The sequence below is a fragment of the Proteus sp. Marseille-Q3619 genome, assembly GCF_965283115.1.
This window is the reverse complement of sequence record NZ_CBDIMP010000001.1, coordinates 1,614,803-1,672,473: the sequence shown is the minus strand read 5'-3', so window position 1 is coordinate 1,672,473 and position 57,671 is coordinate 1,614,803. Positions and strand designations below refer to the sequence as shown.

General features: G+C 39.5%; 41 protein-coding genes (2 of these 41 running past the window's edge). 32 read left to right on the top strand and 9 right to left on the bottom strand.

Annotated features, from left to right (window positions below):
* The 10 genes from ACWPWK_RS07560 to caiF form a co-directional block, all read left to right on the top strand.
* Nucleotides 1-4,536: the 3' portion of a Tc toxin subunit A-related protein gene (locus tag ACWPWK_RS07560; RefSeq protein WP_109373277.1), read on the top strand. The gene continues 2,322 nt to the left of window position 1, outside the view; 4,536 of the gene's 6,858 nt are visible here — the last part of the coding sequence; its start codon lies off the left edge, out of view; its stop codon occupies nt 4,534-4,536.
* A gap of 55 nt (nt 4,537-4,591) precedes the next feature.
* Nucleotides 4,592-8,923 (top strand): SpvB/TcaC N-terminal domain-containing protein, encoded by a 4,332-nt coding sequence (locus tag ACWPWK_RS07555; RefSeq protein WP_109373278.1) that lies wholly within the window; start codon nt 4,592-4,594, stop codon nt 8,921-8,923.
* A gap of 62 nt (nt 8,924-8,985) precedes the next feature.
* Nucleotides 8,986-9,303, top strand: coding sequence for a phage holin family protein (locus ACWPWK_RS07550; protein WP_109373279.1), 318 nt, complete (start codon nt 8,986-8,988; stop codon nt 9,301-9,303).
* Nucleotides 9,300-9,689, top strand: a complete 390-nt coding sequence (locus ACWPWK_RS07545; protein ID WP_109373280.1) for a M15 family metallopeptidase — start codon at nt 9,300-9,302, stop codon at nt 9,687-9,689. The genes ACWPWK_RS07550 and ACWPWK_RS07545 overlap by 4 nt, the downstream gene beginning before the upstream one ends.
* A complete protein-coding gene (locus ACWPWK_RS07540) occupies nt 9,686-10,054 on the top strand; it encodes a hypothetical protein (RefSeq protein ID WP_162558380.1) in 369 nt (122 codons plus the stop codon). Before ACWPWK_RS07545 ends, ACWPWK_RS07540 begins: the two co-directional genes overlap by 4 nt.
* A complete protein-coding gene (gene lysC / locus ACWPWK_RS07535) occupies nt 9,984-10,274 on the top strand; it encodes an Rz1-like lysis system protein LysC (RefSeq protein ID WP_454208636.1) in 291 nt (96 codons plus the stop codon). Before ACWPWK_RS07540 ends, lysC begins: the two co-directional genes overlap by 71 nt.
* On the top strand, nt 10,268-13,123 hold the full coding sequence (locus tag ACWPWK_RS07530; protein WP_109373283.1) for a cytotoxic necrotizing factor Rho-activating domain-containing protein: 2,856 nt from the start codon (nt 10,268-10,270) through the stop codon (nt 13,121-13,123). The genes lysC and ACWPWK_RS07530 overlap by 7 nt, the downstream gene beginning before the upstream one ends.
* A gap of 387 nt (nt 13,124-13,510) precedes the next feature.
* Nucleotides 13,511-14,122: a lytic polysaccharide monooxygenase gene (locus ACWPWK_RS07525; protein ID WP_109373284.1), complete on the top strand. Its 612-nt coding sequence runs from the start codon at nt 13,511-13,513 to the stop codon at nt 14,120-14,122.
* A gap of 288 nt (nt 14,123-14,410) precedes the next feature.
* Nucleotides 14,411-15,073 (top strand): fructose-6-phosphate aldolase, encoded by a 663-nt coding sequence (gene fsa, locus ACWPWK_RS07520; RefSeq protein ID WP_109373285.1) that lies wholly within the window; start codon nt 14,411-14,413, stop codon nt 15,071-15,073.
* Between the two features lie 572 nt (nt 15,074-15,645).
* A complete protein-coding gene (caiF, locus tag ACWPWK_RS07515) occupies nt 15,646-16,038 on the top strand; it encodes a carnitine metabolism transcriptional regulator CaiF (protein WP_100158920.1) in 393 nt (130 codons plus the stop codon).
* Between the two features lie 71 nt (nt 16,039-16,109).
* Here caiF and caiE read toward each other — a convergent pair whose 3' ends face one another.
* From caiE to caiT, 6 genes are all read right to left on the bottom strand, one after another.
* The gene (gene caiE, locus ACWPWK_RS07510; RefSeq protein WP_109373286.1) at nt 16,110-16,703 is read right to left on the bottom strand and encodes a carnitine operon protein CaiE; all 594 of its coding nucleotides are present in this window, start codon (nt 16,701-16,703) and stop codon (nt 16,110-16,112) included.
* Between the two features lie 39 nt (nt 16,704-16,742).
* Nucleotides 16,743-17,528, bottom strand: coding sequence for a crotonobetainyl-CoA hydratase (gene caiD / locus ACWPWK_RS07505; RefSeq protein ID WP_109373287.1), 786 nt, complete (start codon nt 17,526-17,528; stop codon nt 16,743-16,745).
* Nucleotides 17,529-17,605: 77 nt separating this feature from the next.
* On the bottom strand, nt 17,606-19,162 hold the full coding sequence (gene caiC, locus ACWPWK_RS07500) for a crotonobetaine/carnitine-CoA ligase (RefSeq protein ID WP_109373288.1): 1,557 nt from the start codon (nt 19,160-19,162) through the stop codon (nt 17,606-17,608).
* Between the two features lie 75 nt (nt 19,163-19,237).
* Nucleotides 19,238-20,458 (bottom strand): L-carnitine CoA-transferase, encoded by a 1,221-nt coding sequence (gene caiB, locus ACWPWK_RS07495; RefSeq protein ID WP_109373289.1) that lies wholly within the window; start codon nt 20,456-20,458, stop codon nt 19,238-19,240.
* Between the two features lie 69 nt (nt 20,459-20,527).
* Nucleotides 20,528-21,670, bottom strand: coding sequence for a crotonobetainyl-CoA dehydrogenase (caiA, locus tag ACWPWK_RS07490; protein WP_099074590.1), 1,143 nt, complete (start codon nt 21,668-21,670; stop codon nt 20,528-20,530).
* 41 nt (nt 21,671-21,711) lie between these two features.
* On the bottom strand, nt 21,712-23,226 hold the full coding sequence (gene caiT / locus ACWPWK_RS07485; protein WP_088494513.1) for an L-carnitine/gamma-butyrobetaine antiporter: 1,515 nt from the start codon (nt 23,224-23,226) through the stop codon (nt 21,712-21,714).
* A gap of 600 nt (nt 23,227-23,826) precedes the next feature.
* On the opposite strand from caiT, the gene fixA (ACWPWK_RS07480) reads away from it, so the two are divergent.
* The 16 genes from fixA (ACWPWK_RS07480) (at nt 23,827) to ACWPWK_RS07405 (ending at nt 41,280) form a co-directional block, all read left to right on the top strand.
* Entirely contained in the window at nt 23,827-24,600 is a 774-nt protein-coding gene (gene fixA / locus ACWPWK_RS07480) for a putative electron transfer flavoprotein FixA (protein ID WP_109373290.1), read from the top strand.
* Between the two features lie 11 nt (nt 24,601-24,611).
* Nucleotides 24,612-25,550 (top strand): FAD-binding protein, encoded by a 939-nt coding sequence (locus ACWPWK_RS07475; RefSeq protein WP_109373291.1) that lies wholly within the window; start codon nt 24,612-24,614, stop codon nt 25,548-25,550.
* A gap of 57 nt (nt 25,551-25,607) precedes the next feature.
* The gene (gene fixC / locus ACWPWK_RS07470; protein ID WP_109373292.1) at nt 25,608-26,900 is read left to right on the top strand and encodes an FAD-dependent oxidoreductase FixC; all 1,293 of its coding nucleotides are present in this window, start codon (nt 25,608-25,610) and stop codon (nt 26,898-26,900) included.
* Nucleotides 26,897-27,184 carry a ferredoxin-like protein FixX gene (gene fixX, locus ACWPWK_RS07465; protein ID WP_023582978.1) on the top strand — a complete coding sequence of 96 codons (288 nt, stop codon included), beginning with the start codon at nt 26,897-26,899 and terminating at the stop codon, nt 27,182-27,184. Before fixC ends, fixX begins: the two co-directional genes overlap by 4 nt.
* Before the next feature lie 88 nt (nt 27,185-27,272).
* Entirely contained in the window at nt 27,273-28,595 is a 1,323-nt protein-coding gene (locus tag ACWPWK_RS07460; RefSeq protein WP_109373293.1) for an MFS transporter, read from the top strand.
* A gap of 461 nt (nt 28,596-29,056) precedes the next feature.
* Nucleotides 29,057-30,694 carry an AMP-binding protein gene (locus ACWPWK_RS07455; RefSeq protein WP_109373294.1) on the top strand — a complete coding sequence of 546 codons (1,638 nt, stop codon included), beginning with the start codon at nt 29,057-29,059 and terminating at the stop codon, nt 30,692-30,694.
* Nucleotides 30,695-30,760: 66 nt separating this feature from the next.
* Entirely contained in the window at nt 30,761-31,996 is a 1,236-nt protein-coding gene (locus tag ACWPWK_RS07450) for a CaiB/BaiF CoA transferase family protein (RefSeq protein ID WP_098941845.1), read from the top strand.
* A 36-nt stretch (nt 31,997-32,032) separates the two neighbouring features.
* Nucleotides 32,033-32,860, top strand: coding sequence for an acyl-CoA dehydratase activase (locus ACWPWK_RS07445; RefSeq protein WP_109373295.1), 828 nt, complete (start codon nt 32,033-32,035; stop codon nt 32,858-32,860).
* Nucleotides 32,857-34,098: a 2-hydroxyacyl-CoA dehydratase subunit D gene (locus ACWPWK_RS07440; RefSeq protein ID WP_069369783.1), complete on the top strand. Its 1,242-nt coding sequence runs from the start codon at nt 32,857-32,859 to the stop codon at nt 34,096-34,098. The genes ACWPWK_RS07445 and ACWPWK_RS07440 overlap by 4 nt, the downstream gene beginning before the upstream one ends.
* Nucleotides 34,098-35,231: a 2-hydroxyacyl-CoA dehydratase subunit D gene (locus tag ACWPWK_RS07435; RefSeq protein WP_109373296.1), complete on the top strand. Its 1,134-nt coding sequence runs from the start codon at nt 34,098-34,100 to the stop codon at nt 35,229-35,231. The genes ACWPWK_RS07440 and ACWPWK_RS07435 overlap by 1 nt, the downstream gene beginning before the upstream one ends.
* A gap of 80 nt (nt 35,232-35,311) precedes the next feature.
* Nucleotides 35,312-36,631 carry a GntP family permease gene (locus ACWPWK_RS07430; protein ID WP_109373297.1) on the top strand — a complete coding sequence of 440 codons (1,320 nt, stop codon included), beginning with the start codon at nt 35,312-35,314 and terminating at the stop codon, nt 36,629-36,631.
* A 95-nt stretch (nt 36,632-36,726) separates the two neighbouring features.
* Nucleotides 36,727-37,866, top strand: coding sequence for an acyl-CoA dehydrogenase family protein (locus tag ACWPWK_RS07425; RefSeq protein ID WP_088494521.1), 1,140 nt, complete (start codon nt 36,727-36,729; stop codon nt 37,864-37,866).
* A gap of 53 nt (nt 37,867-37,919) precedes the next feature.
* Nucleotides 37,920-38,696 carry a putative electron transfer flavoprotein FixA gene (gene fixA, locus ACWPWK_RS07420; protein WP_109373298.1) on the top strand — a complete coding sequence of 259 codons (777 nt, stop codon included), beginning with the start codon at nt 37,920-37,922 and terminating at the stop codon, nt 38,694-38,696.
* Between the two features lie 11 nt (nt 38,697-38,707).
* The gene (locus ACWPWK_RS07415; RefSeq protein ID WP_109373299.1) at nt 38,708-39,649 is read left to right on the top strand and encodes an FAD-binding protein; all 942 of its coding nucleotides are present in this window, start codon (nt 38,708-38,710) and stop codon (nt 39,647-39,649) included.
* Between the two features lie 63 nt (nt 39,650-39,712).
* Nucleotides 39,713-40,999 carry an FAD-dependent oxidoreductase gene (locus tag ACWPWK_RS07410; RefSeq protein ID WP_109373300.1) on the top strand — a complete coding sequence of 429 codons (1,287 nt, stop codon included), beginning with the start codon at nt 39,713-39,715 and terminating at the stop codon, nt 40,997-40,999.
* A complete protein-coding gene (locus ACWPWK_RS07405) occupies nt 40,996-41,280 on the top strand; it encodes a ferredoxin family protein (RefSeq protein ID WP_109373301.1) in 285 nt (94 codons plus the stop codon). The genes ACWPWK_RS07410 and ACWPWK_RS07405 overlap by 4 nt, the downstream gene beginning before the upstream one ends.
* A gap of 70 nt (nt 41,281-41,350) precedes the next feature.
* On the opposite strand, the gene ACWPWK_RS07400 is transcribed toward ACWPWK_RS07405, so the two are convergent.
* Together ACWPWK_RS07400 and ACWPWK_RS07395 are read right to left on the bottom strand one after the other, a co-directional pair.
* The gene (locus ACWPWK_RS07400) at nt 41,351-42,316 is read right to left on the bottom strand and encodes a helix-turn-helix domain-containing protein (protein WP_109373302.1); all 966 of its coding nucleotides are present in this window, start codon (nt 42,314-42,316) and stop codon (nt 41,351-41,353) included.
* A gap of 601 nt (nt 42,317-42,917) precedes the next feature.
* On the bottom strand, nt 42,918-43,565 hold the full coding sequence (locus tag ACWPWK_RS07395) for a CPBP family intramembrane glutamic endopeptidase (protein ID WP_109373303.1): 648 nt from the start codon (nt 43,563-43,565) through the stop codon (nt 42,918-42,920).
* A 123-nt stretch (nt 43,566-43,688) separates the two neighbouring features.
* Here ACWPWK_RS07395 and ACWPWK_RS07390 point away from each other — a divergent pair, with 123 nt between their 5' ends.
* Nucleotides 43,689-44,543 carry a helix-turn-helix domain-containing protein gene (locus ACWPWK_RS07390; protein WP_109373304.1) on the top strand — a complete coding sequence of 285 codons (855 nt, stop codon included), beginning with the start codon at nt 43,689-43,691 and terminating at the stop codon, nt 44,541-44,543.
* On the opposite strand, the gene ACWPWK_RS07385 is transcribed toward ACWPWK_RS07390, so the two are convergent.
* On the bottom strand, nt 44,522-45,076 hold the full coding sequence (locus tag ACWPWK_RS07385) for a helix-turn-helix transcriptional regulator (RefSeq protein ID WP_454208624.1): 555 nt from the start codon (nt 45,074-45,076) through the stop codon (nt 44,522-44,524). The genes ACWPWK_RS07390 and ACWPWK_RS07385 overlap by 22 nt on opposite strands.
* A gap of 676 nt (nt 45,077-45,752) precedes the next feature.
* Here ACWPWK_RS07385 and ACWPWK_RS07380 point away from each other — a divergent pair.
* The 5 genes from ACWPWK_RS07380 to ACWPWK_RS07360 form a co-directional block, all read left to right on the top strand.
* On the top strand, nt 45,753-46,034 hold the full coding sequence (locus tag ACWPWK_RS07380) for a helix-turn-helix domain-containing protein (protein ID WP_109373306.1): 282 nt from the start codon (nt 45,753-45,755) through the stop codon (nt 46,032-46,034).
* Between the two features lie 121 nt (nt 46,035-46,155).
* Nucleotides 46,156-53,799 (top strand): Ig-like domain-containing protein, encoded by a 7,644-nt coding sequence (locus tag ACWPWK_RS07375; RefSeq protein WP_454208621.1) that lies wholly within the window; start codon nt 46,156-46,158, stop codon nt 53,797-53,799.
* A gap of 102 nt (nt 53,800-53,901) precedes the next feature.
* A complete protein-coding gene (locus ACWPWK_RS07370; RefSeq protein ID WP_109374257.1) occupies nt 53,902-55,155 on the top strand; it encodes a TolC family protein in 1,254 nt (417 codons plus the stop codon).
* Between the two features lie 24 nt (nt 55,156-55,179).
* Nucleotides 55,180-57,345, top strand: a complete 2,166-nt coding sequence (locus ACWPWK_RS07365) for a type I secretion system permease/ATPase (RefSeq protein WP_109374258.1) — start codon at nt 55,180-55,182, stop codon at nt 57,343-57,345.
* A gap of 16 nt (nt 57,346-57,361) precedes the next feature.
* Nucleotides 57,362-57,671, top strand: the start of a protein-coding gene (locus ACWPWK_RS07360) for an HlyD family type I secretion periplasmic adaptor subunit (protein ID WP_109374259.1). 950 nt of this gene lie beyond the right edge of the window; the window shows 310 of its 1,260 coding nt (coding positions 1-310); it begins with the start codon at nt 57,362-57,364; its stop codon lies beyond the right edge, outside the window.

Genomic DNA, 57,671 nt, shown 5'->3' with positions numbered 1-57,671 from the left:
GGGTTAAATACCCAACAAGTTATTTTGCTAAAAGATAAAATGGATGAAAAGGATAGTGTTGTACTTAGTGCGTTTTATATTCATCAATTTAGTGAATTAAACTTATTAAATAGCGATGATATTTATAATTATTTACTAATTGACAATAAAGTTTCATCTGAAATAAAAACCACAAAGATAGAGCAAGCTATTGCAAGTATACAATTATATATTAATGAATTTTTAGCTTTGAATGAAAAAAACATTAATACACCTGTTGCTTCTCGTCAATTTTTTAGAGATTGGGATAAATACAATAAGCGGTATAGCACTTGGAGTGGTATCTCTTTATTAGCATATTATCCTGAAAACTATGTTGATCCTACTGTACGTATTGGCCAAACTAAAATGATGGATACGCTGTTACAGACGATCAGCCAAAATAGTATTAATAGTGATACAATTGATGATGCATTTAAAACATATTTAACGTCTTTTGAGCAAATTGCTAATTTAGAAGTGATTAGTGGTTATCATGATGGTGTGACATTAAAAGAAGGATACACTTATTTTATTGGTTGTAATGCGTCAGAAAAAGCCAGTTATTATTGGCGTAGTGCGGATCATAGTAAAATCAAAAAAGGAGTCATGGCAGCAAATGCTTGGACAGAGTGGACTAAAATTGAGAATGGTGCTAACCCTTACAATAATTTAATTCGTCCTGTTATTTTTAATAATCGATTATATGTTGCTTGGATTGAACAGAAAGAAATTAAAAATAAAGAGTCTGAAAATAAAGAAAAAAGTACATCTACACCACTTTCTAAGCAGACAAGCTATAGTTTAAATTTATCACATATCCGTTATGATGGTACTTGGAGCACATCTGTTAATTTCCAATTACCTGATAATATTATGGATAATAAAAAAGGTAATTTTCATTTAAGCTACGACCAAGAACTTGATAAGTTATATTTTTTAACTTATATCATAAGTGATAGCTATAAAGATGAAAATAAGGAGTGTCAAGTTTATTCTATTAATAATGAAATGGTGCTTTCTAATATATCTGATTTAAATAGTAAAGATGCGAAAAATATTTATATTAACGTGAAGTCTGAATTTGATATAGCTGGCGAAGAACTCACTAAGAACATTAATAATAGTTTTGTTTTGAGAGGTGAATTAGCTTACTCAATATCTAATGATCCTATTGATGATATAAAAACTACTGACTCTAAAAATGTTTCTCTCTCAGGAAGTTTAATTAATGCTGTAAATATAGAGTCGAACAATAAAACATTATCTTGTTATCTTTCTGCTTTTATTAATTGTAATATTGATTATGGATATTTTGCTCCTGAACCTATTAAAGACATCTTTAAAGGCTTATTAAAAGATGGCGCTGAATTAGAAGATATTGTTTATACTTCAGGTAGTGTTGGTAAGTTGATAACTCTTTTTTTCAATGGAAAAACGGATTATAGCTATTATTTAGGTTTTGATATTAAAACAAATACAATTTACTTTTTTATTTATGACAATACTAACAGTACGGTAATTAAAGGTTCAGATATTAATCATGGAGGAGATTATGATGTAGAACTGTCTTTTTTCACTAAACAGTCAAATGATTTATTAAGTTATACATCGAAAAATAATGTTGCCTTTACGCTTTCTAATGAATTAGGTGATTTTTCGTTACAAAGTTTCCTAAATAAAGAAACACCAAGGTTTCTTTTTTATGTTTCAAGAAAAGAAACGAGTCAATTGTTTATGGGAATATATGGAAAAGAAGTGTCTATCCCATTAACTATTAGTAAGTTAAATAAAGCTACCTATAGTAATGACGAAGTAGTTAATGATATTAAGATAACATTATCTTCTAGCCCAGATCAAAAAGTGACCTACTCTCTTGAACAATGGTCTAACGCGAATACTTCTTTAATTGAAGGTAGTAACAGCTTTAATAGTAAAAATAAAGCGCTTAAGCTTGATGTACCTATGAGTGAATTTAATGACAAGGGTGAGTTTATATTAACTGCAAATGTAACTGCGGTTAATAAGAGCAAAAAAATTATTTCTGAAAGCCAATGTTACTTTAAAGTCCGTGAATTAGAACATATAAACGAGAGTATTATTAGCCTAAAAATAAATAAAAAGCATGCTCAATATATTTCAATGACAGTAGAAAATGAACCTGTGTTAGTGCGTTTAAATACATTATTTGCACGTCAACTAGTCAAACGTGCGAATAACGGAATTGATGCTATTTTAACGTTAAGTTCTCAGAGACTGCCAGAACCTGCTTTGGAAAAAGGCGCTGATGTACCGATGGATTTTAATGGTGCTAATGCCCTCTACTTTTGGGAACTGTTCTATTACACCCCGATGATGTTAGCCAACGTGATGTTAGAAGGACAAAATTACGATGAAGCTAGCCGTTGGCTGCGTTATGTATTTAATCCAAACGGTTATATTGATAGTGATACTCATTCTTATCGTGTTTGGAATTCACAGCCATTATTAGCCAATACAGCTTGGGAGAAGGATCAACTGGATTCAACTGATCCTGATGCAGTCGCGCAAACTGATCCTATGCATTATAAATTGGCTACCTTTATGAAGTGCCTTGATATTTTTGTGGCGCGGGGCGACAGCGCTTATCGCCTATTGGAGCGTGATACTTTAAATGAAGCTAAAATGTGGTATATGCAGGCGCTGAAATTATTGGGCGATGAAACTGAGTTATTAGGCAATAATGTTTGGTCAGCACCTAAATTAACCGAGGCGGCATCAAAAACAGAACAGCCAACACGCGCTATCAATGAAGAAAGCGAAGAAGCGACATCACCGCGGACAGCAAATTCATTAATATCGCTCTTTTTGCCACAAATTAATGAGAAGTTAGCGCAGTATCACAACACGTTAAAAGCGCGTTTATTTAATTTACGTCACAATTTATCGATTGATGGGCAACCACTATCGTTGCCAATGTATGCAACGCCAGTAGATCCTAAAATGTTGCAAAATATAGCAGTGAATCAATCACAAGAGAACGGTGTATTGCCAAAAGTGATGGTTCCCGTTCAGCGTTTCCCTGCTATTTTGACCAGTGCAAAATCGGCAGTAAATCAATTAATGCAGTTTGGTAACTCATTATTTAGCATAACTGAACGTCAAGATGCTCAGGCATTAGCTGAATTATTTGCCACACAAGGTAGCGAAATTATTCTGCAAAATATTAAATATCAGCAGAAAACTCTGGAAGAATTTGAATATAGCAAGAAAGCATTACAGGATCTGCGTTTAGGTTCTAAAAAACGCTTTGATTATTATAGCAAATTGTATAATCAGAATATTAGTACGGCAGAGCAACAAGCGATGGATCTCTATTTAAGTTCTTCTGTACTCAATACCGCCAGCCAAGGGCTAAATATGGCAGCCGCTGCTGCAGATCTTATACCCAATATTTATGGTATGGCTGTTGGTGGCTCGCGTCTAGGCGCTATCTTTAATGCTACATCCATTGGTTTGCAATTATCTGGCTCTGCAACCCGTATTTCGGCAGACCGATTAAGTCAATCAGAGGCTTATCGTCGCCGTCGTCAAGAGTGGGGCTCATTACGTGATTCTGCACAATCTGAATTAAATCAGTTTGATGCTCAACTTGCTGCATTAGCCGTTCGTCAGCAAGCCATGAGCCTGCAATTAGATAGTGTGAAATTACAGCAACAACAAACGCAAGAGCATTTAACATTCTTACAAAATAAATTTACCAATAAAGCGCTGTATAACTGGTTACGCGGTAAATTAATGGCGATTTATAAGCCTTTCTACGATTTAACGGTATCTCGTTGTCGTATGGCAGAGTGGGCTTATCAGTATGATTTAGGTGAAACACAAACCTTTATTCGACCTGGTGCATGGCAAGGTAATTATTCTGGTTTGATGGCGGGTGAAAGCTTAATGCATAACCTGACTCAAATGGAAAACAGCTACCTTGAGAAAGATAAACGTGCGCTGGAAATCACCAAGATTGTATCGTTGGCCGATGTGTATCAAGGTTTAGGCAGTAATAAGTTTGGCTTTGAGCAAGTGGCAGAGGTGATTAATAAATCGAAAACTCAGCTAGGTACGGCAGAAAATGGTATCACGCTGAAAAATGGTCAATTACAGGCTTCGATTAAACTCTCTGATTTAGCTATCGACAAAGATTACCCTGCTGATTTAGGTCAATTACGCCGTGTTAAACAAATTAGTGTGACATTACCGGCATTAACCGGTGCTTATCAAAATATCCGAGCAGTACTGAGTTACGGCGGTAGTGCAGTGAAACCTCGAGGCTGTAGTGCAATTGCGATTTCTCATGGCATGAATGACAGTGGTCAATTCCAACTGAATTTCAATGATGATCGTTATCTGCCATTTGAAGGTTTACCAGTGAATGACACCAGTACACTGACTTTAAGCTTCCCTGATGCGACAGATAAGCAAAAAGAGATGTTACTGACACTGAGCGATATCATTCTCCACATTAATTACACCATTCGTTAATTATCCAAATCTTAATTAATTACAGGCTCCTTAGGGAGCCTGTCAGGAGCTTTACATGCAAAATTCAGAGAAATTGACCTTTGATGCGCCAAATTTACCCAAAGGGGGCGGTGCAGTCACAGGATTAACCGGCAATATGGGCGCTGTTGGTCCTGATGGCGCAGCTACTTTTAGCTTACCGTTACCAATCAGCCAAGGCCGGGGTTATGCCCCTTCTTTAGGCCTAAGTTATCAAAATCAAGCCGGTAACGGCGCGTTTGGTTTTGGTTGGTCTGTTGGTGTGATGTCGATTCGTCGTCGTACTTCAAAAGGCGTGCCTACTTATACTCAACAAGATGAATTTGTCGGGCCTGAAGGTGAAGTGATTGTGCCAATTATCAATAAGAAAGGCGAAATTGAAACAGCACAACGTAATGAGTTACTTGGCGTAAAACTTGCTCATCAATATCAAGTGGCAACTTATCGTTCACGTATTGAAAAAAGCTTTAGTCGTTTTGAGTGTTGGTCATTAAATGATGCTAATGCACCAACTAGTACACCTAAACAGTTTTGGGTGATGTTAAGTGCCAATGGCGATGTGCATTTATTTGGTTATGAAACCACAGCACAGATTGTAGATAGCCAAAATAGCGCGCATATTGCGCAATGGAACTTGAATGCGTCAGTTTCAGCAACCGGTGAACAGATCGAATATCACTATCGCCATGAAGATGAACAAGGTTGTGGTAAACATGAAATTCAATCACATACCAATGCCAATACACAACGCTATTTAGACAAAGTGTATTACGGTAATTCTGTGGGAGAGCGTGCTTTTTCTTGTGTCAAAACCGATAATACATTACCTAACAATGCGTTATTTACACTGGTATTTGATTACGGTGAGCGTAGCAGTGCATTAGCAACTTATCCTCAGTGGCAGAGCAATTCAACATGGGCATTGCGTAAAGACTGCTTTTCACTTTTCCAGTACGGTTTTGAAGTTCGTACTCGTCGTTTATGTCGTCAAGTGCTGATGTATCACCGTATTGAAAGTTTAGAAAAACAAACACCACTAGCAGAAACTCCAGAATTAGTTGCCAGATTAACGCTAACTTACGATGAGTCAGCATCAGGTACTGTTTTAGTTTCAGCACAACAATCAGCGTTTAATGATAATAAAGACACTCAATCGTTAGTGACATTACCGCCAGTAAAATTTGATTGGCAAAGGGTAGGTGCGACTCAACAAGCACAGTGGCAATCACTTGATGAACTTGCGTCATTTACGCCACAACAACCTTATCAATATGTCGATCTATTCGGCGAAGGGCTTGCGGGGGTACTTTATCAAGATAGCGACGCTTGGTGGTATCGCGCGCCAGTTAGAAAAATTGATAAGCAAAATCCTAATGCGATGTCATGGGATAAAGCTAAAAAACTTCCTGTTATCCCGTCGTTACGAAATTCAGCAATGCTGACCGATGTCACGGGTGATGGAAAACTGGAATGGTTAGTCACACAAGGTGAAGTAAATGGCTATTACACCCAAGATGAAACAAAGGCAGAAAATTGGCTCAATTTTGTGCCACTTGATGCAATCCCTGTGGAGTATTTTCATTCTAACGCTGAAATTACTTCATTAACAAGCAGTGGTTTTGCCGACTTAGCCTTAATTGGCCCTCGTAGTATTCGCCTTTATGCTGGTTCTGCCCAAGGGTGGAAAAAAAGTAAAGAGGTAATGCAAACAGATGGTGTGATTTTGCCGATTAAGAATATTAATCGTCGTACTTTAGTGGCATTTAGTGATGTATTAGGTTCGGGTCAGCAACACCTGATTAAAATTGATTACCAAGGCGTAAGTTGTTGGGTTCATCTTGGTGATGGCAAATTTAGCGCCCCTATTACTATTCCAGGTTTCTCTGCTGATCGTCTTAAATTTAATCCTAATCAGCTCTATTTAGCGGATTTAGATGGTAGTGGGACAACGGATATTATTTACGCCCAATCGACCCATTTAGAGGTTTATTTTAACCACAGTGGCAATCAATTTGTGCGTGGCGATGATATCGCATTACCGAAAAATATGCATTTTGATAGCCATTGCCAGCTACAAGTGGCGGATGTGCAAGGTCTTGGTGTTGCCAGTATTTTACTGACTAAATTATATCCTGTGCCGCAACATTGGGTACTTTCGTTGCAAAATAAAAAACCGTGGTTATTAACATCGATTAATAACAATATGGGGTTAATTCAAAATCTGCATTACCGCAGTTCAGCGCAATATTGGTTGGATGAGAAATTCGCTCGTCAACAACAGAGCAAAGGCAAAGCGGTTAGTCATTTACCTTTTGCATTACATACGCTGTGGAAAATCGACACAGTGGATGAGGTAACCCAAAGCCAGTTAACACAAACGTTTAATTATCGTCATGGCGTTTGGGATGGTAAAGAGAAAGAGTTTCGTGGTTTTGGTTGTGTAGAAGCCACCAATGCCGAATCCTTTAAAAGCGAAGAAAATACCACGGATAAAACACCGAGTGCGTTAACGCGTCAGTGGTTTTTAACGGGTAAATCTGTGGTTGATGCCGAGTTTTATAATGAGTTTTGGCAAGGTGACAGTGCGGCATTTCCTCACTTCTCACCACGTTTTACCCAAGGCGCAGGTATCCAAGAAAAGATCTGCGACGACTCACTACGTCAACAATATACGTATTGGCTTGAGCGTGGGCTACAAGGTCAGTTACTCAGAAAAGAAGTCTATGGTTTAGATAACGCTGTTGTCGCTGATGTACCTTATGCCGTCACAGAACAACGCCCACAAGTGCGTTTAATTGAAATACAAGGACATTCACCTGTGGTGATGCCTTCAGTGGTGGAAAGTCGTACATACCATTATGAACGAATTGCAGCTGATCCGTCTTGTCATCAACAAATCACATTAGAGCAAGACGCCTATGGTGTTGTGACCAAAGCGGTTGCAATTGATTATCCAAGACGCGCTAAAGGTGCAAAAAATCCTTATCAGCATTATGAGAGCTTGCCTGAAACGTTATGGGCATCAAGTTATGACGAACAGCAACAAAACTTACGCTTAAGCTTATCGTGTCAAACATGTCATCATATTAATCACCCTGAAAAACAGGTTTATCAACTGGGCATTACTAACGCAAGTCGTCAGGATATTTGGACATATGGAGCAGAAAAGCAGCCTAAGAATGGCTTGAATGTAGAAGCCTTACTAGCAACTGACAGTTTGTTGGCACAAAAAGCAGCATCGGTATTTGTAGGACAACAACAACTGGCTTATTTGGATGCTGAAGGCAAAGTGACATTAACTGAGCCTGATTTTCCAATCCGTTTAGCGTATAGCGAAACCGCAGAATTAGACGAAGAAACTGCCAAAATCATTTCACAGCCTTATCCTAATTTAAAACTGGATGAAGTGATGAAAAACGCGGGTTATCAGCAAAAAGATTACTTATTTGCAGACACATCAGAAAAAGGCAAAAAACTGTGGGTGAAACCGTTATTAGGCGTTAAAGCCTATGGTTCATTAGCTCAGTTTTATAAGCCACTAGTGTACAAAAAAACGACACTTTCTTGTGACTATAAGTTGTTATGGGATAAGCAATTTTGTGTATTAATGGGGAAAAAGTCCCCTTTGAGCGTACAAGATTTTTATCTTACTTATGATTGGCGTTTTTTATCTCCGAATTCGATTATTGATGAAAACCATAATGTTCACCAAGTCACTTTTGATGGTTTTGGTCGTGTAACAACAACCCGTTTTTCAGGGACCGAAAATGGTCAACAAAGTGGTTATAGCGATAAAAGCTTCACTATGCCAACAGCCGTAGAAGATGCTTTAGCGTTGGCTTCAGCACTGCCTATCGCCATGGGTTTTGTTTATGTTACCGATAGTTGGATGTCAGCATCCTCAAAAATGCCACCTCATGCGCTGCAAATCATGACCGACCGTTATGACAGCGACTCACAACAGCAAATTCGCCAACAAATCACCTTTAGCGATGGTTTTGGTCGCTTATTGCAAACGTCCGTCAGAGTTGAAGCGGGTGAGTCCTTTTTGCGTAGTGAAAAAGGTGAATTAGTGGTTGATCGTGCACAACAGGCACAACAAAAAAGTACCACAATACGTTGGGCAATTTCAGGTGAAACAGAATATGACAACAAAGGAAATGTAAAGCGGGTTTATCAGCCTTATTTTCTTAATGACTGGCGTTATATTTCCGAGAGTTCATCTCAACCAAATCGTTTTGCGGATACCCATTATTACGATGCATTAGGTCGCTTATATCGAGTGAATACCGCAAAGAACTATCAGCGTAATACGATAGTGACACCGTGGTTTGTGGCTCAGGAAGATGAAAATGACACCCTAGTGTAGGTGATTTATTACGCGGATAAACGGGAGTTACTGTTTTATCCGCTTTATTTAGGAATTTTATTATGCTGGTAGCAATCCCATCTGAAAGCGATGCGCTGGCTTGGATGATTATCGGTGGATTTTCAGCCTGGGGAGGTATCGTGAGGTATTTAATGGAAATTAGACAAAAACAAATTAAGTGGTCTTGGTGTGGCATTGGTAGCCAGATCGTGATTTCAGTGTTTACAGGATTATTAGGCGGATTATTAAGTTTTGAAAGTGGTGCAAGTCGCTATATGTCTTACATGATTGCAGGGCTTTTTGGATCAATGGGGAGCACGACATTGATTTGGTTATGGAATCGTATTTTTGGCATGAACAATCTTAAGGAGCCTAAATGAATACCTATACATTAAGTCAACGTAGCCAAAACAACCTAAACGACGTACATCAAGATTTAGTACGTATTGTTTATCTGGCACTGACATTCAGTGAATATGATTTTGTTGTTATTGAAGGTGTGCGTTCATTGATTCGACAAAAAGAGTTGATGAAAGAAGGTAAAAGCAAAACCCTCAATAGCCGACATTTAACGGGTCATGCCGTGGATATTGTCCCGTTAGTGAATGGTGTTATTCCTTGGCAAGATTGGTCAGCGTTTGAATCAGTATCAAAAGCGATGAAGAAAGCCGCTTATCAATTAGGTATTTCAATTAATTGGGGCGGGGATTGGGTGTCGTTTCGTGATGGACCTCATTACGAATTATGTCGCGGAGCATATCCATGAATATGAGTGCTTTTTTACGTTTAGGTATTAAAGGGGGGATAGCGATCATGATTGTTGTTGCTTTATTAGTACTTCGCTATCAATACAACCAAATTAATCGACTTTCAGAGCAAAACAGTCAGCTTGAATATCAACAACGCACATTACAATCACAATTAATTCAATGGCACGAGCAAGCAGAAAAAGTCTCTGAAACACTCACGTACCAACAAGAGGAACAACGTTATTTAGAGGAAGAAAATCATGCTATACGTCAAGAGTTACGGCAACTTTTGGCTCAAGCGCCTTGTGCTAATGAGCCTGTGCCTAATGCTGTTATCCAGCTGCAACAAAGCACCCTCAACCGTCGTGGAAGCACCCAATAAGTTTGTACCCACACACTTGCTACAACCGTGTTCTGCACCATTTTTTAATGTGCAAGTGTGGGGGGATTATCCCGATTATGTGGCGCGGTTATTGTTGATATTAGAGAAATGTAATACCGATAAAAAAGCGGTCGCAGAAATATTAGCAGCCAAAAGTCAGCTCAGTGCTCACGAGCTAATTTATAAAAGAAAGCAAATTAAGGAATTAAAAAGATGTTAAATCAACAATTACACATAAGAACCCCAACCGTGGTGGTGCTTGATAATCGCGGATCAACAATCCGTGAAATTAATTATTGCCGTCATCCTGACACAATTAATAAAACCGATGAGCGTATTACGCGTCACCATTATCATGCGCGCGGCTATTTAGAACGCAGTATTGATGCAAGATTGTATAAAACACAACAATCAGACTCAACTATTCAAGCGAATATTCAGCAAGTGGTGAGTTTAGGCGGATTATTGTCTGCAACTAAAAGTGTAGATAGTGGTAATAGTGTCAATATCAGTGATATTGAAAACAAAAAAGTGATGGATATTAATGGGTTGGGGCTAGTGACGGAATATCACTATACAAAGCCAGAGTTTGTTTCACAACTTATGGTGATTATGGAGTCTTCCCCGACGTCCAAACAGATATTAAAAGAGCGCTTTACTTGGGGTGGGGCTGATAATAAAAATATTGCCAATAACTCCGTCGGTAAATGTACTCATCATGATTTTCTTGCTGGAAGAACGGAATATGGTGCTTATACCTTAACAGGGCAAAGTTTAATTGAATTACGGTTTATCACTGCGAATACCATTAAAACACCCGCACATTCTCAATATCAAACACGCAATATTTATGATGCTACAGGTCAGTTATTAAAACAAATTGATGCTACAGGGCACGAGCGTGAATGGAAATACGATAGAGCAGGTTTTCTAAAACAAAGTAGTGTGCAATTACAAAGCGATAAAAAACAACTCGTGATTAAAGCGATCGATTACTCGGCAGCAGGGCAAAAATTACGTGTAGAGCACGGTAATGGGATAGTGACAACGTATGAGTATGAGGCTGAAACTCAGCGCTTGCTGCATGTCAAAACCCAGCGTCCCCAAGGTCATGCATTAGGTGCGAAGCTTATGCAAGATCTGCGTTATGAGTACGATCCTGTCGGTAATATTATTTGTCTTAAAAATGATGCGGAAGCCACTCGCTACTGGCGTAATCAGAAAGTGGTGCCTGAAAATCGTTATGTGTATGACTCTCTGTATCAATTAGTGAGTGCCACAGGGCGTGAATCTGCCAATCAAAAAACACCCGCTTCAATGCAATCTCAATCAGTCACTACATTAGTGAAAGATGCACAAAGTTATACCAATTACACGCGTTTATATACCTATGACAGCGGTGGTAACTTAGTCCAACTTCGCCATCTATCGGGAATAGCACAACAGAGTTTCACCCAAAATATCAGTGTCTCCAAGAAAACCAATCGGGCATTACTTGAAACACAACAGGTGGCTATCGAACAAATTGATCAGCAATTTGATGCTTTAGGTAATCAGAAACATTTATCAACGGGCGATGCATTGCAGTGGGATCTTCGCGGTACATTGGCACACGTGAATAAGAGAGGGAATTCAGAACACTATGTTTATGCAAGCGCATCTCAACGATTAATGAAACAACAGGTACAGAGATTATCAGGACGGCAGATTATCAGGGAAACTCACTATTTACCGAATTTAGAAATATGGCAATCAACGGAGGGGGCGCATCTTACCGAATATCGAGAGGTGGTTAATATAACAGGAAATGTGAGAGCCTTATGTTGGAAAGTGGGTTTCTCAAAAGGGATTAAGAATAACCAACTGCGTTATAGTTATGATGATGGTGTGGGTAACCGTGGATTAGAAACCGATGGTCAAGGGCAATTAGTCAGTTATGAAGAGTATTACCCTTATGGGGGTACCGCGATTTGGTTTAGCCAAAATGCGGTAGAAGCCAATTACAAAACTATCCGTTATTCAGGCAAAGAGAAAGATTCTACGGGGCTTTATTACTACGGTTATCGTTATTATCAACCGTGGATTGGTCGTTGGTTAAGTGCCGATCCGGCAGGTACGGTGGATGGGCTTAATTTATACCGAATGGTGCGTAATAACCCAGTGACATTGCGTGATCCTGATGGGCGAATGCCTAGTAGCAGTTTTTCTCTCTTCTTTTCATCAGATGATACAAAGCTACAAAAGGGATCTATTACTCCTTTACGAAATCGTGGATTATTTGTGGGGAGTAACAACGAGAGTGCTGAGGCGACATTGCCATTCGTCATTAATCGATTTGATTCGGTTGAGCATAATCCCGTAGTAAGAGAGTACAGTCCGCAATTATTACAAGAAGGAGGTAATTTTTACAATGCTGTTCATATTTTCTATGGCTCTAAGGTTACGTCCAACGAATACGGTTCTGGAACAATAGGAACTTATTGGGGGCATAAAACACTTTCTGATAATCTTACCGCCATTAAAGTTATGAGTGGTTCATCAGGCAGTGTGGGTATAAGTATTCGATTGGATGATATTAAGGAGGAGAAACCATTAGTGATCACTTCAGGAGCTCTGAGTGGCTGTACAATGCTATACGCTGTAGATAAAGAACAATTCTATGCGTTGCATACCGGACAAAGATCCGGTGACAATAACTGGAAAACGGGGATTCAGGGAGTGAAAACAGCACAAACTAGCCTTAATGCCTTATCAGGTAAGAATTTATCGGTATCAGGGGATCATAATAATGACTTGATTGGTACATTAAGTGAGTTTGAAAATTCGGCAATAACTTATTTGGGGAAACAAGGCACGAAGATCGATCATGTCCAAGAAAATGTCGCTGCATTTGATTATAATCTTGAAGCTAAATTGCCTAGTTTCTCTGGCAGGGCTGGTTATAGTTATGCTCTATTGGCCAAGGATTCAGGAAAAGTTAATGTGAAAGTATTGTCGGAAGATGTGACTATCGATATGAAGACGAACAAAATTAGTGTTCTTAACTCAATGAAAACTCGTTTACATTAATACATCGCAATTACAGAAGGACATCAATTACGATTGTATATTGCTATATTGTAATCACGTTAAAACATATCCCAAAATATACAACCCAGAGAGACAGCATTTCTGTCTCATTTGGGTTGTTTTTATCTTATGTTGATGATTTTAGTTTTATTAATAAAATATAAAATAAAGTATTAAAAATAATTTAATTTATTATTTTTATGATTGATAGTTATTTAATAAATATTAAATAACAGTGTTAGTTCCATTTTAATGTTAAATTAAATCGCGATATTGCTCACAGTTCTTAATAAATGGATATTCAATTGTCTATTTTCGACTAATATCTAATGTGATTGATGCAATCATTATATTGAAAAAAATTATTAATAATTATGAGGTTTCATTATGAAAAAAAATAAACTTATTTTATTTACTGCAACGTTATTATTATCATCAGTGGGTTTTATCTCAACGGCATTAGCCGATGTGACGCTAAAACATGGCTATATTGATAAACCACCGAGCAGAGCCTTTTTGTGTTCATCAAAAGGACAAAATTTAAATAAAAATTGTGGTCCAGTGCAGTATGAACCTCAATCAGTTGAAGGACTTAAAGGCTTTCCTAAAGATGGACCTAAAGATGGTGAAATTGCCAGTGGTGGAAATGCGGCATTTTCTGCGTTAAATGAACAGAGTGCTGATCGCTGGCATAAAGTAGCAATGAAAAGTGGAGAAAATACCTTTAAATGGACATTAACCGCTAAACATAGTACCGCATCATGGAAATTCTTTATTACTAAACCAGAATGGGATGTGAATAAACCGCTTACTCGCGCTGATTTTGATTTAACACCATTTTGTCAACAAGATGATAATGGGAAAATACCAACGGAAACAGTAGAATTAAATTGTAATATACCAGAACGTTCTGGTTATCAGGTTATTTTAGGTGTTTGGAATATTGCGGATACGAAAAATGCTTTTTATCAAGTGATTGATGCTGAATTTAAAGAGTAATCAATTTAACTTAATGTAAGTAATTATTTAATATCAATAATAGTATTATTTTTAATACTGTTTATTTTAAAATATAAATAAATTCTAAATCTAAATTTTAAATTTAGATTAGAGCTCATGTTTTTTATTAAATAAAAAATAACTATTTATTATCGTTATTCAATTAATAGCGCCTTAACATGGGTGCTATTTTCATTAAATCGACTAGAAATCCATCGCTCACAATGTTATTTTCTATGTTATATCTATAATTATTTAGCTTAAAACCAACATCATTAAGGTGCGATTATGGAAATCTATTTAGATACAGCGGATATCGACGAAGTCAGAAAACTCTCTCAAGTTCTTCCTATTGCGGGTGTGACCACTAATCCTTCCATTATTGCTAAATCCGCACAAAATATTGAAACCCTATTACCTGAATTAAAAGCCGCTATGGGCGGTAAAGGGCGTCTATTTGCGCAGGTTATTGCCAGTGATGTGGATACCATGATTGAAGAAGCATTGCATCTTGGGAATATTGCCGATAATACCGTGATTAAAATACCGGTTACTGAAGCGGGTTTAGTTGCCATTAAACAATTAAAGCAAAAAAATATGCTGGTATTAGGCACGGCGATTTACAGTGTTTCTCAAGGTTTAATGGCGGCATTAGCAGGCGCTGACTATATTGCGCCTTATGTACATAGAATGGATAGACAAGGTTCTGATGGGGTCAGAGTGGTAAAAGAATTACAAACGCTGATTACCATGCATAATTTACCCACAAAAATCCTAGCCGCGAGTTTTAAAACACCACGTCAAGTGGTCGATTGTTTATTAGCAGGGGCTTCTTCAGTGACATTACCGATTGAGCTTGCTTACTCAATTATCCGTTCACCAGTAGTGGATGATGCAGTAAATAGATTTGCTGACGATTGGCAAACTGCATTTGATCGTCGTTCTTTATAATCAAATTAATAATATGAGATTAAGTGCTATATCGCTATATGGCACTTAATTTATCGATTTTTGCGTATGTAGATATTTATCTTCACTTTTACTAATGTATTAATAACTAGGTTAATATAGCTTAAAATAAACGATTATTGATTTACATCTAATAATAAGCCACCTTTCTGGCAATCTAAATTTAGATCTATTACTATAATGTTAGTCTATAAATGGATTATTAATATAATCTATTTATTTTTTGTTTTGTTGTTAAAAATATCACTTATATCAATGAGTTATTGTTGATTGCTTAAGGTGTTTTTTATATTTTAATATTTAATTAATTTTTTGTTTTTACTCGGTTTAATTGTTATTACTTTTGCTTTAATAACAAAATAATAAATTGTGACGGGCGTGTTAATTAAAGAGTTTGGTTGTTAAAAAATAAACTAATATTATATTGATGGGGTAGTTAACTTACCTAATTAACAGGGAAAACCGATACTCCGCGGTGCAATGATAATTAACATATTCAGTTATTATCTTTATTTAGCGATAAATAAAACTTTATTTGTGATACTGGAGTAAATATGTGTGAAGAATACATGAATAAACCACTCTATCTGTCAATTGCTGATTGGGTTCAAGAGCAAGAGCGCTGGGTAAGTGCAAAAGAGATTGCGAAAAAATTCGATATTCCTCAATGCAATGCGATTAATATCGTTTCTTACATTCTTTCTGATGTAAAAGAAATTGAATGTGAAACAAAAAGCGTGCCTAATCAGCTTGAAGGCAGAGGTTGCCAATGCCAACGTATGATCAAAGTGAGTCATATCGATCCTCAGCTTTATTCTCGCATAAAAGGACATATTCAAGGTAAAAGCAGTCAAAGTTCACCTGAAAAATTGGCAACGATGATCCCTCATGGATTAAACCATGAGCAAAAATGGCAATGGATGTTGTCGAAATCGCAACGTCGCTAATCTGAGAAATTAAGTTTTACTCAAAAAATCGAATAAATTCGACAGGCGTTAATGACGCCTGTCGCCATTTGTTACTGACCTTTCGGTTTAACGTCTGTTGTGCCACGTAAACGTGGGCGATTAGGTTCAGGCGCCGTTAAAGGTGTTGTTTCTACCAAGCTTTGGCGACAACGTACCGCTAAATCTTGATATTCACGGGTGTTCATCCGTTTCCACTCCATATCTTGATCGGTAATATCACGCACATGTTTTGCTGGGCTACCAATCAACATTTGTCGAGGTTGTCCTTGAAAACCCGCTTTTACAAAGCTCATGGCGGCAATAATGCTTTCCTCACCAATGACTGCACCATCCATAATCACGCTATTCATACCGACTAAACTGTCACGCCCGATAATACAACTGTGAAGGATTGTACCATGCCCAATGTGTCCATTTTCTCTCACAATGGTGTCCATATCGGTATAACCGTGCATGATACAACCGTCTTGAAGGTTTGCGCCTGCTTCAACAATCAAGCGTCCATAGTCGCCCCTTAGTGAAGCCAGAGGGCCGATATAAACGCCAGCACCAATAATCACATCACCAATTAATACAGCAGATGGATGAACATAAGCTGTTGGATGAACCACAGGAACAAGACCTTCAAACGCGTAGATACTCATCAGTTTCCCTCATTGTTGTATTATCGAGATTAACAATAATTACCGTCCTTTCCATTCAGGTGTGCGTTTTTCAGCAAAGGCAAGAGGCCCTTCTGTGGCATCTTCTGAATGTAAAACACTTGGGTAATGTTTTAATACGCCACTGCGCATTAATTTGTAGCCCTCTTCAATGGAAAGCTCACTGGTGGCACGATAAATCTCTTTTAAAGCCGCTACAGCCAATGGGGCGCTATTAGCGATTTGATCAGCGAGTTCGCGTGCGCTATCCATTAATTCAGCAGAACTAACAACACGGTTTGCAATACCCCAACGAAGTGCTTCATCTGCATTCATACGACGACCTGTCATCAGCATTTCGTTGACGATAGCAGGCGGTAAACGTTTTGGTAAACGCAGGACTCCACCACTATCAGGAACAATGCCCAATTGTGCTTCTGGTAAGGCAAAAGAAGCATTGTCTGAACAAACCATCATGTCAGCGGCGAGCGCTAATTCAAAGCCACCACCAAAAGCATAGCCGTTAACGGCGGCAATGACAGGTTTATCAAGATCAAATAATTCGGTTAAACCTGCAAAACCACCCGCACCAAAGTCTGCATCAGGCGCTTCACCTTCTGCGGCTGCTTTTAAATCCCAACCTGCGGAGAAAAAGCGTTCGCCCGCGCCTGTAATAATGGCAACTCGTAAGCTTGGATCATCTCGAAAACGCAGAAAAACTTCACCCATTTCATGGCTGGTTTTTGCATCAATAGCGTTTGCTTTTGGTCTATCTAATACAATTTCAAGTACTGAACCACGCGTTGTTAGGTGTAATGATTGGCTCATGTTGTATTCCTTTTCGTCATCAAAAATAAGCATTTATGATTGTGGTTATTGGGTGATTGTTAAAACCGACCTATGGCTTATTTCAAATGCTTTTTGATCACCTTTCCTGAGCAATTACGCGGCAAACCCTCTTTAAACTCAACCGCGGAGGGAACTTTAAATTTCGCCATATTTTGCTCACAGAAATGGAAGAATTCTTCTTCACTCAAGGTTTCACCTTCAACGAGCACCACAAAAGCTTTAATGGCTTCATCACGAATATCATCAGGTACACCAATAACCGCCACATCTTGAATTTTGGGATGTGAACTAATGATGTTTTCAATCTCAACACAAGAGACGTTTTCGCCTCCACGTTTGATCATGTTGCAACTGCGATCAACGAAATAGAAAAAACCTTCATCGTCTCGGTAACCATAATCACCAGTATGTAACCAACCTTCAGGCTCTAATGCTTTAGCTGTTGCATCAGGTCGGTTGTAATACTCTTTGAATAAGGTTTTCCCAGGTTCACCTTTTACGCAGATCTCACCCACAACGCCATCAGGAACTTCGTTGTTTTGTTTGTCTCTGATTTGAGCTTGATAGCAAAAACCGGGTCTACCGATTGACGGCCAGCGGCGTTTATCGCCGGGTCTATCACCGATTAAACCAACAATAGTTTCTGTCATGCCGTAAGAGGTGAGTAATCGCACGTTAAAGCGTTCAATAAAGGCGTCTTTCTCTTCATCTGCGAGATTGAGATAGAACATCACTTCGCGTAATTTGTGTTGCTTTTCTTCTGATGAAACGGGCTGTGCCATTAAGGTTCTCATCATCATTGGAATGCACTCTGTTACTGTTGCTTGATACTTAAGGATCTGCTTCCAAAAGGCTCTTGCACTGTATTTTTCGAGTAAAACAAAGGTGGCACCCACAGAAAAAGCAGGGAGTGATGCCGTGCATTGGCAATCAATATGAAATGCTGGCATCACGGTAAGATAAATATCGTCTTCCCGTAATGCGTTTTGCCATGATGAGTAATAACCCGCAAAGCGTAAGTTATAGTGCGTGATAACCACACCTTTAGGTTGCGATGTGGTACCCGATGTGAAAAGAATTTCAGCAGTATCATCCACACTTAATGGGGTGTGATGATTAAGCGTAACAGGATGTTTGGCTTTTTCTTTTAAAAAATCTACAACCCCTTTTTCAGTAGATATCGCATTTTCAGAAATTAAAAACAGCTGCGTTAAAGGGTTTTGTTCATCCTGCAACATAGGTTGGTAAATCGGATAGAAATTATCACGAGTGACCACGTAATGGGCTTGGCAGTGATTAATTATCCATGCGCTCTCTTCATACATAAAGCGCGCATTAATGGGCACCATTACAGCGCCAATTTTTGCCAGCCCAAACCAGCAAAAGAAAAATTCAGGGCAGTTATCAAGATGTAAGGCAACATGATCGCCTTTTTTTATGCCACCAGCATGGAAAAGATTTGCGGTTCTATTGATCTCTTCATTTAATTCACTGTAGCTAAATTGTCTCACGAGTCCTTGTGCGGATTCAAAAATTAGCGCTGTTTTTGTGCCATAAACCTCTGCCAAATCATCCCACATTTGACGTAAGTTTTGTTTGCCAATCACATCCATTAAACTGTTATCCCATACTTTTGCCGTGAATTCAGACACGATTTGAAAGGAGTGCGGTGTCTGAATTTTACGGTGTTACTTTACGATTTTAGCCAGCCCTTTATCGACCAGCCCCCTGATTTGTTCGTCGTTATAACCGATGTTTTTCAAGATAGCGTCAGTGTCCATGCCGTGAGATGGCATGCCACGCCAGATTTTTCCCGGATTATTTTTGAATTTCGGCATCACATTTGGCCCTTTGCAGGTTTCGCCATTCATGGTTTGCCATTGGGTAATAGACTCACGCGCGACATATTGCGGATTGTCTTCAAGCTCAGGAATAGTCAGCACTTTAGCGCTGGCAATATTGAGTTCAGACAGGCGTTTCAGCACGTCAGTAATCGGTTGTTTTGCCAACCATTCATCTAACTTATCTTCGAATAATTGACCATGAGGGCAATTAATACGGTGAATAAGTTGAGTGCCTTCTGGAACTTCTGGTGTACCCAGTAGATGTGCAAGGCCGATATCTTTGAAGATCTCTTCAATTTGAGTAATACCCACCACTTCCATCACGATAAAACCATCTTGGCAACGATAAAGCCCACAGCCTGCGTAGTACGGATCTTTCCCTTTGGTCATACGAGGACAGATTTCGCCACCATTGAAATAATCCATCATGAAGTATTGCCCCATACGCAACATGACTTCATACATGGCGATATCAATACTTTCGCCTTTGCCTGTTTGTTGAACTTTATACAGTGCAGCTAAAGCGGAAGTGGTTGCGGTCATTCCTGAGAAATAATCTGCAGTATAAGGGAAAGCAGGCATTGGCTGATCTTTGTCACCGTTTTGGATCAAGTAGCCACTGAACGCCTGAGCGATAGTGTTATAAGCGGGTAAGTTGGTGTATTGCGGATCGCCATATTGGCCAAAGCCCGATAAATGCGCGATAACTAATTTAGGATTATGCTCCCATAACACTTCATCGGTAATACCACGACGTGCAAAGGCTGGGCCTTTACTGGCTTCAATAAAGATATCAGTGGTTTCCATTAATTTTAGGAATGCATCACGACCTTCGTCTTTAAAGATATTTAACGATAGTGCATGTAAATTACGGCGAGAAAGCTGAGGATAATGAGGTTGAACGCGAATGGTGTCAGCCCATGCAACGTTTTCAATCCAAATCACCTCAGCTCCCCATTCTGCGAACATTTGTCCTGCGAATGGCCCTGCAATTTCAATTCCTGAAAACACAACACGAACCCCTGAAAGTGGGCCGAATTGTGGCATTGGTAAATGTTCTGTCATAGCGTCACCTCGTAAGTGGTCTGAGTGAAAACTCTCTCACCGAGTGATGAGAGAGTTATTCGTGATTAATTAGCGATACTGTTTAAGTACTGAACGTCCTAATGTCAGGATCTGCATTTCATCAGAACCCCCAGACACACGATCAACACGAAGGTCACGCCAGAAACGAGAAATACGGTGCTCGCCAGCAATACCAACACCACCAAGCACTTGCATTGCGCTATCAACCACTTCAAATGCCGCATTTGCGCAGAAGTATTTACACATTGCAGCATCACCGGAAGTGATTAAGTTGTTGTCACTCTTCCATGCAGTTTCATATAACATGTTGCGCATTGAATTGAGTTTGATCGCCATATGAGCGAATTTTTCTTGAATAAGTTGGAAACGACCGATAGCTTCACCAAATTGCACACGTTGGTTGGCATAACGAGCGGCATCTTCAAATGCACACATTGCTGTACCGTAGTTAGTGAGTGCCACTAAGAAACGTTCGTGATCGAACTCTTCTTTAACACGGTTAAATCCGTTACCTTCGCGGCCAAACATGTCTTTTTCTTCAAGCTCAACGTTATCAAACGTGATTTCACAGCAGCTATCCATACGTAAACCCAGTTTTTCCAACTTGTTTACTTTGATACCCGGCTTACTCATATCCACAAACCATTCAGTGAAGATAGGTTTATCAGGTGATGCTGCGTCACGGCTCATCACAACAACATAAGGGGTGTATGCACTACTAGTGATAAAGCATTTGCTACCATTGAGGTAAACTTTGCCATCTTTACGGGTATAAGTCGTTTGTAAGCTACCGACATCTGAACCTGCGCCCGGCTCTGTAATTGCAGAGTTCCACATCTGTTTACCCGTACCGCGGAACGCCATAATTTTATCGATTTGCTCTTGTGTGCCTTCACGCAATACGGTGTTAAAACCACCTGGTAATTGATAAAGCACGTAAGTTGGCGCACCTAAACGACCTAACTCCATCCAAATAGCCGCAACAGTGACAAAACCTGCATTTAATCCACCGTGCTCTTCAGGAATAAGCAGATTGTCGATTTCCATATCCGCTAAGGCTTTGACAAAACGCTCTGGGTATTTACTTTCGCGATCACACTCGGCGAAATAAGCTTCCCAGTTTTCACTGGCCATTAATTCGCGGACACCGTCAACAAACAGTTCCTGCTCATCATTCAATCTAAAATCCATGTTAATAACCTCTTAATGTGTCATTTTTTGCTTATAGCGGATCAGTCTTTCCAATGTACTTTGGCGTCTTTAATAAAGGACAAGGTGACCATGATATTGACGAAAAATAGTGGGCATCCTCCAGCGATAATGGCGGTTTGAATCGGTTTTAAACCACCAAGTGCTAATAGAATGATGCCGATAACACCAACCAGCACAGACCAGCCGATGCGTACTAACAAAGGTGGCTCAGAGCCTTCTTTCATAGAGCGGCAAGTGGACATTGCCAGTGTGTAAGAACAGGCGTTAATTAAGGTGACTGTGGCAATAAAGCAGAGGATAAAGAAGCCCCACATTGTCGCTGTGCTTAGTGGTAATGCTGCCCATGTTTCGATAATGGCGCGTGGAACACCGTATTGTTCAATTAGTTGTGGAATGTTGAGAATGTTTTGGTCAATCAGTTGTAAGGTGTTACCACCAAGGATTGTCCAAATTAACCAAGTCCCTGCGGTTAAACCTGAAACCATCCCTAAACATAATTCACGAACAGTACGACCTTTAGAAATACGCGCTAAGAAGATACTCATTTGGATCGCGTAGATAACCCACCAAGCCCAATAGAAGACAGTCCAGCCTTGAGGGAATCCGCCTTTACCGATAGGGTCTGTATAGAACAGCATCCGAGGCATATACATCATCAATGTACCGACAGAATCGGTGAAGTAATTGACGATAAAGCTCGCACCACCGACGATAAACACCCAACCCAACATTAAGAAGCTCAGGTAAGTACGAATATCACTGGCGATTTTCACCCCTTTTTGCAGACCGAAAGCCACGCAAATTGCGTTTAATAAGATCCAGCAAGAGATAATAATGGCGTCTAATTGCAAGGTATGAGGAATACCAAATAAGTATTGAATACATTCAGTGACTAACGGTGTTGCTAAACCAAGGCTAGTCCCCATTGCCAGAATTAACGCAACGAGATAGAAGTTATCAATAATGGTTCCGACGATCCCATTAACGTGTTTTTCACCGATTAATGGGGTTAAGGTACTACTTGGGCGGATAACCTCCATTTTGCGAACAAAGAAGAAGTAAGCGAAGGCAACAGAAAGGAAACTATAAGTTGCCCAAGGTAAAGGACCCCAGTGGAACAAACTATAAGCTAGACCAATTTCTTTTGCTTGAGTTGAGTAAGCTTCCATTCCAAAAGGAGGGCTTGAAATGTAGTAGTATATTTCAATCGAACCCCAGAAGAGGACGGCTGCGGATGTACAAGACGCAAACATCATAAAGATCCAGCTTGCGGTACTAAATTCTGGCTTATCTTCCCCAAGACGTTTATTGGCATAACGTCCAAAGACTAACCAAAACCAACCCCCGAACATAATGACCATATACCATTCGAAGGCCCAACCCCAGACATTGGTAACATAGCTGAATACGGCGTTAATCACTTCATTTGAAGCGTCAAGATCACGTACCGTTAACCAACATAAAATACCAACAATGATTAATGGTGGAAAAAAAACCTTCGGTTCTATTCCAGCCTTTTTATTATCTTTGCTCATAGGTAAATTTTCCAAATATATTTAGCGCAGAAGTTTAAGTAGTGTTAATTCCTAATATCTAATAAAGCATTTAAGTTTAATTCTATCTATTTCGTCTATTGAGTTTTCATCATAATAGAAAAATAAAGTGATTGGCTAATCCATAAATCCATTAATGATGAAGAATGATGGATATTATAAGAAATCTATTCTGTTATTCACTTCACACTATTCTTTTTGTCGATTTTATGTTACGTTTTATAACGTTTTATTTTCATTGTAACTTGTTGATAGTTATCGCTATAAGCTTGTATGTAATAGGGTTGTTATATTCTGTCTTTCAATATTGTTGATCTCGGTGGCAATATTGAACGTTAAATAACGTTATGCTTATTACCTTCAATATTGTTGATCAAAGTAGCAATATTGAAAGTTATTCACTTCAATTAAAATTAATTTCAATATTGGTGATGTATTTGGCAATATTGAAACCTATCGATTCATTATTTAATAATGTTCAATATTGGTGACCTAGGTTTAATTTTTTAAACGCTTAATTGTGTTAATTCTATATTACATTGCCAGAGTAAATGACATTATTTATTAATTTCAGGAGATGTAATGAATATTATTACATGTTACAAGAGTGTTCCCGATGAGCAGGATATTACGGTAAATAGCGCAGATAGTTCGCTGGATTTTTCTCGTGCTAACACCAAAATCAGCCAATATGATTTAAATGCGATTGAAGCCGCTAATCAGCTTAAAACTCAACTTGAGGGCATTCAAATCACGGCAATGAGTGTAGGTGGTAAATCACTGACAAATGCGAAAGCACGCAAAGACGTTCTTTCTCGTGGAGCTGACGATTTAGTGGTTGTAGTTGATGACCAATTTGAAGCCTCTCTGCCTTATCAAACAGCGGTTGCACTGGCTGCGGCTGCGGCTAAAAAAGGTTATGACTTAATTCTTTGTGGTGATGGATCTGCGGATCTAAGTTCACAACAAGTTAGCTTGCTGGTGGGTGAAATCCTAAATATTCCAGCAATAAATGGTATTAACAAAATTGTTTCTCTTTCTAATGATTCAATTACGGTCGAGCGTGAATTAGAAAATGAAATCGAAACACTGACAATTCCATTACCTGCTGTTATTGCGGTATCTACCGATATTAACACACCTCAAATTCCTTCGATGAAAGCCATTCTTGGTGCTGCCAAGAAACCTGTTCAGCAATGGAGTGTTGCCGATCTTGGTCTGGGTGCGATTACTGCGCGTTCAGAACAAAAAGTGGCTGCGCCGAAACAGAAAGTTCGTCAACGCATCATTATTGAAGGTGATGGCGATGATCAGATTGCTGAGTTGGCAGAACATTTACGTAAAATTCTTAAGTAATAGGGGGAGTTATGAGCCAGTTTTCAACTGTTTGGGTATTTAGTGATGCACTTTCCCGTTTACCAGAATTAATGGGTGGCGCTTCTTCATTAGGGCAATCTATCAATGTATTTACATTGAATGATGAGCAAAGTGTTGCTGCCTTTAAATTAGGTGCAACAGCCGTTTTCCAATTAGAAGGCAAACCTGACGATCGCATTATTGAAGACTATGCACAAAGCATGGTTGAAACCATCAAACAGAAAGGCGATGCAGGTTTAGTGCTACTGCCTAACACACGCCGTGGCAAATTATTAGCCGCTCGCTTAGGTCATCGTTTAGAGGCGGTTGTGTCTAATGATGCACAATCTTTAAAAGCAGACGGTGATTCTCTTGTGACAAAACATATGGTTTACGGTGGTCTTGCCTTTGGTGATGAAACCCTGAAAACCCCTTACTGTGTTGTAACTGCAAGCGTGGGTGCTTTTGATGTTGCACCAGAAACTGGTGCGACAGGTGATGCACAAAAAGTCGCATGGATTGCCCCAGCTCAAACCATCGTTCGCAATTCAGTTCAACCACGCGCAATCAATGCCGTTGATTTAGACAAAGCGCGTTTTGTTGTCAGCGTGGGTCGCGGTATCGGCAGTAAAGAAAATATCGCTATTGCAGAAGAACTCGCCAAAGCCATTGGTGCTGAAATCGCCTGCTCTCGTCCTGTTGCTGAAAATGAGAAGTGGATGGAACACGAGCGTTATGTCGGCATTTCCAATCTGATGCTGAAACCTGAACTCTATTTAGCTGCTGGTATTTCAGGACAAATTCAACATATGGTCGGCGCTAATGGCGCTCAAACCATTGTTGCCATTAATAAAGACAAAAATGCACCTATCTTCCAATTCGCTGACTACGGCATTGTCGGTGACTTAATGAAGGTTCTACCTGCATTAACTCGTCAATTATCTAACTGATTTATTTAAGCAGGGAAGGGAACTTCTCTGCTGTTTATCGCAAATTCTGGAGATGTTATGTCCGATTCCGAAGATATTTTCGATGCCATTATTGTTGGCGCAGGATTAGCAGGATCTGTGGCTGCACTTGTTTTGGCAAGAGAAGGCGCACAAGTATTGCTAATAGAAAGAGGTAACTACGCTGGCGGGAAAAATGTAACCGGTGGTCGTATGTATGCACATACCCTTGAGCACATCATTCCTGAGTTTGCGCAAGAAGCGCCTGTTGAACGCGTGATCACTCATGAAAAATTGTCATTTATGACCGAAACAGGCGCAATGACGATTGATTACCAAAATGCTGAAGGAAATAACCCAAAAACGGCCTCTTGGTCTGTATTACGGGGCGAGTTTGACCAATGGCTAATGGAACAAGCCGAAAATGCGGGTGCGCAATGTATCACAGGCATTCGTGTTGATAAGTTAGTTGAGCGTGATGGCAAAATTGTTGGCGTTGAAGCCGATGGTGATGTGTTAGAAGCCAAAGCGGTGATCCTCGCGGATGGTGTGAATTCTATTCTTGCAGAACAGCTAGGAATGACAAAACGTGTTGCGGCCGAAAATGTCGCGGTAGGTGTCAAAGAGATCATCGAACTGCCTGAAAGTGTGATTAAAGATCGCTTCAACCTAAAAGATAATGAAGGTGCGGCTTGGTTATTTGCAGGCTCGCCTACTGATGGACTAATGGGTGGCGGTTTTTTATATACCAATAAAACCACGCTTTCTTTAGGTCTGGTGTGTGGGCTTCACCATATTAAAGACGCTAAAAAGTCGGTACCACAAATGCTGGAAGATTTTAAACAGCATCCAGTTGTCGCACCGCTGATTGAAGGCGGAAAAATGGTGGAATACGGTGCGCACGTTGTTCCTGAAGCTGGGTTAAGAATGCAACACGAATTAGTACGTGATGGCGTATTGATTGCGGGTGATGCAGCAGGGATGTGTATGAACCTTGGCTTCACTATTCGTGGCATGGATTTAGCGATGGCATCCGGCGAAGCTGCTGCAAAAACCGTGCTATCGGCAATGGAGAAAAATGATTTTAGCAAACAGACGCTAAATGAATATCTCAAGCATTTAGAAGATGGTCCATTACGCGATATGAAAGCCTATCAGCGTATGCCTGATTTACTTGATAACCCTCGTATGTTCACCGCTTATCCTGAAATGGTCGTTGGTATTGCCAAAGATCTCTTTACTGTTACGGGTGAAGCGCCAGTACCTATGCGTAAAACCCTAATGCGTCATACCAAAAAGGTCGGCTGGATGAACCTAATCAAAGATGGGATCAAAGGAGCAAAAGCAATATGAGTTCTCCCGTAAATGTCGATGTCAAATTAGGCATCAATAAATTTAATGTCGATGAGGAAAATCCACATATCGTCGTCAAAGAGCAACCCGATATGCAGGTGCTAGAAACCTTAGTTAAAGCCTGCCCTGCGGGTCTTTATAAAAAACAAGAAGATGGCACTATCAGTTTTGATTATGCAGGGTGCTTAGAGTGTGGAACTTGTCGAATTCTTGGTTTAGACAGTGCGCTTGAAAAATGGGAATACCCACGTGGAACTTTTGGCGTGGAATATCGTTACGGATGATGTATCGCTACTTTTCTCCCAGTGCTGTCTCCGGCCTGGGAGCTTTTCTTTTTTTTGTTTTATTTAGAAAAAATACCAGGACGCAGTCATGCAACCCAGAAACTTTGATGATATTCGTTTTACCTCAGTACATCGTCGAGTGATGTTATGGGGCAGTGGCGGCCCTTTTCTTGATGGCTATGTATTAGTGATTATCGGTGTAGCGTTAGAGCAACTCACACCGTTATTACAGCTTGATACACGATGGATTGGTCTGCTTGGTGCAGCGACATTAGCAGGGCTTTTTATTGGTACATCACTCTTTGGTTATATTTGTGACAAAGTGGGTCGTCGCAAAATGTTCCTTGTGGATATTGTGGCTATTGCTATTATTTCTATCGCGACAATGTTTGTTTCAACCCCAGTAGGTCTGTTGGTGATGCGGTTCCTGATTGGTATTGTGATTGGTGCCGATTATCCTATTGCGACCTCGATGATTACTGAGTTTTCCAATAAAAAACAACGCGCTTTTGCTGTCGGTTTTATTGCTGCCATGTGGTATATCGGGGCGACGTGCGCCAATTTGGTCGGTTATCTTTTATATGATATTGAAGATGGTTGGCGTTGGATGCTTGGTAGTGCCTTTATTCCTTGCGTTATTATTTTAATTGGTCGTTTTGATTTACCCGAATCTCCGCTTTGGTTAATACGCAAAGGGCGTATTAAAGAGTGTAATGAGATGATGATCAAGCTCTTTGGTGAGCCTGTGGTTTTTGAAGCGGAAGATGCGAAAACAACGCGTTTTATTGAGTTATTTAATAAACGTCACTTTTCTTTTGTTCTGTTTGTTGCGGTGATTTGGACTTGCCAAGTTATCCCGATGTTTGCCATCTATACCTTTGGACCCCAAATTGTCGGTTTATTAGGATGGGATACAGGAAGGAGTGCGGCGCTGGGTAATGTAGTCATTAGTCTATTCTTTATGTTTGGTTGTATTCCCGCCATGTTCTGGTTAAACCAAACAGGGCGACGTCCGTTATTAATTGGTAGTTTTGCCATGATGACGTTAGCATTATTAGTGCTCGGCGTTTTCCCTGATTTACCCATCTTATTTGTTATCTTAGCGTTTGCCACGTATGCATTCTTCTCTGGAGGGCCGGGTATTTTACAGTGGCTTTATCCTAACGAACTTTTCCCAACAGACATTCGCGCTTCCGCAGTGGGTGTGATTATGTCGATAAGCCGTATTGGCACCGTGATTTCAACCTGCGCGCTCCCTGCATTTATTGCCACTTATGGCATTAACACCACGATGTTAGTCGGTGCTGGGATTTCACTGTTTGGGATGATAGTGTCAGTGCTGTTTGCACCAGAAACCAAAGGATTAACGCTTAATCAGACTTCAACTATGCCGATGCGTCGGGGTAAATAACACACTTAATTGGTAAACAATAAATTTAATTGTTTAAATTAATTTTCATGTAGAGGCTGTAAAATTCAATCGTTATTATTTTTATATTATTTTAATTTAAATTATCACATCAATGTTTATTGATAAGATTTTTTTATATCTTAAAGTGAGCTGAGGCTATTTATATTAAAAAGAGAGTGATTCTATTTTTCTTATTTAAATAAAGTCACTCTCTTTTTTATTATTTAAAAATAACACCTTTATAACGCTTCGGTTCCAAATCTATTTCATTGTTATTAATTTATCTTCAATTGGTAAATATATTTAACCCACCGAATCTAGACACCAATCACAAATCTCTCTCAGACTATTCAAATGACGAAAAACAGTTCGTTATTTACCAAGAATGAATAATTCCCCCTACCCAGAATAAGGTCATTACAGACGTAAACACCAGCAAAGAAGCGGTTGAGTAGGTATTTATGACCTTATTAGAAACGACAGTTAAAGAATGTCTAAACAGTGTAGTGAAGCAATATTCTTCACAAATAGCCTTGATTGAGAATCAAAGTAAAAAAACACTAACTTGGCAACAATTACAACAAGAAGTGGATCAAGTCGCCCGTGGTTTTTTATCTATTGGTTTAAAAAAGGGGGATCGTTTAGGTATTTGGTCTGCTAATAGTGTGGAATGGATAATCTGTTTTCTTGCCGCCGCTCAAATTGGTGTACCCGTCGTTTGTATTAACTTTCATTTTAAAAAAAGAGAGTTATTAGATTTATGTCGATTAACAGGAATTAAAGCACTCTGTTTTTCTGATGGTTTTAAAAGCAATCATTTTATTGAGGTTATTAATTGTCTTTCTAAAAAAGCATCCGAAAATAAAGATGTATTACCTCAATTATTTATTAGCATGGGAAATGAACATGCAGAAAAAAGTGTCTCTTTATCTCAATTAAAAGAAAAAGCAATACACGTATCCGCTGCTGTTTATCAGCATGCTGTTGAACAAGTTAGTGTAAAAGATTTGCTGACTATTCAAATGACCTCTGGCAGTACAGCAATGCCTAAAGGTGTCATGTTAAGCCAATATAATGTCATCAATAACGCCATGTTATCAGCACAGCGCTTAGGTGTGACTCATGACGATGTAATTTGTCTTGCGGTTCCTCTGTTCCACTGCTTTGGACTCTCTTCCTGCCTCTTTTTTGCATTAACAACAGGATGCCAATTAGTTCTGTTAGATAACTACTGTGCTGAAGATGTTTTAAAAGTCGTTCAAGACTATCGTTGCACTATTATGCATGGCGTACCGACAATTTTTAGTCGCTTAATGAAGCATGAGCAATTTTCTCACTATGATTTATCTAGTCTTGATAAAGGTATTATTGCAGGAGCGAGTTTTCCTCCTGCGTTAATCGATGACATCGAAAATATCCTCGGCATGAAAGGCATTACCGTCTCTTATGGTCAAACAGAAGCCTCACCTTGTTGTACCCAAACATTACCTAACGATCCTTTAACAATAAAACGTGGATCTATTGGTAAGCCATTACCTTTTGTTGAAATGAAAATTATCAATCCGAAAACAGGTAAATCTGTGCCAGTAGGTATTTTAGGTGAAATTTGTACGCGTGGCTTCCATGTGATGATGGGCTATGACAATGCCCCTGATAAAACCAAAGAAGCGTTAGACGAAGAGGGTTGGTTACACACGGGTGATATCGGCTGTATCGATGAACAAGGAAATTATCACTACGCCTATCGCATGAAAGAGATTGTGGTGCGCGGTGGTGAAAATATCAGCCTTTGTGAAATAGAAGAAGCTATTGCTGAATATGCTGGTGTTGATGCGACAAAAGCATTTGGCATTCCGTCTGCTGATTTAGGTGAAGAAGTGATTGCCACCATTTGTGTGCAAAAAGGCCACAGCATTGGTGAAAGTGAATTACGTGAATTTCTACAAGAGCGACTGGCTCGCTACAAAATCCCCAAAGAACTCCATTTCTTTACAGAATTTCCTCATACCCCTTGCGGAAAAATTGATGTGCAAGCGCTGAAATTGCAACTGGGTTATAGCGTTTCAATCAAGGATGAAAAAAACAAAGTAGCGAGTTAAGTGACAACGGATTTATCCACATTCTGACAACAGCAGTATGAAGTCTAAAAATAATTAGGAGAAGAAATGACAAGTCATAAAGCACTGGAAGGTGTCACCGTAGTTGAGTTGGCGACCTTTATCGCGGTACCGGCAGCAGGTCGTATTTTAGCTGATATGGGTGCGAACGTAATCAAAATCGAATCTCCAAGTGGTGATAACTTACGCTATACAGCACCAACAGAAGGCCGCCCATTAGATCAACATGAAAACACCAGTTTTGATTTAGAAAACGCCAATAAACGTGGGATTGTGTTAAATACGAAAACAGAAGCAGGGAAAAAAATCCTGTTTGAACTGTTAGAAAAAGCAGACATTTTCTTAACTAACTGGCGCCCTGGAGCAAGAGAGCGTGCGGGTTTAGATTATGAAACGTTAAAACAACGCTTTCCAAAATTAGTTTACGCCAGTGTGACGGGTTATGGCGATGAAGGTCCAGATAAAGACTTACCAGGATTTGACTACACAGCATTCTTTGCGCGTGGCGGTATTTTAGGCTCTCTGTACCAAAAAGGCACAGTACCTATGAATGTGATCCCTGGTCTAGGCGATCACCAGTGCGCATTAGGCTTGGTTTCAGGTGTGTTAGCTGCTTATATTCGTGCTCAAAATATCGGTCAAGGTGAGTATGTTTCAACTAACTTGTTGCATACCTCTATTTACACTCAAGCCATCATGATCCAAGCGGCACAATACCCAGATTATGGTCAGCCTTATCCTATCGATCGCCGCAATACCACCAGCCCATTTATTTTGGCTTATAAAACGAAAGATGATCGTTTTATCCAAGTCTGCATGCCTGTTTACGATGCTTATTACCCAACCTTTATTTCCTGTATTGGTCGCCCAGATTTAGCAGAAGACGCCCGTTATACCCGTTTACAAGAAGTGGCGAAAAATAATCGCTCTCCAGAATTATATGACCTGATTTGGCAGCAAGTTGAGCAAAAAACAGCGTCAGAGTGGGCAGATATTTTCACCAAAAACGATATCCCATTCAGCATTGCACAAACTTGGGAAGAAGTGTTGGAAGATAAACAAGCTTGGGCAATCAACACCTTCTACAACATGAAATATAAAAATGGCAGTGAAAAAGCCTTAGTTCGTCCACCGATTGATTTCTTAGAAAGTGGTTTACCTGAATATCGCCGTGGCCCTTTGTTAGGTGAAGACACACCGTCTGTATTAGCTGAATTAGGGTATAGCGCTGAAGAGATAGCAAACCTTGAAGCCAATAAAGACGTGATGACGTGGAAAGAATAATCCACTTACTTTTTTAATTTTCAGGAGAGCAAAGGCATGCAACAAGACATTTTCACAATGGGCGTTGATATCGGATCGTCAGCCTCGAAATGCATCATCATGAAAAATGGTGACGCGATTGTCGCGAAATCATTGGCATCTGTTGGCGCTGGTACATCTGGGCCTGAAAAAGCGATCAATGAAGTATTGCGTCAATTTGGCGGCGATCTCAGTCAGATCAGCTGGATCTGCGCAACAGGTTATGGACGTAACTCTTTGAAAGAAGCCAACAAAGAAGTGAGTGAACTTAGCTGCCATGCGAAAGGTGCGCACTTTCTTTTTCCGGGTGTGAAAACAGTGATTGATATCGGCGGTCAAGACGTTAAAGCACTTCATATGGATGGTGCAGGCCGTTTATTGAACTTTGTGATGAATGACAAGTGCGCTGCGGGTACAGGACGCTTTTTAGATGTGATGTCGCGAGTATTAGAAACCAAGATTTCCGATCTCGCTCAAGAGGGCGCTAAGTCCACGAAGAAAGTCACGATTAGCTCCACCTGTACCGTGTTCTCTGAATCGGAAGTTATTTCTCATCTCGCGAATAACGAAACAATACCCGACGTCATTAATGGTATTCACCGCTCTGTGGCTAGCCGTATTGCAGGTCTTGCAAAACGAGTCGGTGTTGAAGCTCCTGTTGTCATGACAGGCGGTGTTGCCAGTAATTTTGAAGTTGTTCGTTATGTTAGCGAAGAGCTGAACGCTCCTATCGCCACCTCACCATTATCACAATACAACGGGGCGATAGGTGCCGCCATTTATGCCTTTGAAGCGTGCCGCCATCAACTGGAAGACGATGCGTTAACAATAGGAACATCAAAATGAGCAATGTAGATATGAATGCGCCGGATTATATTCCTGCGAAAAAAAGACTGCAAAAAATTGCCGCTGATGCTTATCAGCGTGCGTGGGATGCCAAAAACAGCGGTGAAAAAATAGGGTGGTGCGCTTCAAACTTCCCTCAAGAAATCGCTGAAACACTGGGTTTATGTGTGGTTTATCCTGAAAATCAAGCCGCTGCGATTGCCGCAAAAGGTGCGGGTTTAAAAATGTGTGAGCACGCAGAAAGCATGGGTTATTCCAATGATATCTGTGCTTATGCACGCATTAGCCTCTCTTACATGGATATTAAGCAGTGTGAAGAGATGGATATGCCACAGCCTGACTTCTTGCTGTGCTGTAACAACATCTGTAACTGCATGATCAAATGGTATGAAAATATCGCTTATGAGCTGAATATCCCGATGATCCTTATCGATATTCCTTATAAAAATGACTATGACACCGATGATGTAACGGTGAAATATGTTCAAGCGCAATTTGATGATGCCATCAAACAACTCGAAAAAGTCACAGGCAAAGTATTCTCAGAAGAGAAATTTAAAGAAGTCTGTGAAATTTCGCAACGTACAGGACGTGCATGGTTAAAAGCGGCGGAATATTGCCAATATGAACCTTCGCCAATGAATGGTTTTGATCTCTTTAATCACATGGCTGTTGCTGTTTGTGCTCGCGGTAAATTAGAAGCCGCACTGGCTTTTGAGCAACTGTGTGAAGAGATGGAACAAAATATCAAAGAGAAAAAATCGACTTACCGCGGTGAAGAAAAATACCGTGTTCTCTTTGAAGGTATTGCCTGCTGGCCTTACTTGCGTGCCACATCTACTCCGTTAAAAGAGCAAGGTATCAACGTAACTGCCACTGTTTACGCTACTGCATTTGGTGTGATTTATCAAAACAGTGACGAAATGATGCGTGCTTACTCCTACGTTCCTAACTGTGTCTCTGTTGAGCGTGCTGCTGATATGCGTATCAACGTGAGCCGTCAGAATAAAGTTGATGGTGCGATTATTCACGTTAACCGTAGTTGCAAGCTCTGGAGTGGCATTATGCCTGAAATTGAGCGCCGTATTCGTCATGAACTTAAGATCCCAACAGTGACTTTTGATGGCGACCAAGCTGATCCTCGTGTTTTCTCTGAAGCGCAGTATGTCACCCGTGTTGAAGCATTGACTGAAATTATGGCTGCTAACAAAGCAGAAATGAAAAAGGGAGACATCTAATGAAAACATTAACGGAGTTGTTTGATGAGTTACAAGCCGTGGTGGATAACCCTGTTGCTCAATTAGATGGGTTTATTCGTAGTGGTAAAAAGGTTGTTGGCTGTTTTCCTGAATATACGCCGAATGAAATTGTCTATGCCGCAGGTATGGTGCCTTTTGGTATTTGGGGAGCAGAAGGCCGTGAGATCTCAGAAGCGAAGAAATATTTTCCTCCTTTCTATTGTGCGTTAGTGCTTTCTTCTCTTGAGATGGGATTAGATGGGGCATTAAATAAATTGTCTGCTGCCTTAATTCCTTCTCTTTGTGACACCTTAAAATGCTTAGGGCAAAACTGGAAATCTGGTGTACCACAAGTTCCTTTCATTCAATTGGTTCATCCACAGAACCGTAAAACGCCAGCAGGTATTGCATTCTTAACTGAACAATATAAGAAAATTGCACTGCAATTAGGGGAGATTTCAGGTCAAACGGTGACAGACGATGCACTGAAAAATGCCATCCATCTATTTAATCAGCGCCGTCGCGCATTACGCGAGTTTTCAGATATCGCGGCACTTCATCCAAACTTGGTCACACCACAACGTCGTAATACTGTGATCAAAAGTGGTTATTTTATGGATGTCGTTGAGCATACAAAAGCCGTTGAAACCATTGTTGCACAATGCAAAACCTTGTCTCCAGAACCTTGGAAAGGACACAAGATTGTTGTAACAGGCATTATTGCGGATAGCCCTTCTATTCTACAAATTTTGGCTGACAACAAAATGGCGATTGTAGCGGATGAAGTCGCGCATGAGTCTCGTCAATTTCGCCAAGATATTCCTGAAAACAAAGCACCTTATGAAGCAATGGCTGAGCAAATCGCTCATCTTGATGGGTGTTCACTTTTGTATGATCCAGAGAAAAAACGTGGTCGTTTAATTGCCGATATGGTGAAAAATACAGGCGCTGATGGTGTTGTCTATTTACTGACGAAGTTCTGTGATCCTGAAGAATTTGATGCCCCTATCGTGAAGAAATTCCTCGATAGAGAAGGCATTCCTTCCATCATTATCGAAATTGATCAGCAAACCAAAACATATGAACAGGCAAGAACGGCACTGCAAACTTTTGCAGATGTGCTTTCTGCTTAACAACGTTAATTAATAGTCACAAAAGACCTGCGTGATTTACGCAGGTCAATTGAACCCTAACACATATAAGTGGGGCAATCATGGGTATTATTTGTTTAATCATCGGGCTAGCGATATTAATGATTATGTGTATGAAAGGCATACATATTTTTATTTCTGTCTTTACCACCAGCCTATTTCTTGCTGTGACTGCATGGCTTGTATCACCAGATATGCTTAATCCTGTCGATGCACTATTACAAGTGTATACCGGCGGATTAGGTGGCTATTTTGGCAGCTTCTTCTTCATTTTCGTACTAGGTGCGATTTTTGGCAAATTAACCGCTATCAGTGGCGCTGCTGATAGTGTTGCCTCTTTTATTATTGGTAAATTTGGTGAAAGAGCCGTTATTCCATCATTAGTGGCGGCTTGTGCCATTTTAGCCTACGGCGGTGTGTCAGTGTTTGTTGCACTGTTTACCGTCTATTCAATGATGGTGAGTTTATTCCGTAAAGCGAATCTTCCTCGCAGACTTATTCCGGCTGTCTATTTTGCAGGTGCGGGTACGTTTGTGATGATCATGCCGGGATCGCCTCAGATCCAAAACCTTATCCCAATGAAATTTCTAGGCACGTCAGCAACTGCGGGTTTAGTACCAGGTATGTTGACAGCATTGTTCCAAGTCACCTTAGTGATTATTTATCTCACTTGGCTCTTTAAGCGCGTAAAAGCGAAAGGTGAAGGTTGGGTTGAAGATGAAAAAACGGCGAAAGCAGAAGAGGGTAAAAAAGATCGCCAATTACCGAATGTGCTCGTTGCATTACTGCCGATGCTTATTCTACTTGTCGTGCTGAATATCCTGAAATGGGATCCCGCTATTGCACTGTTCTGCGCCATTATTGCTGCCTTGATTGTGTACTTACGCTATCTAGATTGGAAAAAACTCATACCTAATTTAGCCGCAGGAACGATGGAAGGGGTGACCTCCCTCTTTAACACGGCGGTTATTGTTGGATTTGGTGCGTTAGTCATGACGTTACCAGCCTTCAAAGAATCATTCCAAGCGATTGCTCAATCGGGTCTTAATCCACTCGTTGTGACTGCAATTTCAGTCGGTGCGCTAGTGTTTATCAGTGGTTCAGGCTCTGGTGCGTTAAGTATCGCCATGCCAATGATTGCCGCGATGTTCCCTGCAACCGTGGTTGATCAAGGTTCATTACACCGTGTTGCCACAATGGCATCTATGAGTACAACACCGCCATTTAACGGATTGATTATTACTGTCTTTAGCGTCTGTGGTGTCAGCCATAAAGAGGGCTATGGGCCAGTGGGGACATTAACCCTCGCTATCCCACTGTTAGCCATGATGTTTATGTTGCTGCTGTACACCTTTTTACCTGCATCAATAGCAACGATGTAGGCACAACGTTAACCCATTAATGCGTGCGATAAGACGACAAACGCGAAATCGCACGCCATAGAGATAACCATCAATATTCTCAGAGGAAGATAAACATGGATTTTCAGCTAACAGAAGAACAAGTCCTGATCCGCGATATGGTCAGAGAGTTCGTTGAAAACGACATTAAACCAATTGCGGGTGCTATTGATAAAGAACATCGCTTTCCTAGTGAGAGTGTTGCACCGATGGCTGAATTGGGACTCTTTGGTTTCAACATTGATGAAGCTTATGGTGGTACAGAAGCAGATGCTATTAGCTATGTATTAGCCACAGAAGAGATGGCTAAAGTGAGCGCCTCTCACGCTATGATCATGGGATCACAATGTTCTTTAACAGGGCCAATCATTCAAAAATATGCTGATGAAGAGACTAAAGCACGCATTTTACCAGGTGTGGTTTCTGGCGAAAAATTAGGGTGCTTCTGTTTGTCAGAGCCTAGTGCGGGCTGTGATGCTGCGGCTCAAGAAACAACAGCCGTTCGTCAAGGCGATAACTATGTGATTAATGGCTCTAAATTGTGGATCACTGCGGCGCCTCAAGGTGCTTTCTTTATCGTGTTTGCCATGACCGATAAAAGTAAGGGTGTAAAAGGGATCACCGCATTCTTAGTTGAGCGTGATAACCCAGGTATTAGCATTGGTTTACCTGAAGACAAAATGGGTATGAACGGCTCTGAAACCTGCTCTGTGAGCTTCAGTGATTGTGTTGTTTCAGCCAGCGCTATGTTAGGCGAAGAAGGCAAAGGCTTTAATATCGCGATGGAAACCTTAGATGGCGGGCGTTTAAGTTGCTCTGCATTGGCATTAGGGATCGCACAAAGCGCTTTAGATGCCACTATTGCTTACACCAAAGAACGTATTCAATTTGGTAAACCCATTGCTGCTAATCAAGGTATTCAATGGGTATTAGTGGATATGGCAACGCGTGTTGATTGCGCACGTATGCTAGTTTATCGTGCCGCTGCCGCCAAAATGGCGGGTCTTCCTTACACTCGTGAATCAGCTCAAGCCAAACTTTATGCAGCAGAAGCTGCCACTTATGTAACTCAAAAAGCCGTTCAATTACATGGCGGTATGGGTTACACCAAATCCTATCCTGTTGAACGTTTGATGCGTGAAGCAAAACTTACTGAGATTTTTGAAGGCACAAGTGAAGTGCAACGTATGGTCATCGCTAAGCATATTTTAGCGTAATGAGATTTGAGCTTATTAATTTGTTGCATTGTGCAAAACGGAGAATGTGAATTATGAAACTTATTGCCTGCTGTAAGGTTGTTCATGACGAACAAGACATCACAACACGGCCTGATCGTACACTCGCAACCGATAATGCGGGTTTAAAAATTAGTTTGTATGACTTGAATGCAATTGAAACCGCAGTAGAAATAGCCTCTGCCCTTGGTGATAGTACTGTAACTGCATTAAGTGTGGGGACAAGTGCCATGGTTGAAAACGCGAAAATTAAAAAAGATATTTTATCGCGTGGCCCTGATGTATTAACACTGGTTGCTGATGATGCATGTAGCGCGCTTTATTCAACAGATACTGCCAATATTATTGCGCAAGCAGCAAAAAAAGTGGGTTTTGACTTGCTCATTTTCGGTGAAGGTTCGGGTGATTTATACGCTCAACAAACGGGTTTAGCCGTTGGTGAATATTTAGGTTTACCTTGTGTGAACGCTGTAAACAAAATCACCGTTGAAGGCGACAAAATCATTGTTGAACGTGATTTAGAAAATATCACTGAAGAACTTGAACTGACATTACCTGCCATTGTGTGTGTCACTTCAAGTATTAACACACCAAAACTCCCTTCAATGAAAGCCATTTTAGCGGCGAATAAAAAATCAGTTGAAAAGCTAGGGTTAGGCGATATCGGTGTTGATATTTCTTCTCTGACTGTTGTGCAAACACAAGTTTGTGCGCCAGAGCAATCTGATCGCCTTGGTATTATTTTAGAAGGTGATTCAGATGAAAATATTGCCACTTTTGCTGAACATTTACGCCAAGCGGTTAATCAATAAGGAGATTAAAAATGGCTAGTTTACTACCTACTACCTTTGTTTATGCCGAAAAAGCGGATGATTTAGCAAAGCTGATTGCGTTTGCTCGTGGTCTTGGTGAAAAGGTCAATGTGCTGTTTATTGGTGATGATGAAAGTACGCGTGAATGTGTCAACTTAGGCGCTGATTGTGTGTACTGTTTTGCACCTCAAGAGGGAGTGATCGCTGAAGATTATGCGGCCTCTTTTGCAGCAATTATTAAAGAAGCGGGGGCGAATGCATTGGTTCTACTTGCTTCATCAAAACGTGCAAAAGCGATTGCGGCTCGCCTTGGTGTGATGTTAAACGCTGGTGTTGTCAGTGATGCATTAAGTCTTGCGATTGAAAACAATACGGTGATTGCGACACACCAAGTCTATGGTGGTTTAGCGCATGCTAAAGCAGAAATTCGCTCACCTTATGCTATTGCCACTGTGGGCAGTGCATTAGATGTGGAAGTCATTAACGACGCACCCAATGCACAAGTGGTACAAGGTACCTTTATCGCCCCTGCACATACATTAAAAGTATTAGCGCGTAAGCCAAAACAAGGCAGTACCGTTGATTTAGGTAAAGCGCATTGTGTTGTGGGTATCGGACGCGGTTTTGCTAAGGCGGATGATATTGCACTCGCGGCGGCATTAGCGAAAGCCCTTCAAGGCGAAGTGGGTTGTTCACGTCCAATTGCTGAAGGTGAAGGCTGGATGGAACACGACCGCTACATTGGTGTTTCAGGTGTGACCTTAGGTGCGGATGTTTATGTTGCTGTCGGTATTTCAGGGCAAATTCAGCATATGGTAGGTGTGGATAGAGCAAAAGTCATTGTTGCTATCAACAAAGATAAAAATGCCCCAATTTTCAATATGGTGGATTACGGTATTGTTGGCGACCTCTACAAAGTGTTACCTGCATTAACCGCGAAGCTTGGCGGCTAATCACCGTAGGTCGCTTAGTGATAATTTGCTAAGCGACCACACATAATAAAAGGATAGGAAAGTATGTCAGACGATATTTTTGACGCCATTATTGTGGGTGGTGGACTTGCTGGTGGTACTGCTGCCTATGTATTAGCACAAGCAGGGTGTGATGTTTTAGTTGTAGAGCGAGGTAATTTCGCTGGCAGTAAAAATATGACAGGTGGACGTTTATACGCGCACAGCCTTGAAAAAATCATTCCCAATTTTGCCCAAGAAGCACCTGTTGAACGCTTGGTGACGCGTGAAAAAATTTCCATGCTAACGGAAACAGATGGTGTGACTTTAGATTATCAACACACGCAACAAGAAGAGGAAGCTGCACGCTCTTATACCGTATTACGTTCTTCATTTGACCAATGGTTAATGGAAAAAGCAGAAGACGCTGGCGCACAAGTGATCACGGGTGTTCGCGTTGATGAAGTGTTGGTGAAAGAAGGCAAGGTGTGTGGTGTAAAAGCAGGTGATGATGAAATTGAAGCCCATGTGGTTATCCTCGCTGATGGTGTTAATTCATTATTAGCAAAACAATTAGGTATGACACAAAAAGTTAACCCTCACACTGTGGCGGTAGGAGTTAAAGAGTTATTGGAATTCACGCCACAACAAATGGAAGACCGATTTGGTTGTACTAATGATGAAGGCTTAGCTTGGCTTTTTGCTGGCGCACCATCAGGTGGATATTTAGGTGGCGGATTCTTATATACCAATAAAAATACCGTTTCTTTAGGTCTTGTTTTAGGGCTACATAATGTCGATAAATTCGAAAAAACGGTTCCTCAATTATTAGAAGATTTTAAACAACACCCTGTTGTTGCACCACTTATCAAAGACGGCAAATTATTAGAATATTCAGCGCATATGGTGCCAGAGGGTGGCATGAATATGGTATCTGAATTAGTGAAAGATGGCGTATTAGTGGCGGGAGATGCCGCAGGTTTTTGCCTTAATGTCGGCTATACCGTAAGAGGAATGGATTTAGCGATTGCTTCAGGTGAAGCGGCTGCAAAAGCGGTATTAATGGCGAAAGAGCAAAACAGTTATAGCCAAAAAGAATTAAGTTGCTACCAATCTTTATTAAATGACAGCTTTGTGATGAAAGATATGAAGTTATACAAAGACTTACCTTCTTTCCTTGATAATACAAGATTCTTTACGGATTACCCGCAAATGGCGGCTAATGTAATGCATGATTTATTTGTGATTAATGGCCCAGAAAAACCAGTGCGTAAGAAAATACTGTCTCAAGTTAAGAAAGTGGGTGTAATGAACTTAATTAAAGATGGGTTTAAGGGGGTACGTTCTTTATGAGTCAAGTCAACGTAGACGTTAAATTAGGCGTCAATAAATTTAATGTGGATGAAGAAAATCCACATATTGTGTTAAAGGATGATATCGATCCTGCACAATTTGACATCTTAATGAAAGCTTGCCCTGCTGGGTTATATAAGAAAGATGAAAAAGGACAATACCTTTTTGATTACGCGGGCTGTTTAGAGTGCGGAACTTGCCGTGTTTTATGTGGTGAAACAATTTTAAAGAAATGGGAATATCCATGTGGCACTTTAGGCATTGAATTTCGTTACGGTTAATGTAACAACACCAATCCCCCTTTAGCGTAACCTCCAAAATTTTAACTAGAGGGGGAGATAATTAGTCTATTTATCTTAACGAATGTATTTTTCGATATTCTGAAGGCGTCATAAAAAATTCGGATTTAAACTTTCGACTTAAATTAGAAATATCGCTAAATCCGCATTCATAAGCTAATTGTGTAATATTTTTCTCTGCCAAGAGAGGATTAACTAAAGCCGCTTTATAATTCTCAAGGCGTTTTTGGTAGATCCAACGAAGTACAGAGGTATTTTGTTCTTTAAATAACATCTGTAAATAGCGCACAGAGATCCCACAAGCATTTGCACATTGATTAACACTTAAATCTGGATCGGAAATATGTTGCTCTAAATAGTGCTGGGCAAAATAAAACAGTGTTGATCTTCCTAAGCTTTGAGGTGGAGTTGCAATACTGTATTCACTGAAAGCAGACGTAATTAAATTCAATAAAATATCGGAAAGTTGTTGTGCATGTTGTGGTGGCATTGAGTCTAAGAACGGAATATAGCGCATCACAAAGCTATAAACGAGGGAGCCTGTAATGCTATTGCCTCGTATTGCTCTTGCAGTAAGATTTTGGGTATTACCTAAACGTGATGCTAGTTTCTCCCTTGGGATCAAAATTTTAAATAATGAGTAATCGTTATCAAAAGACCATGATACGGGTCTTGCCATATCAAAAATACAAAAGTCTCCTTGCCGTAGAAATGCGGTTCTTCCATCTTGAGTAAGATGGCTAGTTCCTGAACGCTGTATCTCAATTTGAAAATGCTCTTCCAAGCTAAGTTTATGAGTTAAAGGACGGCTACTCGCCCAGTGACCATTAGACTCTAGCTGAATAAAGCGAATATTTGTCACCTTCTGCTCGACAATGTTGGCATAAAATCGAGAATGAGGAGGCAATTCGACTTCATTGCATTCATAAGACGATAAAAAGCGGTCTTTTATTGTATCCCTGAATACGGAAAACCGATCTACGTCAGGGAGCTCCCGAGTCGTAAACATGCTTTTCATAGTACGCCCACTTTTATTGAAAGTATTTTTGTTGTGTTGCTATCAATCTAGTATAAAAACGACTTAAACCAGGTTGAAATAGAATAATGTTTTTATAACTTTAATTTTAAAATTAGAATAGTAAGTTTAAATAATTATTAACGGAGATATTCATTATCTTTCTTGTTAATAAATTGAAGACAATATATTTAAAAATTTTTAATTTATTTAAACTAACATCATGTAAATTATAGAATTAATTTATAGCATTTTTTATGCTAGCATTTCTATGCTATTAATCCTAAGTTAATTTCCTATCTTTAGAGAGAGATCTCATAAATAAATTAAGAGTGATTCTTATTAATATCTTATTTATTTCATTCTTTTCAGAGTGTGAGTTAATATGGATTTTATGTAATTTAAATAATGGCTTGTTAATAAGATGATTTTTTATGGTTAATAATGTAATTTATTTTTAAGATGCGTTAGTAAGATAATTATAGATAATAAATATTTTTTTATTATAAAAAATATTTAGCTAAAAGTAATAAAACTCTTTAAATATTAGTTATTAATAATAACCATTTTTCTATATCAAAGAGAGTTTTATTAAATAAACGTGCTATATCATTAAGAAAAGAATAGTGATTGAATTATTGATGCAGTGTAGGGCAATAGGTGCGATTAATGAACGAGTTCCTATTCTTACTAAACAAAAGATAACTCCCACAATAAAAATAAGAATAAATGTAGAGATTGATTCATATTGATAGTGCATAGTTGAAAATAGCAGTGAAGAAAGAATAATCGCTATCCATTTTCCTGTATTGCCATACCACATGCCTGCATTTAATAGAAAACCTCTAAAAATGATCTCTTCAGTAATCGGAGCAATAAACATAACAGCAAGGGCAAACAGGAAGAAAGCAAATCCTGTAATGGGTTCAACCTCGGCTATCCATGAATCATCGTCAGATCCTAAAAACATGCCGATAAATAATAATCCCAGTAATGCTAAGACAGGAGCTTTTAATGTTCGCCATTGAAGTCGGCCTAATGGCATTAATGTAATGTGTTTTTGATAGGCAAACCAAATAATTAGGCAGTAGGGAAGGTAAATAAAAAAGCTCACCAATGAGATGATATAAGTCGATTGATACAGTGCAATAGGTGAAGGCGTTAGCAATAGGCTAAAAGAGGAAAAGAAGTAGCCTATAAAGGCAAGTACGCAGATGACTGAATGGTAAACTCGATCTTTGGGAAATTCCATTTATGCTTGTCCTTGGGGAGGTAATCAGATAAGTAATTTGTTTTATTTATTATGCATGATAAAAATAATTTTTGTGTTAATGTAATAAATATAAATAACTTATAGCTAATATAAGGCTAAATTTTGAAAGAAAATCTTTTACAGGCTATCCTCGATTGGATTGAAGAAAATTTAAATAGTCCTTTATCTCAAGATGATGTTATAAAAAAATCAGGATACAGTAAAAGGCATTTTCAAGATTTGTTTTATCATTTTACTGGTAAGACGATTGCTAGATATATCCTCGCGAGACGTTTATCGTTGTCTGCAACTTTATTACGATTAACAAGTTTATCTGTATTAGATATATCGATTATTTATCAATTTAATTCTCAACAGAACTTTTCAAGAGCTTTTAAAAGATACTTTAAAATAACACCAAGTGCTTACCGGAGCTGTGCATACTGGGATTTTACTGATTATATACCGCAACACAAATATTTAACTTTCCCTAACTTAATGAATAGTGAGAGCTTTGTTTGTCTGTTACCTTCTGAAAATGAGGAAAGTGTTTTTTATGTTGATATTCCTTTTGAGCTTAAGGCAAAAGTTACTCGAACGGGATTAGGTTTTAAGAATAAAAATAAAATAGATAAATTAAAAAGCTTAATAAAAAATAGTTCTGAAATTTATTTAAACGTATATTATAGATGTGAAAGAACTACCTCCACTAAGAACATTTTAGCTGTATATAATTTTTTTGAATTTACTAATAAACATGAAACCTTTGTTTCTACAAATGGTGATAGGTATTATAAATTTTCATTTTATGGTACATGGGATGAATATCTCATATTATCTAATGTTATTTATTTTAGAGAGCTATCAAAGTTAAAGGCTAAAAAAAGAGATAGCTATGATATTGAAGTTTTTAATATCAACGATATGAAAGATAAAAGTAATATATGTTCATTAGATTATTTCGTTCCTGTAGTATGATTTTTTAGTAATTTTTTAGGTGTTGTATTGTAATATTCTTTAAATTTTTTTATGAAATATGAAGTTGTTTTATACCCTAATTTATTTGATATAGTATTGATATTTAAATTTGTTGTTGTTAATAAATTTATAGCATGTTCCATTCTTGTTTTTGTTAATATTTTAGTAAAGCTTGTTTTTTCAGCCTCTAGTTTTTTTCTTAAAGATGATGTTCCAATATATAGCCTTTTACTAATATCTTTTATTGTCCACTCATAACTTAAATCTTCACTAATGATATTGATGATTTTATTTGTATATGATGAGTTATACATCTCATAGATAAAACCCATCATATTTATTTCTAATCCGCTCAATAAGCATGCTATTTTTAATATATATTCATGTTCTATTTTATCAGACGTGACAATTTCATTGTTAAATTTACTTTTTAATTTATTAAATAATAGAATATCTTCTGGTTGAGCCTTTTTTATTAAAATATTATTTTCAATATTCTGCGCATTCTCTTTTAATCTAATGGTTAGAGGCAAGGTTTATTTTTAACGCATCTCTAAGAATATCACAAGATAAATAAAGTAAGGTTGGTTTATTTATATTAGAAAAATATACATCGAACTTTATATCTTTTGATATTAGAGCAATACTATTTTTATTTATTGATTTTTTAAAGTTATTTGTTTCTATTCGTATTTCGCTGTCTTTTGTTAGTAGCATAATGTAATTAGATAGGGTTAAGTTTTTTAAATGAAAATAGTAATCTTTCATGTAAATAGACTCACTTTAATCCAAATTAAATTAGTTAAATAGTAATGATAAATATTAATGATCAGTCTATGGTTTTATTTTTATAAATGAAATTACATTTATCGCAGGGTGGCAAATAGTGATATTTATTTATCTTTTAGTGTTATTTTTTGTGTGAACCAGCTTGGTTAAAGACTAATTTTTTCAAGGTTAATTACATGAATGTGAGTATAACTTTGATTATAAGGATGTGTTTTAACATTTTTGGCGATTTAATTAAAAGTTGTGGCAATTTATCTTTTTTTCTGTGAGCTATTTTGTTGATAGATATCTTGTTTGTTATTTTGTGGCATTTATTTATTTGTTTGTTTGATTTGGGGCGTGAGGCTAGGTGATACACTGAACTTAAGTGAAATTGTATTTGTAGTATTTCTATCTTTATCCCTGAATTAGGTAATTAAGATGTATGGCTGGAATATTAATTATGTAATAGGAAACGAGGTTAAAGCTATAAGGAAGGCTAAAAAACTGACAGGGATTAATATGTCAAAGAAAATGAATATAAGTCAACAACATTATTCTCGCCTAGAACGAGGTGATGTTAAATGGAGCGTTTCTACACTAATAGAAGTTTGCTTTATTTTAAATATTTCCATCCTTCATTTTATAAAAATATTAGACAGTAAAAAGAGAATAATTATTGATTGTAATTGTGAATATATTCATAAAGATAAAAAAATGTAAATGTAAGGAGAATGAAAAAGGAAAGAATATCATTTTGTAACTAATTCTTAATAAAGAAATTTTTAAATAAACAGCAAGTATCTTCTGTTTAGAGGTTCTATTCTAATGCTAGGTAATTATTATGAAATTTATCTTTTCTGAAAAAAATTCAGATATACAAGTGCAGTTAAATCCGCATGCAAAGCATGTAATAACGGCAAAGCCAAATGAGGTTTATCAATTATTTGATTCTGAAACAAATCTTTCACCACTAGATATTAAAGCACTTCGTAAATCGGATGATCTTATTTTATCTAGTAAAGAACAAGATCTTGAAGTTGTAATTAAAGATTTCTGGGAAGAATGCAAACCAGGAGAGCAACAGTGTTATGCAACTTTAAATGTCTTAGATCAAAATGGGGTAATGGGGGAAGCCACTATTACTCAAGATGGTCCTGTTTTAGAGCATTTAGTTGCTGGTGAAACCGGTACTCTTTCTGATAATGATGATGGAATTGGCCTATTTTTATGGGTTGCGGGTTCTATCGGTAGTGCATTAGCGATCTTTTTAGCTAATAGAAATCATGGTGGTGACAATAAAGGTAATGATGCAGATGTCACTGCACCAAGTAAACCGGGATTAACCGCTGAAGATGATGGTTCTGTTTCTATCGATTTACCAAAAGATGCAAACAAAGGTGATTCTGTAGATGTTACTTTTGAAGATGAGAATGGTAACTCAAATACTGTCACACTAGAGAAAGACGATAATGGCTGGACATCAAGCAATCCGGACTTGATTCCTGATACAGATAACGATCATGTCACTATTCCTAATGACAAGATAAAAGATAATAGCGACGTTACCGCAAGTGCAAAAGATCCGAGCGGTAATAAAAGTGATGACGTTACTGTAACAGCAAAACCAGATCCTGTAACAGATGTACCAGTTTTAAGTATTCCAGAAGTAGAGGATGGCTATGCAAATGCGGATGAACTGAAAGACGGTTTACAAGCAGAAGTCACCTTGCCAGAAGGTACTGTGGAAGGCGCAGAAATTACGCTAACCATCACTCGTCCAGATAACACCACTGAAACTATTACACATACCGTCACGAAAGATGAAGTCGTGGCAGGCAAAGTGTCAATAGATATTCCGAAAGATGTAGTACAAAACGGCCAAAACAGTGTTGATGTTAGTATAACTCAAGGAAGTAATCCGCCGAAACAAGGGAATAAAGTGGAATTTGCTGCCGATACTCAAATTCCAGGCGATACCGACGGTAACGGCGTGGTGGATACAACACCGGTAGTGACTATCCCAGAAGCGGCAGATGGTGTGAATGCTGAAGAGTTAAAAGACGGCATACAAACCGAAGTGACTGTACCGGGTGGTAGCGCTGAAGGGGATAAACTCACTCTAACAATCACCAAACCTGACGGTAGCACTGACACTGTTGAACACACGCTGACAGCGGATGAAGTAGTAGCGGGTAAAGCGGATGTCACTATTCCAGCGGATAAAGTGACAGCAGACGGTAACTACTCTGTTACGGCTGAAATCACCGATCCAGCGGGTAACACCAGTGGAAAAGGTCAACCAACTGACTTTACTGTTGATACGCAAATTCCGGGGGATACCGACGGTGACGGTGTGGTAGATACAACACCAGTAGTGACTATCCCAGAAGCGGCAGATGGTGTAAATGCTGACGAGCTAAAAGACGGTGTACAAACCGAAGTGACCGTGCCAGCAGGCAGTGCGGAAGGGGATAAACTCACCCTGACGATCACCAAACCTGACGGTAGCACTGACACTGTTGAACACACACTGACGGCGGATGAAGTGACAGCGGGTAAAGCCGAGGTAACTATCCCTGCGGATAAAGTGACGGCAGACGGTAACTACTCTGTTACGGCTGAAATCACCGATCCAGCGGGCAACACCAGTGGAAAAGGTCAACCAACTGACTTTACTGTTGATACGCAAATTCCGGGGGATACCGACGGTGACGGTGTGGTAGATACAACACCAGTAGTGACTATCCCAGAAGCGGCAGATGGTGTAAATGCTGACGAGCTAAAAGACGGTGTACAAACCGAAGTGACCGTGCCAGCAGGCAGTGCGGAAGGGGATAAACTCACCCTGACGATCACCAAACCTGACGGTAGCACTGACACTGTTGAACACACACTGACGGCGGATGAAGTGACAGCGGGTAAAGCCGAGGTAACTATCCCTGCGGATAAAGTGACGGCAGACGGTAACTACTCTGTTACGGCTGAAATCACCGATCCAGCGGGCAACACCAGTGGAAAAGGTCAACCAACTGACTTTACTGTTGATACGCAAATTCCGGGGGATACCGACGGTGACGGTGTGGTAGATACAACACCGGTGGTGACTATTCCAGAAGCGGCAGATGGTGTGAATGCTGATGAGTTAAAAGACGGCGTGCAAACTGAAGTGACCGTGCCAGCAGGCAGTGCGGAAGGGGATAAACTCACCCTGACGATCACCAAACCTGACGGTAGCACTGACACTGTTGAACACACACTGACGGCAGATGAAGTAACAGCCGGTAAAGCCGAGGTAACTATCCCTGCGGATAAAGTGACGGCAGACGGTAACTACTCTGTTACGGCTGAAATCACCGATCCAGCGGGCAACACCAGTGGAAAAGGTCAACCAACTGACTTTACTGTTGATACGCAAATTCCGGGGGATACCGACGGTGACGGTGTGGTAGATACAACACCGGTGGTGACTATTCCAGAAGCGGCAGATGGTGTGAATGCTGATGAGTTAAAAGACGGCGTGCAAACTGAAGTGACCGTGCCAGCAGGCAGTGCGGAAGGGGATAAACTCACCCTGACGATCACCAAACCTGACGGTAGCACTGACACTGTTGAACACACACTGACGGCAGATGAAGTAACAGCCGGTAAAGCCGAGGTAACTATCCCGGCGGATAAAGTGACGGCAGACGGTAACTATTCAGTTACGGCGGAAATTACTGATCCTGCGGGCAACACCAGTGGAAAAGGTCAGCCAACTGACTTTACGGTCGATACAGTTGCACCTTCAGCACCAGAATTAAAAGCAGAAGATGACGGCTCGGTGTCTATTGAACTGCCAACGGATGCCAATAAAGGCGATACCGTTGAAATTACGTTTGAAGATGAAAACGGTGACAAACATACGGTGACCTTAGAAAAAGGCGACAATGGTTGGACATCGGATACCCCTGCTTTAATTCCGGATAGCAATGGTGATAAAGCGACGATCCCTGCGGATAATGTAAAAGACAACAGCGAAGTAACGGGTGTTGCCAAAGATCCAAGCGGTAATGAAAGTGACCCTTCAACTGTGACTTCAAAAACCGATGGTGTCACCGATGCGCCAGTGTTGACTATCCCAGAAGTGGCCGATGGTTATGCAAATGCGGATGAACTGAAAGACGGTTTACAGACCGAAGTGATCTTGCCAGCAGGCACCGCAGAAGGTGCTGAAATTACGCTGACCATTACTCGTCCAGATAACTCCACTGAAACGGTCACGCACACTGTCACGAAAGATGACGTGGCGGCAGGCAAAGTGTCAATGGATATTCCGAAAGACGCAGTACAAGACGGTCAAAATAGCGTGGATGTCAGTTTAACTCAGGGAAGTAATCCGCCGAAACAAGGGAATAAAGTGGAATTTGCTGTTGATGGACAAATTCCAGGCGACACTGACGGTGATGGTACCGTGGATGCGACTCCTGTAGTCACGATCCCAGAAGCAACCAACGGTGTAAATGCTGACGAGCTAAAAGACGGTGTACAAACCGAAGTGACCGTGCCAGCAGGCAGTGCGGAAGGGGATAAACTCACCCTGACGATCACCAAACCTGACGGTAGCACTGACACTGTTGAACACACACTGACGGCAGATGAAGTGACAGCGGGTAAAGCCGAGGTAACTATCCCCGCGGATAAAGTGACGGCAGACGGTAACTATTCAGTTACGGCGGAAATTACTGATCCTGCGGGCAACACCAGTGGAAAAGGTCAGCCAACTGACTTTACGGTCGATACAGTTGCACCTTCAGCACCAGAATTAAAAGCAGAAGATGACGGCTCGGTGTCTATTGAACTGCCAACGGATGCCAATAAAGGCGATACCGTTGAAATTACGTTTGAAGATGAAAACGGTGACAAACATACGGTGACCTTAGAAAAAGGCGACAATGGTTGGACATCGGATACCCCTGCTTTAATTCCGGATAGCAATGGTGATAAAGCGACGATCCCTGCGGATAATGTAAAAGACAACAGCGAAGTAACGGGTGTTGCCAAAGATCCAAGCGGTAATGAAAGTGACCCTTCAACTGTGACTTCAAAAACCGATGGTGTCACCGATGCGCCAGTGTTGACTATCCCAGAAGTGGCCGATGGTTATGCAAATGCGGATGAACTGAAAGACGGTTTACAGACCGAAGTGATCTTGCCAGCAGGCACCGCAGAAGGTGCTGAAATTACGCTGACCATTACTCGTCCAGATAACTCCACTGAAACGGTCACGCACACTGTCACGAAAGATGACGTGGCGGCAGGCAAAGTGTCAATGGATATTCCGAAAGACGCAGTACAAGACGGTCAAAATAGCGTGGATGTCAGTTTAACTCAGGGAAGTAATCCGCCGAAACAAGGGAATAAAGTGGAATTTGCTGTTGATGGACAAATTCCAGGCGACACTGACGGTGATGGTACCGTGGATGCGACTCCTGTAGTCACGATCCCAGAAGCAACCAACGGTGTAAATGCTGACGAGCTAAAAGACGGTGTACAAACCGAAGTGACCGTGCCAGCAGGCAGTGCGGAAGGGGATAAACTCACCCTGACGATCACCAAACCTGACGGTAGCACTGACACTGTTGAACACACACTGACGGCGGATGAAGTGACAGCCGGTAAAGCGAATGTCACTATTCCAGCGGATAAAGTGACGGCAGACGGTAACTACTCTGTTACGGCTGAAATCACCGATCCAGCGGGTAACACCAGTGGAAAAGGTCAACCAACTGACTTTACTGTTGATACGCAAATTCCGGGGGATACTGACGGTGACGGCACTGTAGATACAACACCGGTGGTGACTATTCCAGAAGCGGCAAACGGTGTGAATGCTGATGAGTTAAAAGACGGCGTACAAACTGAAGTGACCGTACCGGGTGGTAGTGCTGCGGGTGACACTCTGACACTGACTATTACCAAACCTGATGGCACTACTGACACCGTTGAACACACATTGACAGCGGATGAAGTAACAGCGGGTAAAGCGGATGTCACTATCCCAGCGGATAAAGCAACTCCGAATGGCAATTATTCTGTGAAAGCAGAAATTACCGATCCTGCGGGCAACACGAGTGGTCAAGGTCAAGCAACCGACTTTACTGTTGATACGGTTGCACCATCGGCACCAGTATTAAATGCAGAAGATAACGGTTCTGTTTCCGTTGAACTGCCGGGGGATGCCAATAAAGGTGATACTGTTGAAATTACGTTTGAAGATGAAAACGGTGATAAACAGACTGTAACAATGGAGAAAGGGGATAATGGCTGGACATCTAGCGATCCTAATTTGATCCCAGACAGTCAAGGTAATAACACTACTATTCCGTCTGATAATGTAAAAGATAACAGTGAAGTGACCGCAATTGCTAAAGATCCAAGTGGTAATGAAAGTGATCCGGCAACAACAACATCTAAAACAGATGTGTTACCGACAGTGAGTATCAGTGTTGATACAACATCAACGGATAGCAAAGGGGATAAGATTAGTGCAGATGCCTCTGTTTCCGGTGAAGTAACAGAGGTTCCTGCAACCGTTGAAGACACAGATGGTACTACCGGATTAGTGTATACCGTTGCTTTAGATTCTGTTGCAGCACAAGATGTGACTGTGACAATAACCTTAACAAATGGTGTGGGTCATGCCAGTGCGCCAGATTATTCAACGCTTGCAGGCTCTCAGCACGACGGAAAAATTGTCCTGCATGGTGACACAGGCAAAGTAACGTATGATGGAGCATCAACAGTAACGGTTGTTATTCCTGCTGGCTCTAAGAGTGTTTCATTTATGGTTGATCCAACAATGGAAGCTAACCAAAATGCATTTAATGCCGAGGGTATGGAAAAAGTGGTTGCAACCATTACGGGAACATCTGACAACGCTACAGCCGCAACAGATATAGTAAATAATGCGGGTGCTTCAGCAACGGGTGTTATTTATGATGGTAACCCGATTTCATTACGTAATCTGGATGGTGATTTTACGCTGAAATATTCGTTATCCTCATCTAAAGCGGGAACAAACGATTTTGGATATACTATCGGTGCTAACAGCGGTGATGCTGATCCTATGTTAACAACTGATTATAACGATACAATTTATGTTGGTTATTATCAGGATGGTAGCGAAACTTCATCATACAGCAATGTGGCTAACTCTTCAGATAATGGACCTGATGGTACAAAAACAGATGGTAATCAAAGTATTACAACTGTTGATTTAGGGGCTGGTGATGACCTGATGGTGGTTCGCGGTAATATGTTAGCCAATACCCGAGTCTATGCTGGTGAAGGTAATGATACTTTTACTATGGATGGTATGAATACGGCGTTGCGTGTTATGTATGCTGGCAGTTATCTCTTTATGGAATCTGGTGATGACACCGTTACGATTAAACGTACAGGGGTAACAAATGCTGGTCAAATCTATCTTGGCTCAGGCAGTGATACTTTTACCCAAGGGGATGCTAATTCTCAAAATAATACCGAATTATCTGGTTTATTAGATCTGGGGAGTGGTACTCAAGCTAAGTCAAATCTGCCAAAAGAGTATCTTTCTGTTTATCAGGATGGTGGCAATTTCAGTCTGGGTAATGACACTAATATTGACGCAGTTACAGATGTTAATACCGTCACTATTTATGGCTCTGTATCCGGTGAAATTTTAGGTGGATATGGTAGTGATAATATCACTATCACTAAAAATCTGACTGGTAATGTTTCTGTCGGTGATAATGCCGATACCTTAACTGCTGGATGGATTTATGGTGGTGCTACTGTTTCTATGGGGGATGGTAATGATACTGTTACCGTTACTGAGGGAGCATATAACGCCACTATTTCACTAGGGGCGGGTGATGACGTATTTGATTCCACTAGTGCAACTTTAGGTTCAGCTGCGACAACCATTGATGGTGGTGAGGGGAATGACACAATCAAAATTGGCACTATTTCAAATGGTAATATAACCATTGATGCGGGTGCTGGTGATGATATCGTTGTTCTGACAAAAGACTATGATACCAAACCTATTGGTAATCAAGGTTCCATTAACGGTGGAGAAGGTAGTGATACTCTGGTTCTGGCAGGTAATATTTCTGTCAATCTGGCGACAGGGAACAATGAAGGTATTACTGGCTTCGAGAAAGTGGATATGACTGTTGGCAGTAATCTGAAAGCAGACAATTCAGCTCAAACCATTAAATTAACAGTATCGGATGTATTGGCTATAAATGACAATTCAACGCTTTATATTTCCGGTGATGCTAATGATAAAGTTGATTTAGGGGCTGACGGAGTTAACACCTTAGGGACATTTACTGCTACAGCCACAACAACTAAAGCAACTGCATTAGATGGCACTGAGCATACTTATACGCTTTACAGTAGTACAAGTGGTGCTAATGTCTATATCGATAATAATATTATTGATAATGGAGGTGTTTTCTAATTATCTGTTTTAATTAAATCTAAGGCTGCTCGTTCGAGCAGCCTTATTAGCCAATCATAAATTTCTATATTTAGATTTTATTTTTTATTAGGGGTAATATCTGTGTTTTCTATAAATAAACTCAAAATAATAACGTTTGTTATTTTTGGAGGCGTATTATTTAATTCACATGCTAATTCTTTAAAATATATATTAAATAACTCATTAAATAATGCGCCAGAGTTATTAGAAGCTAAAGCCGATGTAGATATAGCGGTTGCCAGAGTTAATCAGGCTAGGGCTCAACATTTTCCCGTAATAAGCGTCACTGGAAATAAACTATTAGGGCAATATCATCGTGATGAAAGTGATTATGATAATAATAGTTTTACTCCAGGGCTAAGAGGGGAGCTAAATCTCTATTCTTTTGGTGGAATAGAAAATGATGTTGAACGTAATGAAAAAGAACAGCTCTATTATCAATTTAAATATAGCGAAACGAAAGAAAATGTTGCTTACACCATATCAGACCTCTATTTAAAAGCGTTATTAGCTAAAGAATCTATTGCGGTAAAGAAAAAGAGTTTAGATAGACATAATAAGATTATATCTGAATTAAATGTAATAGCTCGTAATGATGAAGGGCGTATTTCTGAATATGTTCAGGCAGAAGCAAGAAAAATATTAGTAGAGCAAGATATTAACTATTATGAAAAAGAATTAATGACAACGCTGAGTACGTTATCAAAATATACAGGGTTTCCGGTTGGAGAGAGTGATCTTGTCAATCCTTTTGATGGAATGACAGTCAGTGATATGTATAGAGAATTCACTGCGGAAAATAATAATCAAAATCCGGCCTATCTTGTGAGCCAAGCCGATATAGACGCTAAAAAAATGGGCGTTAAAGTTGAAAATAAAAAACAATTACCAAGAATTAATTTAACTGGAAATATAACTAAAGATGATCGTCAGATAGGTATTGATGTGACATGGGATATTATTAATTTTTCATCATTATATTCTGTTGATGAAAAAGTAAGTCAGTTAAATGCTGCTCAACAGCGAATGGATAGGGTTATTCGAGATATTGAAGAAGCAAGACGCTTATCTGTAATTAATATTCAAAAAAGTACTCAAAAATTAAAGATATTAGATGCACAAATTTTATCATCGACAAAAGTCGTCGATTTTTATCAATTGCAATTTAATGTTGCTCGCCGTTCTTTGTTAGATGTTTTGAATGCAGAAAAAGAGCTATCTGATGTTGAATTATCTTATGCCACCACATTGAGTGATCTTAGGTATGGAATGCTTGATTATTTATATGCGCAAGGAACACTTTCTCGCTGGGCACTTAATTCACTCGCACATTAATAAATTAAGGTAAATATTGTAGTTATGAAATTGATCATAGAAGGTCTTTCTCTTACAACTCAGTTATTAGGCACACATTTATCCGTGGCTACACTGACTGCGCATACAATCCGTACCGCAAAGATGGGAATTGATTTTTCATCACTGGTTGAATATCTGAAGAGTGAAGGATTTGAAAATACATTATCACAACGTTTATTAGATGATATTCCCTCTCTGGCTATGCCAGTATTATTATTATTAAAAAATGAAGAGAGTGCCGTTTTAACAGAAATTTCATTTGATGAAACTGGGCAGCGTAAATATAAAATTCAGCAAGTCGATGGTTTATCTGTTTGGTTAACTCAATCAGAATTAAATGAAAAGTATTTAGGTTATTGTTGGTTTATTAAGCCTCGTATCGCAACAGATGTACGTTCAGAATTGCCCGAATATACGATGCCTAAGGCATGGTTTTTTAAAGTTATTTGGCGCTTTAAAAAATATTATTATCAAATTATTTTTGCTACTTTTGTAATTAATTTTCTAGCACTTGTTAGTTCATTATATGTCATGAATGTTTATGACAGAGTAATACCAAATAAGTCATATCAAACTCTCTGGGTTTTAAGTATTGGTGTAATTATCGCGATATTATTTGAATTTACAGCAAAGATGATCCGAGGACGATTAACGGATATTGCGGGTAAAAAGGCTGACCTAATTATCAGCTCGGCTTTATTTAGAAAAGTGACAAATCTTAAATTACAGGAAAGGCCTATATCATCTGGCTCCTATGTTAATAATTTACGAGATTTTGAATCTGTCCGTGATTTTATGACGAGTGCAAGTTTATTAACATTAGTTGATATGCCTTTTTTAATTTTATTTGTCTCGGTCATTGCACTGGTTGGGGGAAGCTTGGCTTTGGTGCCACTTACGATAATTCCACTGGTTATTATTGTTGGACTTTTAGCTCAGCTCCCTTTATCAAAATATATTAATGAATCAATGAAGGAATCATCTCAAAGACAAGGATTAGCAGTAGAAGCGATTGAAGGCATAGAAACGTTAAAAACGAATAATGCAATGAATTGGGCACAAAAGCGTTGGGATTATTACACGGCAAAAACCGCTTCCTCATCAATGAAAGTTAAAAATATCAGTAATTTTGTTATTTATTTTGCTGTTATGATGCAACAGTTAAATACGATATTTTTAGTTATTATCGGTACTTATTTAATTCATAGTGATGATCCCGCAAATAAAATTACGATGGGGGCGTTAATTGCAACGGTTATTTTATCCGGTAGAGCATTATCACCATTAGGGCAAATTGCGGGTTTAGCTATACGCTTTCAACAGGCTTGGGTCGCCTTAAAAGGTGTAAACGGTATTGTTGAAAGACCTTCAGAACGTGAACCTGATAGGAAATATATTACGTTAAAACAAATGAATGGAAATATAAAATTCCAAAATGTTTCATTTGCTTATAATCAAGATAGTAGCAGTGTAGTGAAAAATTTATCATTTGAAATAAAGCCAGGTGAAAAAGTCGGAATACTTGGGCGTATTGGCAGTGGTAAATCAACGACTTTAAAATTAGCCGCTGGGTTATATCCGACGGAACAAGGGAACATCACACTAGATGATGTCGATATTCGCCAAATAGATCCTCATTATTTGCGTAATCAGGTGTTGTTATTAGAGCAGGAACCAAGATTATTTTTAGGTAGTTTAAGAGAAAATCTTGATTTAGCTCGTATGGATGGTTTTTCTAGTGATCAAGATTTGATTGTAGCACTAAAGCGATTTGGTTTAGATAAAGTCATTAAAAAGCATCCAAGAGGCTTAGATATGTCCTTGGGGGAGAATGGGTTAGGTCTTTCTGGTGGGCAAAAACAAATTGTTGCTTTGGCTAGAATGACGATGAGAAATCCAAAAGTTGTCTTACTTGATGAACCAACAACGGGACTTGATCAATATTCAGAAATTCAGGCATTAAATGCCATTTCAGCATGGTGTCGTGCAAGAACATTATTGGTTGTTACTCATCGACCTCAGGTTCTGAGTATCGTCAACCGAATAATTGTTGTTGATAACGGTAAAGTGGTGATGGATGGCCCCAGAGATGCGGTCTTACAACAGTTAGCTAAAAATGAAAAAGAAAAACAAATAACTGTTCACTCAAAAGCCAAAACAGATAAGTAAGATTGAGAATGTTGAAATGAATGAATTAAATAAAAAACAAGTGACATCGCCAAGTCATCCTAAAGAGGCTTTTTCTAATAAAGATTTAGCACTTCTAAATGACTTACATGCAGCGCTTCAGCACGAAAAACATCATAAGAGCTTTATGATGATCACAATGTTGCTGATTTTTCTGATTATTTTTGTTATTTGGGCATGGAACAGTAGTCTTGAAGAAGTTACTCGTGGGCAGGGTAGTATTATTCCCAGCAGTCGAGAGCAGATCATCCAGACATTAGATGCTGGTATATTAAAAAGCATGGAGGTAAAAGAAGGGGATATTGTTG

Coding starts and splice junctions, on each gene's coding strand:
- caiB (WP_109373289.1), bottom strand. CDS start 20,458: ATGACAGAACATTTACCAATGCCACAATTCGGCCCACTTTCAGGGGTT.
- ACWPWK_RS07375 (WP_454208621.1), top strand. CDS start 46,156: ATGAAATTTATCTTTTCTGAAAAAAATTCAGATATACAAGTGCAGTTA.
- ACWPWK_RS07525 (WP_109373284.1), top strand. CDS start 13,511: ATGAAAAAAAATAAACTTATTTTATTTACTGCAACGTTATTATTATCA.
- ACWPWK_RS07550 (WP_109373279.1), top strand. CDS start 8,986: ATGCTGGTAGCAATCCCATCTGAAAGCGATGCGCTGGCTTGGATGATT.
- ACWPWK_RS07540 (WP_162558380.1), top strand. CDS start 9,686: ATGAATATGAGTGCTTTTTTACGTTTAGGTATTAAAGGGGGGATAGCG.
- ACWPWK_RS07365 (WP_109374258.1), top strand. CDS start 55,180: ATGAAATTGATCATAGAAGGTCTTTCTCTTACAACTCAGTTATTAGGC.
- ACWPWK_RS07475 (WP_109373291.1), top strand. CDS start 24,612: ATGAGCCAGTTTTCAACTGTTTGGGTATTTAGTGATGCACTTTCCCGT.
- ACWPWK_RS07435 (WP_109373296.1), top strand. CDS start 34,098: ATGAAAACATTAACGGAGTTGTTTGATGAGTTACAAGCCGTGGTGGAT.
- ACWPWK_RS07380 (WP_109373306.1), top strand. CDS start 45,753: ATGTATGGCTGGAATATTAATTATGTAATAGGAAACGAGGTTAAAGCT.
- ACWPWK_RS07450 (WP_098941845.1), top strand. CDS start 30,761: ATGACAAGTCATAAAGCACTGGAAGGTGTCACCGTAGTTGAGTTGGCG.
- ACWPWK_RS07400 (WP_109373302.1), bottom strand. CDS start 42,316: ATGAAAAGCATGTTTACGACTCGGGAGCTCCCTGACGTAGATCGGTTT.
- lysC (WP_454208636.1), top strand. CDS start 9,984: ATGAGCCTGTGCCTAATGCTGTTATCCAGCTGCAACAAAGCACCCTCA.
- ACWPWK_RS07430 (WP_109373297.1), top strand. CDS start 35,312: ATGGGTATTATTTGTTTAATCATCGGGCTAGCGATATTAATGATTATG.
- fixX (WP_023582978.1), top strand. CDS start 26,897: ATGAGTTCTCCCGTAAATGTCGATGTCAAATTAGGCATCAATAAATTT.
- ACWPWK_RS07405 (WP_109373301.1), top strand. CDS start 40,996: ATGAGTCAAGTCAACGTAGACGTTAAATTAGGCGTCAATAAATTTAAT.
- fixA (WP_109373290.1), top strand. CDS start 23,827: ATGAATATTATTACATGTTACAAGAGTGTTCCCGATGAGCAGGATATT.
- fsa (WP_109373285.1), top strand. CDS start 14,411: ATGGAAATCTATTTAGATACAGCGGATATCGACGAAGTCAGAAAACTC.
- ACWPWK_RS07440 (WP_069369783.1), top strand. CDS start 32,857: ATGAGCAATGTAGATATGAATGCGCCGGATTATATTCCTGCGAAAAAA.
- caiA (WP_099074590.1), bottom strand. CDS start 21,670: ATGGATTTTAGATTGAATGATGAGCAGGAACTGTTTGTTGACGGTGTC.
- ACWPWK_RS07410 (WP_109373300.1), top strand. CDS start 39,713: ATGTCAGACGATATTTTTGACGCCATTATTGTGGGTGGTGGACTTGCT.
- fixC (WP_109373292.1), top strand. CDS start 25,608: ATGTCCGATTCCGAAGATATTTTCGATGCCATTATTGTTGGCGCAGGA.
- ACWPWK_RS07395 (WP_109373303.1), bottom strand. CDS start 43,565: ATGGAATTTCCCAAAGATCGAGTTTACCATTCAGTCATCTGCGTACTT.
- ACWPWK_RS07530 (WP_109373283.1), top strand. CDS start 10,268: ATGTTAAATCAACAATTACACATAAGAACCCCAACCGTGGTGGTGCTT.
- caiF (WP_100158920.1), top strand. CDS start 15,646: ATGTGTGAAGAATACATGAATAAACCACTCTATCTGTCAATTGCTGAT.
- ACWPWK_RS07425 (WP_088494521.1), top strand. CDS start 36,727: ATGGATTTTCAGCTAACAGAAGAACAAGTCCTGATCCGCGATATGGTC.
- caiE (WP_109373286.1), bottom strand. CDS start 16,703: ATGAGTATCTACGCGTTTGAAGGTCTTGTTCCTGTGGTTCATCCAACA.
- ACWPWK_RS07415 (WP_109373299.1), top strand. CDS start 38,708: ATGGCTAGTTTACTACCTACTACCTTTGTTTATGCCGAAAAAGCGGAT.
- ACWPWK_RS07555 (WP_109373278.1), top strand. CDS start 4,592: ATGCAAAATTCAGAGAAATTGACCTTTGATGCGCCAAATTTACCCAAA.
- ACWPWK_RS07455 (WP_109373294.1), top strand. CDS start 29,057: ATGACCTTATTAGAAACGACAGTTAAAGAATGTCTAAACAGTGTAGTG.
- caiC (WP_109373288.1), bottom strand. CDS start 19,162: ATGGATGTGATTGGCAAACAAAACTTACGTCAAATGTGGGATGATTTG.
- ACWPWK_RS07460 (WP_109373293.1), top strand. CDS start 27,273: ATGCAACCCAGAAACTTTGATGATATTCGTTTTACCTCAGTACATCGT.
- caiD (WP_109373287.1), bottom strand. CDS start 17,528: ATGAGCCAATCATTACACCTAACAACGCGTGGTTCAGTACTTGAAATT.
- caiT (WP_088494513.1), bottom strand. CDS start 23,226: ATGAGCAAAGATAATAAAAAGGCTGGAATAGAACCGAAGGTTTTTTTT.
- ACWPWK_RS07545 (WP_109373280.1), top strand. CDS start 9,300: ATGAATACCTATACATTAAGTCAACGTAGCCAAAACAACCTAAACGAC.
- fixA (WP_109373298.1), top strand. CDS start 37,920: ATGAAACTTATTGCCTGCTGTAAGGTTGTTCATGACGAACAAGACATC.
- ACWPWK_RS07445 (WP_109373295.1), top strand. CDS start 32,033: ATGCAACAAGACATTTTCACAATGGGCGTTGATATCGGATCGTCAGCC.